At 72.1% G+C, this 54,207-nt stretch carries 53 protein-coding genes (2 of these 53 running past the window's edge); 21 read left to right on the top strand and 32 right to left on the bottom strand.

What is annotated here, in order from left to right:
- Together ACTOQ1_RS12590 and ACTOQ1_RS12585 are read right to left on the bottom strand one after the other, a co-directional pair.
- Positions 1 to 1,169, bottom strand: the 5' portion of a protein-coding gene (locus ACTOQ1_RS12590) for a glycosyltransferase (RefSeq protein ID WP_440066740.1). It extends 91 nt beyond the left edge of the window; the window shows 1,169 of its 1,260 coding nt (coding positions 1-1,169); the start codon lies at positions 1,167 to 1,169; the stop codon falls past the left edge of the window.
- Positions 1,166 to 1,795, bottom strand: coding sequence for a TetR/AcrR family transcriptional regulator (locus ACTOQ1_RS12585; RefSeq protein WP_440066739.1), 630 nt, complete (start codon positions 1,793 to 1,795; stop codon positions 1,166 to 1,168). Before ACTOQ1_RS12585 ends, ACTOQ1_RS12590 begins: the two co-directional genes overlap by 4 nt.
- Positions 1,796 to 1,904: 109 nt before the next feature.
- On the opposite strand from ACTOQ1_RS12585, the gene ACTOQ1_RS12580 reads away from it, so the two are divergent.
- Complete coding sequence (locus ACTOQ1_RS12580) at positions 1,905 to 2,765, top strand: alpha/beta fold hydrolase (RefSeq protein ID WP_440066737.1); 861 nt, start codon at positions 1,905 to 1,907, stop codon at positions 2,763 to 2,765.
- A gap of 63 nt (positions 2,766 to 2,828) precedes the next feature.
- Here ACTOQ1_RS12580 and ACTOQ1_RS12575 read toward each other — a convergent pair whose 3' ends face one another.
- The 3 genes from ACTOQ1_RS12575 to ACTOQ1_RS12565 form a co-directional block, all read right to left on the bottom strand.
- Positions 2,829 to 4,121, bottom strand: a complete 1,293-nt coding sequence (locus ACTOQ1_RS12575) for an ArsB/NhaD family transporter (RefSeq protein WP_440066735.1) — start codon at positions 4,119 to 4,121, stop codon at positions 2,829 to 2,831.
- Positions 4,118 to 4,561, bottom strand: a complete 444-nt coding sequence (locus tag ACTOQ1_RS12570; protein ID WP_440066734.1) for a CBS domain-containing protein — start codon at positions 4,559 to 4,561, stop codon at positions 4,118 to 4,120. The genes ACTOQ1_RS12575 and ACTOQ1_RS12570 overlap by 4 nt, the downstream gene beginning before the upstream one ends.
- A gap of 132 nt (positions 4,562 to 4,693) precedes the next feature.
- Complete coding sequence (locus ACTOQ1_RS12565) at positions 4,694 to 5,866, bottom strand: macrolide family glycosyltransferase (RefSeq protein ID WP_440066733.1); 1,173 nt, start codon at positions 5,864 to 5,866, stop codon at positions 4,694 to 4,696.
- Between the two features lie 41 nt (positions 5,867 to 5,907).
- Here ACTOQ1_RS12565 and ACTOQ1_RS12560 point away from each other — a divergent pair, with 41 nt between their 5' ends.
- Complete coding sequence (locus tag ACTOQ1_RS12560; protein ID WP_440066731.1) at positions 5,908 to 6,516, top strand: TetR/AcrR family transcriptional regulator; 609 nt, start codon at positions 5,908 to 5,910, stop codon at positions 6,514 to 6,516.
- A gap of 50 nt (positions 6,517 to 6,566) precedes the next feature.
- On the opposite strand, the gene ACTOQ1_RS12555 is transcribed toward ACTOQ1_RS12560, so the two are convergent.
- On the bottom strand, positions 6,567 to 7,493 hold the full coding sequence (locus ACTOQ1_RS12555; RefSeq protein WP_440066729.1) for a class I SAM-dependent methyltransferase: 927 nt from the start codon (positions 7,491 to 7,493) through the stop codon (positions 6,567 to 6,569).
- 803 nt (positions 7,494 to 8,296) lie between these two features.
- Between ACTOQ1_RS12555 and ACTOQ1_RS12550 the strand changes: the two genes are divergently transcribed.
- The 4 genes from ACTOQ1_RS12550 (at position 8,297) to ACTOQ1_RS12535 (ending at position 11,687) form a co-directional block, all read left to right on the top strand.
- On the top strand, positions 8,297 to 8,788 hold the full coding sequence (locus tag ACTOQ1_RS12550) for an SRPBCC family protein (protein ID WP_440066727.1): 492 nt from the start codon (positions 8,297 to 8,299) through the stop codon (positions 8,786 to 8,788).
- A gap of 159 nt (positions 8,789 to 8,947) precedes the next feature.
- Positions 8,948 to 10,162, top strand: a complete 1,215-nt coding sequence (gene trpB / locus ACTOQ1_RS12545) for a tryptophan synthase subunit beta (protein WP_440066725.1) — start codon at positions 8,948 to 8,950, stop codon at positions 10,160 to 10,162.
- On the top strand, positions 10,159 to 10,944 hold the full coding sequence (trpA, locus tag ACTOQ1_RS12540; RefSeq protein WP_440066723.1) for a tryptophan synthase subunit alpha: 786 nt from the start codon (positions 10,159 to 10,161) through the stop codon (positions 10,942 to 10,944). The genes trpB and trpA overlap by 4 nt, the downstream gene beginning before the upstream one ends.
- On the top strand, positions 10,941 to 11,687 hold the full coding sequence (locus ACTOQ1_RS12535) for a GntR family transcriptional regulator (protein WP_440066721.1): 747 nt from the start codon (positions 10,941 to 10,943) through the stop codon (positions 11,685 to 11,687). The genes trpA and ACTOQ1_RS12535 overlap by 4 nt, the downstream gene beginning before the upstream one ends.
- Before the next feature lie 7 nt (positions 11,688 to 11,694).
- Here ACTOQ1_RS12535 and ACTOQ1_RS12530 read toward each other — a convergent pair whose 3' ends face one another.
- From ACTOQ1_RS12530 to lxmK, 12 genes are all read right to left on the bottom strand, one after another.
- A complete protein-coding gene (locus ACTOQ1_RS12530; protein WP_440066719.1) occupies positions 11,695 to 12,345 on the bottom strand; it encodes a TetR/AcrR family transcriptional regulator C-terminal ligand-binding domain-containing protein in 651 nt (216 codons plus the stop codon).
- Positions 12,346 to 12,448: 103 nt separating this feature from the next.
- Positions 12,449 to 13,159 (bottom strand): sulfotransferase family protein, encoded by a 711-nt coding sequence (locus ACTOQ1_RS12525; RefSeq protein ID WP_440066717.1) that lies wholly within the window; start codon positions 13,157 to 13,159, stop codon positions 12,449 to 12,451.
- An 86-nt stretch (positions 13,160 to 13,245) separates the two neighbouring features.
- Complete coding sequence (locus ACTOQ1_RS12520) at positions 13,246 to 14,445, bottom strand: M16 family metallopeptidase (RefSeq protein WP_440066716.1); 1,200 nt, start codon at positions 14,443 to 14,445, stop codon at positions 13,246 to 13,248.
- 1 nt (position 14,446) lies between these two features.
- Positions 14,447 to 15,667: a M16 family metallopeptidase gene (locus tag ACTOQ1_RS12515; RefSeq protein ID WP_440066715.1), complete on the bottom strand. Its 1,221-nt coding sequence runs from the start codon at positions 15,665 to 15,667 to the stop codon at positions 14,447 to 14,449.
- Positions 15,664 to 16,563 carry a hypothetical protein gene (locus tag ACTOQ1_RS12510; RefSeq protein WP_440066713.1) on the bottom strand — a complete coding sequence of 300 codons (900 nt, stop codon included), beginning with the start codon at positions 16,561 to 16,563 and terminating at the stop codon, positions 15,664 to 15,666. The genes ACTOQ1_RS12515 and ACTOQ1_RS12510 overlap by 4 nt, the downstream gene beginning before the upstream one ends.
- A complete protein-coding gene (locus ACTOQ1_RS12505) occupies positions 16,560 to 17,141 on the bottom strand; it encodes a flavoprotein (protein ID WP_440066711.1) in 582 nt (193 codons plus the stop codon). Before ACTOQ1_RS12505 ends, ACTOQ1_RS12510 begins: the two co-directional genes overlap by 4 nt.
- Entirely contained in the window at positions 17,134 to 18,147 is a 1,014-nt protein-coding gene (locus tag ACTOQ1_RS12500; RefSeq protein ID WP_440066709.1) for an LLM class flavin-dependent oxidoreductase, read from the bottom strand. Before ACTOQ1_RS12500 ends, ACTOQ1_RS12505 begins: the two co-directional genes overlap by 8 nt.
- A gap of 79 nt (positions 18,148 to 18,226) precedes the next feature.
- Positions 18,227 to 18,379, bottom strand: a complete 153-nt coding sequence (locus ACTOQ1_RS12495) for a hypothetical protein (RefSeq protein WP_440066707.1) — start codon at positions 18,377 to 18,379, stop codon at positions 18,227 to 18,229.
- Positions 18,380 to 18,418: 39 nt separating this feature from the next.
- Positions 18,419 to 18,577 (bottom strand): hypothetical protein, encoded by a 159-nt coding sequence (locus tag ACTOQ1_RS12490; RefSeq protein ID WP_440066705.1) that lies wholly within the window; start codon positions 18,575 to 18,577, stop codon positions 18,419 to 18,421.
- Positions 18,578 to 18,660: 83 nt separating this feature from the next.
- On the bottom strand, positions 18,661 to 18,819 hold the full coding sequence (locus ACTOQ1_RS12485; RefSeq protein ID WP_440066703.1) for a hypothetical protein: 159 nt from the start codon (positions 18,817 to 18,819) through the stop codon (positions 18,661 to 18,663).
- Positions 18,820 to 18,824: 5 nt separating this feature from the next.
- Positions 18,825 to 19,862 (bottom strand): T3SS effector HopA1 family protein, encoded by a 1,038-nt coding sequence (locus ACTOQ1_RS12480; RefSeq protein WP_440066701.1) that lies wholly within the window; start codon positions 19,860 to 19,862, stop codon positions 18,825 to 18,827.
- Positions 19,859 to 20,947: a class V lanthionine synthetase subunit LxmK gene (gene lxmK / locus ACTOQ1_RS12475; RefSeq protein ID WP_440066699.1), complete on the bottom strand. Its 1,089-nt coding sequence runs from the start codon at positions 20,945 to 20,947 to the stop codon at positions 19,859 to 19,861. The genes ACTOQ1_RS12480 and lxmK overlap by 4 nt, the downstream gene beginning before the upstream one ends.
- 423 nt (positions 20,948 to 21,370) lie before the next feature.
- On the opposite strand from lxmK, the gene ACTOQ1_RS12470 reads away from it, so the two are divergent.
- The 3 genes from ACTOQ1_RS12470 (at position 21,371) to tuf (ending at position 25,611) form a co-directional block, all read left to right on the top strand.
- A complete protein-coding gene (locus ACTOQ1_RS12470; RefSeq protein WP_440066697.1) occupies positions 21,371 to 22,393 on the top strand; it encodes a radical SAM protein in 1,023 nt (340 codons plus the stop codon).
- The gene (locus ACTOQ1_RS12465; protein ID WP_440066694.1) at positions 22,390 to 24,141 is read left to right on the top strand and encodes an ABC transporter ATP-binding protein; all 1,752 of its coding nucleotides are present in this window, start codon (positions 22,390 to 22,392) and stop codon (positions 24,139 to 24,141) included. The genes ACTOQ1_RS12470 and ACTOQ1_RS12465 overlap by 4 nt, the downstream gene beginning before the upstream one ends.
- Before the next feature lie 303 nt (positions 24,142 to 24,444).
- Entirely contained in the window at positions 24,445 to 25,611 is a 1,167-nt protein-coding gene (tuf, locus tag ACTOQ1_RS12460; RefSeq protein ID WP_440066692.1) for an elongation factor Tu, read from the top strand.
- Positions 25,612 to 25,739: 128 nt separating this feature from the next.
- Here the strand turns inward: tuf and ACTOQ1_RS12455 are convergent, their stop codons facing one another.
- Positions 25,740 to 26,849 carry an aldo/keto reductase gene (locus ACTOQ1_RS12455; protein ID WP_440066690.1) on the bottom strand — a complete coding sequence of 370 codons (1,110 nt, stop codon included), beginning with the start codon at positions 26,847 to 26,849 and terminating at the stop codon, positions 25,740 to 25,742.
- 522 nt (positions 26,850 to 27,371) lie between these two features.
- Here ACTOQ1_RS12455 and ACTOQ1_RS12450 point away from each other — a divergent pair.
- Positions 27,372 to 28,640, top strand: a complete 1,269-nt coding sequence (locus ACTOQ1_RS12450; RefSeq protein ID WP_440066688.1) for a phosphatase PAP2 family protein — start codon at positions 27,372 to 27,374, stop codon at positions 28,638 to 28,640.
- Positions 28,641 to 28,739: 99 nt separating this feature from the next.
- On the opposite strand, the gene ACTOQ1_RS12445 is transcribed toward ACTOQ1_RS12450, so the two are convergent.
- Positions 28,740 to 29,345, bottom strand: coding sequence for a TetR/AcrR family transcriptional regulator (locus tag ACTOQ1_RS12445; RefSeq protein ID WP_440066686.1), 606 nt, complete (start codon positions 29,343 to 29,345; stop codon positions 28,740 to 28,742).
- Between the two features lie 153 nt (positions 29,346 to 29,498).
- Between ACTOQ1_RS12445 and ACTOQ1_RS12440 the strand changes: the two genes are divergently transcribed.
- The 4 genes from ACTOQ1_RS12440 to ACTOQ1_RS12425 all read left to right on the top strand — a co-directional run bounded on the left by ACTOQ1_RS12440 (position 29,499) and on the right by ACTOQ1_RS12425 (position 32,940).
- Positions 29,499 to 29,672 carry a hypothetical protein gene (locus ACTOQ1_RS12440; RefSeq protein ID WP_440066684.1) on the top strand — a complete coding sequence of 58 codons (174 nt, stop codon included), beginning with the start codon at positions 29,499 to 29,501 and terminating at the stop codon, positions 29,670 to 29,672.
- A gap of 67 nt (positions 29,673 to 29,739) precedes the next feature.
- A complete protein-coding gene (locus ACTOQ1_RS12435; RefSeq protein WP_440066682.1) occupies positions 29,740 to 30,693 on the top strand; it encodes a PLP-dependent cysteine synthase family protein in 954 nt (317 codons plus the stop codon).
- Between the two features lie 325 nt (positions 30,694 to 31,018).
- Entirely contained in the window at positions 31,019 to 31,243 is a 225-nt protein-coding gene (locus ACTOQ1_RS12430; RefSeq protein WP_440066680.1) for a hypothetical protein, read from the top strand.
- A complete protein-coding gene (locus ACTOQ1_RS12425) occupies positions 31,240 to 32,940 on the top strand; it encodes an ABC-F family ATP-binding cassette domain-containing protein (protein WP_440066679.1) in 1,701 nt (566 codons plus the stop codon). Before ACTOQ1_RS12430 ends, ACTOQ1_RS12425 begins: the two co-directional genes overlap by 4 nt.
- Before the next feature lie 169 nt (positions 32,941 to 33,109).
- Here ACTOQ1_RS12425 and ACTOQ1_RS12420 read toward each other — a convergent pair whose 3' ends face one another.
- Entirely contained in the window at positions 33,110 to 33,676 is a 567-nt protein-coding gene (locus ACTOQ1_RS12420) for an HIT family protein (RefSeq protein WP_440066677.1), read from the bottom strand.
- 389 nt (positions 33,677 to 34,065) lie between these two features.
- On the opposite strand from ACTOQ1_RS12420, the gene ACTOQ1_RS12415 reads away from it, so the two are divergent.
- Complete coding sequence (locus tag ACTOQ1_RS12415) at positions 34,066 to 35,520, top strand: choice-of-anchor Q domain-containing protein (RefSeq protein WP_440066675.1); 1,455 nt, start codon at positions 34,066 to 34,068, stop codon at positions 35,518 to 35,520.
- Between the two features lie 141 nt (positions 35,521 to 35,661).
- Here the strand turns inward: ACTOQ1_RS12415 and ACTOQ1_RS12410 are convergent, their stop codons facing one another.
- Positions 35,662 to 38,334: a LuxR C-terminal-related transcriptional regulator gene (locus ACTOQ1_RS12410; RefSeq protein WP_440066673.1), complete on the bottom strand. Its 2,673-nt coding sequence runs from the start codon at positions 38,332 to 38,334 to the stop codon at positions 35,662 to 35,664.
- A 573-nt stretch (positions 38,335 to 38,907) separates the two neighbouring features.
- Positions 38,908 to 39,750: an isocitrate lyase/PEP mutase family protein gene (locus ACTOQ1_RS12405; protein WP_440066671.1), complete on the bottom strand. Its 843-nt coding sequence runs from the start codon at positions 39,748 to 39,750 to the stop codon at positions 38,908 to 38,910.
- A gap of 590 nt (positions 39,751 to 40,340) precedes the next feature.
- Between ACTOQ1_RS12405 and ACTOQ1_RS12400 the strand changes: the two genes are divergently transcribed.
- A complete protein-coding gene (locus tag ACTOQ1_RS12400; RefSeq protein WP_440066669.1) occupies positions 40,341 to 41,240 on the top strand; it encodes an AfsR/SARP family transcriptional regulator in 900 nt (299 codons plus the stop codon).
- Between the two features lie 66 nt (positions 41,241 to 41,306).
- Here the strand turns inward: ACTOQ1_RS12400 and ACTOQ1_RS12395 are convergent, their stop codons facing one another.
- The 5 genes from ACTOQ1_RS12395 to ACTOQ1_RS12375 all read right to left on the bottom strand — a co-directional run bounded on the left by ACTOQ1_RS12395 (position 41,307) and on the right by ACTOQ1_RS12375 (position 45,269).
- Positions 41,307 to 41,864: a S26 family signal peptidase gene (locus ACTOQ1_RS12395; RefSeq protein ID WP_440066667.1), complete on the bottom strand. Its 558-nt coding sequence runs from the start codon at positions 41,862 to 41,864 to the stop codon at positions 41,307 to 41,309.
- A complete protein-coding gene (locus ACTOQ1_RS12390; protein WP_440066665.1) occupies positions 41,861 to 43,675 on the bottom strand; it encodes an ABC transporter ATP-binding protein in 1,815 nt (604 codons plus the stop codon). The genes ACTOQ1_RS12395 and ACTOQ1_RS12390 overlap by 4 nt, the downstream gene beginning before the upstream one ends.
- A gap of 3 nt (positions 43,676 to 43,678) precedes the next feature.
- The gene (locus ACTOQ1_RS12385) at positions 43,679 to 44,254 is read right to left on the bottom strand and encodes a hypothetical protein (protein ID WP_440066663.1); all 576 of its coding nucleotides are present in this window, start codon (positions 44,252 to 44,254) and stop codon (positions 43,679 to 43,681) included.
- A gap of 51 nt (positions 44,255 to 44,305) precedes the next feature.
- On the bottom strand, positions 44,306 to 44,842 hold the full coding sequence (locus ACTOQ1_RS12380) for a MauE/DoxX family redox-associated membrane protein (protein WP_440066661.1): 537 nt from the start codon (positions 44,840 to 44,842) through the stop codon (positions 44,306 to 44,308).
- 127 nt (positions 44,843 to 44,969) lie between these two features.
- Positions 44,970 to 45,269, bottom strand: a complete 300-nt coding sequence (locus ACTOQ1_RS12375) for a hypothetical protein (protein WP_440066659.1) — start codon at positions 45,267 to 45,269, stop codon at positions 44,970 to 44,972.
- A 1,269-nt stretch (positions 45,270 to 46,538) separates the two neighbouring features.
- Here ACTOQ1_RS12375 and ACTOQ1_RS12370 point away from each other — a divergent pair.
- From ACTOQ1_RS12370 to ACTOQ1_RS12360, 3 genes are all read left to right on the top strand, one after another.
- Complete coding sequence (locus ACTOQ1_RS12370) at positions 46,539 to 46,673, top strand: hypothetical protein (RefSeq protein ID WP_440066657.1); 135 nt, start codon at positions 46,539 to 46,541, stop codon at positions 46,671 to 46,673.
- Positions 46,674 to 46,932: 259 nt separating this feature from the next.
- A complete protein-coding gene (locus ACTOQ1_RS12365; protein ID WP_440066655.1) occupies positions 46,933 to 47,394 on the top strand; it encodes a hypothetical protein in 462 nt (153 codons plus the stop codon).
- 299 nt (positions 47,395 to 47,693) lie between these two features.
- Entirely contained in the window at positions 47,694 to 48,779 is a 1,086-nt protein-coding gene (locus tag ACTOQ1_RS12360; RefSeq protein ID WP_440066653.1) for a tyrosine-type recombinase/integrase, read from the top strand.
- Positions 48,780 to 48,848: 69 nt separating this feature from the next.
- On the opposite strand, the gene ACTOQ1_RS12355 is transcribed toward ACTOQ1_RS12360, so the two are convergent.
- Positions 48,849 to 49,103, bottom strand: coding sequence for a helix-turn-helix domain-containing protein (locus ACTOQ1_RS12355; protein ID WP_440066652.1), 255 nt, complete (start codon positions 49,101 to 49,103; stop codon positions 48,849 to 48,851).
- 216 nt (positions 49,104 to 49,319) lie between these two features.
- On the opposite strand from ACTOQ1_RS12355, the gene ACTOQ1_RS12350 reads away from it, so the two are divergent.
- A complete protein-coding gene (locus tag ACTOQ1_RS12350; RefSeq protein ID WP_440066651.1) occupies positions 49,320 to 50,156 on the top strand; it encodes a MerR family transcriptional regulator in 837 nt (278 codons plus the stop codon).
- Positions 50,157 to 50,273: 117 nt separating this feature from the next.
- Here the strand turns inward: ACTOQ1_RS12350 and ACTOQ1_RS12345 are convergent, their stop codons facing one another.
- On the bottom strand, positions 50,274 to 52,265 hold the full coding sequence (locus ACTOQ1_RS12345; RefSeq protein ID WP_440066649.1) for an ABC transporter ATP-binding protein: 1,992 nt from the start codon (positions 52,263 to 52,265) through the stop codon (positions 50,274 to 50,276).
- 340 nt (positions 52,266 to 52,605) lie between these two features.
- Between ACTOQ1_RS12345 and ACTOQ1_RS12340 the strand changes: the two genes are divergently transcribed.
- Positions 52,606 to 52,911 carry a DUF3817 domain-containing protein gene (locus ACTOQ1_RS12340; RefSeq protein WP_440066647.1) on the top strand — a complete coding sequence of 102 codons (306 nt, stop codon included), beginning with the start codon at positions 52,606 to 52,608 and terminating at the stop codon, positions 52,909 to 52,911.
- A gap of 43 nt (positions 52,912 to 52,954) precedes the next feature.
- Here the strand turns inward: ACTOQ1_RS12340 and ACTOQ1_RS12335 are convergent, their stop codons facing one another.
- Together ACTOQ1_RS12335 and ACTOQ1_RS12330 are read right to left on the bottom strand one after the other, a co-directional pair.
- Entirely contained in the window at positions 52,955 to 53,977 is a 1,023-nt protein-coding gene (locus ACTOQ1_RS12335) for a DUF4037 domain-containing protein (RefSeq protein ID WP_440066645.1), read from the bottom strand.
- 111 nt (positions 53,978 to 54,088) lie between these two features.
- Positions 54,089 to 54,207, bottom strand: the 3' end of a protein-coding gene (locus ACTOQ1_RS12330; RefSeq protein WP_440066643.1) for a GNAT family N-acetyltransferase. Its footprint extends 637 nt past the window's final position; 119 of the gene's 756 nt are visible here — the last part of the coding sequence; the start codon falls outside the window, past its right edge; its stop codon occupies positions 54,089 to 54,091.

The following is a 54,207-nucleotide window of genomic DNA, read 5'->3' as shown; positions in this document are numbered from 1 at the left end:
GCCTCCTCGCCGACGGCCCGGCGGATCGCGGCGGCGAGTCCTTCGGCGGTGAGGTGGCGTTGCGGCAGCGGCGCGGGGGCGACGCCCGCGGCGTGCGCGCGGGCGGCCCAGAACGGCTGGTCGGCGACGAAGGGGCAGATGACCTGCGGTCGTCCTGAGGCCAGCGCCGCGCCGGTGGTGCCGCTGCCGCCGTGGTGGACGATCGCGGCCATGCGGGGAAACAGCCAGTCGTGCGGGGCCTCGTCCAGCAGGAACACCTCCTCGGGCAGGGCGGGCGGGTCGTCGACGGCGATGCCGCCCCAGCCGGACACCAATACCGCGCGCGTGCCGGTCAGCGCGATCGCGTCGGTGACGACGCGGCCGATGCGGCGGGGGTCGGTGCCGGCCATGCTGCCGAAGCCGATGTAGACCGGTGGCGCTCCGGCGGCCAGGAACGCGGCCAGATCCGGTGGCGGGGTCCAGGTGGAGGCGGCGGGCAGGAACCAGAACCCGGTGGTGTGGACCTGAGGAGGGTATTCGGCGCCGGAGGGCAGCAGGTGGCGGCTGAAGCCGTGCAGCACGGTGGCCGGGCCGCCGTCGGGGCGGCGCAGGAAGTCGTGGCGGCCGCGCCGGCGGGGCAGGTCGAGCGTCGTGTCGGCCACCGCGCCGAAGGAGCGCAGCATCAGCCGGAACGGCAGGTAGGAGGCGCGGTTCAGCGCCCGTGGCAGCGGCAGGGGGATCATCGGGTTGGCGAAGGAGGCGGTGGGCACCCACACCGGCTGCAGCAGGGCCGCCACGGCGGGCACCCCCAGAGCCTCGGCGATGCGATGGCCCGGGACGCTCGGGCCGTACACGACGAGGTCGGCGCCCTCCTGCGCGACGGTGACCATGTCGGTGAACACCCGCGCCATCAGCGGCTTGCTGGCCCGCATGACCTGCAGGGCGATCTTCTTGCCGGCCATGCCGCGGTAGTTGCTCTCGATCGCCCGGCGGATCTGGGGGTCGTCGATGAGGGTGTTGGGACCGTCGTGCACCGGAGCGAAGGGCAGGCCGTGCGGTTCGGCGAGGGAGGCCGAGGCGGCCGGGGCGGCCAGCACCGCGTGGTGACCGGCCTGTCGCAGGGCCAGGGCCAGGGCGGCGTACGGCTGGACGTCACCGCGGGTGCCGTGGGTGAGGATGAGGACCTTCATCGGGTTCTCCGCTTCGCGGCGAGGGCGTCCCAGGCGTCGAGCAGGCGCTCGTCGGTGAACACGCCGTGGGTGAGCATGTCCACGGAGGTCCGCGAGTAGCGCAGGGTGGCGTCGGTTTGGTGCAGGTCGGCTACGCCCAGGACCCTCGACAGGTGCTCACCGAAGGCCAGCGGCGCCAGCAGCCAGGTCACGTACAGGGCGGCGCGGGCCCGGGCGTCGCCGGTCGGGCGGATCCACCCTTCGGCGCTGCCCCGCTCCAGCCACGCGCCGGTGGTCTCGACGATCTCGTCGAACAGCGCGGCCGCCTCGGGGGTGCCGTCCAGGAAGGCGCGGGCGAGGTAGCGCCGTACCGGTTCGGCCTCCTCCAGCATGGCGGCCAGGCCGGAGGCGTCTTTCAGGTCGACCGGGTCGTCGGGATCACCGCGCACCAGCGAGATCACGTACTGGTCGCACGCCGCGCGCAGGCCCTCCTTGGAGCCGAAGTGGTGCACCACCAGGGCGGGCGAGACGCCGGCTTTGGCGGCGATGGCGCGGATGCTCACCCGGGTGACGCCCTCGGAGCCGAACAGCTCCAGGGCCGCGTTCCCGATCCGGGCCCGCGCGGTGAGATCACTGTCTGAACGCATGTTCAGCATACTAAACAAACGTTCAGCTCAAAGGGAAGGGGTGAGGGGCCGGGAAGGCGGCAACGAACCGGTTATGCAGCCGTTGACGGGCATGCGAGCATTGCGGCCCATGACGGCTTCGGAGCGAGAGACGATCACCGCCCGCCTGGCGGCGGGTGCGGTGGAGTACCGGCTGGAGGGCGAGGGGCCCGAGACGGTCGTGATCTTCCACGGTGGTCACATGCGGGCCGCGCTGGCCCTGGGCGAGGAGGTCTTCACCACTTCCGGCCACCGGGTGCTCGCCCCTTCTCGCCCCGGGTACGGACGAACCCCCCTGGCCACCGCCACCACGCCCGCCGCCTTCGCCGACGTCGTCGCGCAGCTGTGCCACACCCTGGGCATCGAGCGGGTCGCCGCGGTGGTGGGCATCTCGGCGGGCGGGCGCACCGCCCTGACCATGGCCGCCCGCCACCCGCATCTGGTGCGCCGGGTGATCCTGCAAAGCGCGGTGGGCTTCCTGCCCTGGCCCGGCGACCGGCGCACCCGCCTGGCCGGCCGCCTGGTGTTCAACGCCCGCGTCGAGGCGGCGTCCTGGGCGGCGGTGCGGCTGCTGATGCGCGCGGCGCCGAGGGCGGGATTGCGGTTGTTGCTGCGCGACCTGTCCACCCGGCCCGTCGGCCAGGTCATGGCCGGCCTGAGCGAGCACGACCAGGCCGAACTGGCCGCGCTGTTCACGCTCATGCGCTCAGGTGAGGGTTTCGTCAACGACATGCTGCCGGTGCCCGACTGCGCCGGGCAGGTCACCCAGCCGACCCTGGTCATCGCCAGCCGCACCGACCGCTCGGTCCCCTTCGCCCACGCCGAATCCCTCGCCGCGACCGTCCCGGGGGCCGAACTGGCCGAGAGCCGGGCCGATGGCCACATGATCTGGTTCGGGTCCGACTATCCCGCGATCGCCACGAGGATCAGGGCCTTCCTCGCCGCGGGGTGAGGCGTTCACCCGGCTCTTCCCGCCCGCGGCCGTACCTCGCCGCCCGGGAGGCGGGACAGGGGTTCACATCAGGTAGCGCAGCCACAGGTAGGGCGTCACCAGCGCCACGGTGACGAAGGCGACGATGAGACCGTACCGGGTGAACTCCCAGAAACTGATCGGGGTGCGGTTGCGGGCGGCGATGCCGATGATGACGACGTTGGCGGCGGCGCCGACGGCGGTGGCGTTGCCGCCCAGGTCGGCGCCGAAGGCCAGCGCCCACCACAGCACCTGGGCGTGGTCGTGGCCGCCGTTCGCCTGCACCAGGTCGGCGACGATCGGGCTCATGGTCGCCACGTAGGGGATGTTGTCCACGATCGCCGAGATGCCGGCCGAGGCCCACAGCAGGCCGATCGCGGTCAGCCCCAACCGGCCTTCGGTGGCGCCGACGGCGGCCTGGGAGATCTGGCCGATGACGCCGGTCTCGACCAGGGCGCCGACCATGACGAACAGTCCCATGAAGAACACCAGGGTGGGCCATTCGACCTCGGCGAGGGCCTGCCCGGTGGTGACCTTGGTGGCCGCCACCAGGATCCCGGCGCCGAGGATCGCCACCACCGAGGGCTCGTAGTGCAGCACCGGGTGCAGCACGAAGGCGGCCATCACCAGGGCGAGCACGACCAGGCTCTGCCACAGCAGGGTGCGGTCGGCGATGGCCTCGCGCTCGTTCAGCTGCATGATGCCGGCGGCGCGTTCGGGGTCGTAGACGAACGCCTTGCGGAACATGATCCGGCACAGGCCGACGAACACCACCATCAGGATGACGATCATCGGTGCCATGTGCGCGAGGAAGTCGTTGAAGGTGAGCCCGCCCCGGCTGGCGATGATGATGTTGGGCGGGTCGCCGACCAGGGTGGCGGCCCCGCCGATGTTGGAGGCCAGCGCCTCGGCGATGAGGAACGGCACCACCGGCAGCGCCAGGCGCTCGCACACCAGGAAGGTCACCGGCGCGATCAGCAGCACCGTGGTGACGTTGTCCAGCAGCGCCGAGGCCAGCGCGGTGATGACCACCAGCAGCACCATCAGCCGGAACGGGCGTCCCCTGGCCCGTTTGGCGGCCCAGATCGCCAGGTACTCGAACACGCCTGTCTGCTTGAGCACCCCGACGATGACCATCATGCCCAGCAGCAGGAAGATGACGTTCCAGTCGACACCGGTCTCCGAGGAGAAGAACGCCGCCTCGGCGTCGCTGGCGTGGATGACCAGCATGATTCCGGCTCCGCCGAGGGCGGAGGCGACCCGGTGGATCCGCTCGGTCGCGATCAGCGCGTAGGCGCCCAGGAAGACCGCCACCGACAGCCAGGCCAGAGCCGTCATGAGGCGAGCATCCGGTCCATGAGCGCCTGCAGCGTCACCGCGCCGTGCAGGCGGCCCTCGCCCACCACGGCGACCAGCGGGCTGTGGGTGCGGGCCATCAGCGCGGCGATCTCCAGCACGGTGGAGTCCGGGTCGGTGACCGGTAGCTCGCGCGGTGTGGGTGGCAGCGCCTGGCGTACGGTCTGGCCGGCGACGTTGCGCAGGAAGGCGTCGGCGTGGGCCTCGTCGACCACCCGGGCCAGCGCCGGATCGTCCTGGCAGTAGCCGGGCACCGCCAGGGCCAGCACCTGGGTGCCGGCCAGGATGCTCAGCGGCAGCCCGCCGGAGTCCACCACGATCAGGCCCGGCAGATCCTGGTCGGCCAGCAGCCGGGCCGCGTCCAGCACGGAGGTGTCGAGGGTGACGGTGGGGAAATCGACGAGCAGGTCACGAGCGCGCATGAGGGCCCTTTCAGGGGTCGGCGGCAGAACTACCGACCAGACTTCCCGGCGCACCCTCGACGGACCCTATCAATGATCGACGATCCGGGAGAAATCCACGTCCTGCCGGGCTCGACGGCTCGCGGGGCCACGTCACCGGCGGCCGAGGACCTTCTCCACCGCGTCGGCCGCCGCCGGAGCCCCGCCCGCGGCGGCCATCTCCCGCCGCATCCACGCCAGCCGCTCGCGAACGTGCTCGTCGCCGGCCACCTCCTCCACGGCCCGCCACAGCGCGTCGGGGGTGATCTCGCCCGGCGGCAGCACCGTGCCCAGGCCCAGTGCGGCGACGCGGTCGGCGTTGGCCCGCTGCTCGGCCATCTGCGGCACCGCCACCATCGGCACCCCGAAGTGCAGGCTCTCCATCGTGCCGCCCATCCCGGCGTGCGTGACGAATGCCCGCGCGTGGCGCAGCACGGCCGGCTGCGGCGCGTGCCGGTGCACCTCCACGTTGGGCGGCACCGGTCCCAGCGTCCTCGGGTCCACCTCGCCCACGGCCAGCACGACCTGCCAGGGCCGATCCGCCGCCGCGCGCAGCACGGTGCGGTAGAAGCCGGGCCGGTCGTTGTAGGCGGTGCCCAGCGAGACCAGCGCCACCGGGAGATCACCGGAGGGTTCCCAGCCGCCCTGGTAGGCGCGCTCGGTGATGCCCGGGCCGACGAAGGCGTACCGGTCGGTGAAGGTCTCGCCGGCGTACTGGAAGGCGCGCGGCAGCATCACCAGCCTGAGCGCGGACTCGTCGCCCCGCATGAAAGCCTGCATGTCGCGGAACCCCTCCGCCCGCAGGAAGCGGTCCAGCCGGACGGCCATGAGCAGGAAGCGCGGGCTCAGCGGGTTGAACCTCGTGTACTCGGTGGCCATCGACCAGTGCTCGTTGCTGACCAGGTTGGGCCAGGTCTCCACCGCGGGCACCCGCCATCGCCGGGCCAGGATCCGGCCCCACCAGCCCATCGGCCCGTCGTGAACCACCAGGTCGGGGGGCGGGCCCCCGCTCAACTGCGGGAGCGTCGCCCTTGTCTCGTCGAGCAGCAGGCCCATGGCGCGGGCGAGCTCCCTGCCGTGCATCTGCGGTGCCTCGATGTCGTCGCGGCCCTCCCAGGTGGAGGTGATCGGGACGACCTCGGCGCCGGTCTCGGCGACGCGCTCGGCGTATGCCGCGGTGGTGGCGTAGGTGACCCGGTGGCCGCGCCGTACGAGCTCGGCGGCGAGACCCAGCGTGGGGTTGACGTGTCCGGAGGCGGCGGGGGCGAAGAACGCAACGGTTGCCATACCGGTGTATTATAATACGTACGTATGGAAAAGGGGAGGGCATGCCGAAGCAGGTCGATCACGACGAGCGGCGCCGGCACATCGCCGAGGCCGTGCTGCGCGTCGCGGGCCGCCACGGGCTGGACCGCGCCACGCTGCGCGACATCGCCGTCGAGGCGGGCATCTCCCTCGGGGCCGTGCAGCACTACTTCCACAGCAAGGACGAGCTGCTCCGGCACGTGATCGACTACATGGGCGAGCAGGTCACCGCGCGGATCGTGGCCGGACTCGGCAATCTCGGCGACCTCGGCGAGTCCGTCTCCGAGCGGGCCGTCCTGGGGGTGATGGTCGCCGAGATGCTGCCGCTGGACGCCCGCCGCCGGGCCGAACGCCGCGTCGTCCAGGCATTCGGCGTCCGCGCCGCGGACGCCCCCCACCTGGCCGAGCCCCTGCGGGAGGGGTACCACTGGCTGCACGAGCGGGTCGCCGAACTGATCGGCCAGGCCCAGCGGGCCGGCGAGATGCGGCCCGAACTGGACGCCGAACGCGAGTCGATCGCGCTGCTCGCCATGATCGAGGGCCTGGCCTTCGACATCCTGCTCGGCGTGCGCGATCCCGACCAGGCCGTGGCGAGCGTGCATTACCACCTGGACCGGCTGGCGGTCCGGTAGGTCTCCCGGCCGCCCCGGTGGGCGTCGGTGCCCACCGGGGCGGGTGAGGATCAGGTGGCGCGGTCCGGCCGTACGGCGGGGTGAGCGGACCGTCCCTGTCGTCGTGCCGCCCACACGGTGCGTTCGGTGCGCACCGTCAGATCGTCCCTGCGCAGGAGGCCGTGGGGGCCGTCGGTGTCGAGCAACCGGTCGAGGGCGGCGAGGTCCTCGGCGGGGAGCGACCCGGCGACGCCGGCGCGCACGCGCCGCAGGCCGTTCAGCGCGTAGCGGCCGACCGCCTCGGAGTGTGGCGGCTCCAGGTTCACGGTGATCGTGCGTTCGCCCTCGACGCCGAAGCCGGCGGCGGTCAGCCGGGGGCCCCAGTCGGCGCCGCGGTGCGGCATCCGCTCGGCATGATGGTCGGCGAGCGCGGCGTGGCAGCGTTCCTCGAGACCGGGCCGGTCCTTCGGGGCGTCTTCCGGCAGGAACCGCGGGAAGCCGGACAGTTCGACGACGGCGAGCAGCCCGCCCGGCGCGAGCGCGTCGTGCACCTGGCGCAGGGTGCGGTCGGGATCGGCCATGTGATGCAACGAGGCCGACGCCCAGACCAGTTCGGGCGCGCCGAGCTCGGGCCACGCCCCGTCGAGGTCGGCCTGCACGGTGCGGACCCGGCCGGCCAGGCCCCGCGACGCCGCCTTGTCGCGCAGGCGGCCCAGGTGGTGGGGCGAGGCGTCGACGGCGACCACCTCGGCCTCGGGGAAGCGCTTCAGCAGCGCGAAGGTGCCCGCCCCGGTGCCGGACCCCAGATCCACGATCCGCCGGGGGGCGGCCGTGACGGGCAGCCACGCGACGATGGACGCGATGTGGTCGGCGAGCACTTCCGCGTCCAGGTCGAGCAGCTGGGCCATCTCGCCCTCGGTGTCGTGCTCCCGTCCGTGCTGGTGATCGGACCGGGCGTCGTGGTGGTGGTGCGCCGTGTGCGGGGCGGTGGGTGTCATGGCGACCACGCTAGGAGCCTCATGCGCCGCAGGCGTGCAATCTTGCCGACAAGGCAAGACGATGGCCTGCCGGGCCGCGTGACGCGCAAGCGGCGTGAGGAGCCGGTCTCGAACGCGAGCCCTCCGGCGGGGGGCAGGAGCGGCCGCCAGGGACCGATCACCGCGGTGTGCGGCTCGCCTCGGAGGTGTCCTCGCGGGTTTGGTGGCCGCGGCGCGCCTCGCGGTCGAAGATTCCGAGGATTTCGGCCGGACCGCGTCGTGCGTCTGGGCGTCGAGGCCGATCGGGGGACGGTCCTCGGCCTGGCCGGCCTGCCACAGCGGGTGCCGGTCCTCGGCCCACTGGCGCAGCAGGATCCTTGCCTTGAGCAATATTAAGAAACTGCAGGTCAACGGAATCGAGGAGAGGGTCCGGGAACGCGTCCCCTCTGCTGTGGGAACTCATCGCTCATTTGGCCGCCGGTGGCGAACCGGAGCACGTCGCGGCCGCAGTCGAGGCCACCACCACGTTCTACGCGCCCGACCCGGCCTGACATTCCTGCTGCGGTGGGCTGACCGGCGCCTTCGGCGCTCGCACCCACGAGGAGAATGACGAATCGCCGGGCGGAGGGCCGCCCCCACACTGCGTAAGCGCATCGATGCGTACCGAGATCGCACGGTGAACGCACCCTCTGGCACCCAACCGCAGATCACACGTCCGCCCTTCACTCTACGGACACAGAATGCAGTGCCCTCAGGCCGAGGAGCACGACGAGCAGTACAAAAACACGTCGTCCCACACCTAGAAGGAAAAGAATGATGCGCCCATGAAACACACCGCCTCCATCGAGATCGCCCTGCCGCGGGAGAAGGCGGTCCAGCTGCTCGCCGACCCGGCACACCTGCCGAAATGGCTGCGGGGCCTGGTGCTGCACGAGCCGCTGAGCGGGGAGCACGGGCAGCTCGGCACCAAGTCGCGGGTCGTGATGCAGATGGGCCGGCGGAAGATCGAGTGCACCGAGACCATCACACGCCGGGAACCGGCAGACCTGCGCGAGATCCCGAAAACGAGCGTCGTTCACTTCGACCGCGAGATCGTCGGCGAGGGCATGTGGAGCGCCGTGCGCGACCGGCTGACCGAAGCCGGCCCGGAAACGACGCTCTGGGAGAGCGAGAACGAATACCGGTTCAGCGGCTTTCTGATGAAGCTGCTGGGACTTCTGATGCCCGGCGCCTTCCGCAAGCAGTCGCAACAGCACATGCAGGACTTCAAGGCGTTCGCCGAGCAGGGAAAGGACGTCCGCGAAGCGACGGACTGATCTGCCCCGGCTACCGAGCGCGTTCGAGGCGGGCTCGCTGGGTTTTCCGCGATTGCCGCCGGTTTCGCCGGGATCAGGGGTTTGCCGATCGGCGGCCCTGGGCTACTGTTCTAGAACTGAAGCCACTGTTCTAGAACTGTCCAGAGGGAGAAGACGATCATGGGCGAGATGTCCCGGTCCGGCCGGCAGGGCGTCACGGTGCCCGCCGCCCGCGCGATGAGCGACCCCGGCGCCACCGGCCGGTTCGGAACCTACGGCGGGCGGTACGTGCCGGAGTCGCTGGTCCCGGCCTGCCACGAGATCGAGGCGGCCTTCCGCGAGGCCTGGAGCGACCCCGAGTTCCGCGGCAGGCTCGACACCCTGCTCACGGTCTACGCGGGACGCCCCACTCCGCTGACCCCCGCCTGGCGGCTCTCGCGCGAGCTCGGCATCACCCTGTTCCTCAAACGCGAGGATCTCGCGCACACCGGATCACACAAGATCAACAATGTGATCGGCCAGGCGCTGCTCGCTCACCGGATGGGCAGGAAACGGCTGCTGGCCGAGACCGGCGCGGGCCAGCACGGCGTCGCCACGGCCACCGCCGCGGCGCTCCTGGGCCTCGAGGCGACCGTGTTCATGGGCGAGCGCGACATCGAACGGCAGGAGCTCAACGTTCTGCGGATGAACGCGCTGGGAGCGAAGGTCGTGCCGGTCACGACCGGGAGCCGCACCCTCAAGGACGCCTGCAACGAGGCGATGCGGCACTGGGTGTCGTCGGTGGACGACTCCTACTACTGCGTCGGGTCGGTGATGGGCCCGCATCCCTATCCGTGGATGGTGCGCGAGTTCCAGCGGGTGATCGGTGAGGAGGCCCGCGCCCAGTGCGCCGCCGAGCTCCCCGTCGGCGTGCCCGACTACGTGGTCGCCTGCGTCGGCGGCGGCTCCAACGCCGCGGGCACGTTCGCCGGCTTCGTCGACACCACCGCCCGGCTCGTCGGGGTCGAGGCCGAGGGCGGCGCGGCGGCGACCTTCGGCAGGGCCGGGGTGCTGCACGGCTTTCGCTCGCTGGTCCTGCAGGACGAGGACGGCCAGGTGACGGAGGCCCACTCGGTCGCGGCCGGCCTCGACTATCCGGGGATCGGCCCCGAGCACGCCCATCTACGCGACGAAGGGCGCGCCCGCTACGAGACCGTGAACGACGAGGAGGTCCTCCAGGCGCTGCTGTGCCTGGCCCGCACCGAGGGGATCCTGGCCGCGCTGGAGTCCTCGCACGCCGTGGCCTGGGTGATCCGGGCCGCCAGGTCCGGCGAGATCGCGCCGGGATCGACCGTGATGCTGACCCTCTCCGGCAGGGGAGACAAGGACATCGCCTCCCTCAAGGAGTTGCTGTGAGCGAGTCCCTGGAAGAGTTCCTGGTCGCACGCCGCGGCACGGGGCGTTCCCTGCTGGTGCCCTATGTCACCGCCGGGGTCACCCCCGGATGGGCGGACGTCGTCCACGCCTACGCCGATGCCGGAGCCGACGCCGTCGAGCTGGGCTTGCCCTTCTCCGATCCCATGCTGGACGGCGTCACGATCCAGGAGGCCTCCGACCGGGCGATCGCGGCCGGGACCACGGTCAGGGGAATCCTCGAGAAGGTCGCGACACTCGACGTCGGCGTGCCGCTCATCGCGATGACCTACAGCAATCTGGTGGTGCGGCAGAGCGCCGCGCGGTTCTGCGCGGCGCTCACCGCGAGCGGCCTGCGCGGGCTGATCGTGCCCGACTCGCCGCTGGAGGAGGCGGGGGAGCTGGCCGACGCCGCGGCGGCCGAAGGCCTGGATCTCGCGCTGCTCGCCGCGCCGTCCTCCTCCCGGGCCAGGCTGCGCGAGATCGCCGAGCGCAGCCGGGGCTTCGTCTACGCCCTGACCCGCATGGGCACCACCGGCGAGCGCGGAGAGGTTCCCGAGCGGGCCGCCCGGCTCGGCCGCGAGCTCAAGGGACTCACCGACCGGCCGGTCCTGTTCGGGTTCGGGGTCTCCAACCCGGCGCAGGCCGCCGAGCTGGCGGGTCACGCCGACGGCGTCGTGGTGGCTTCGGCGCTGATGCGCAAGCTCCTCGACGGCGCCGGGCCAGGCGAGCTGGGAGGATATGTGGCGAGCATCCGCCGCGCACTCGACCAGGGAGCCCGATGAGCAGTACGCCCCGCTACCGCGCCATCGCCGACGACCTGACCCACAAGATCAGGTCGGGCCACTACCGCGCGGGCGAGGCGTTGCCCGCGCAGCGTGAGCTCAGCGCCTCCTACGGCGTGACGATGATGACGCTGCGGCAGGCGTTGCAGGTCCTCAGCGGCGAGGGCCTGATCGTCCAGCGGGCCGGCCGCGGCACCTACGTGACGCCGGCCGGCGCGCAGTACCCCCTCGACACGCTGCGCAGTCTCGGCGACGACCTGCGCAGGCAGGGCTACCCCCTGCGCACCGAGGTGCTCTCGGCCGCGATCCGGCAGGCCCCGCGCTCGCTCACCCGGCTGCTGGGCGACGCGCCGGCCGGCGCTCGGGTCCTGCGGCTGGCACGCGTACGGCATCTGCTGGGCCGGCCCGCCGTCCACCAGATCTCCTGGATCGCCGAGCCGCACGCCTCGGCGATCAAGGGGGCCGATTTCACCGAGACCCCGCTGTACACCGCGCTCGCCGACGCCGGCGCGCGCGTGCACCGGGCGACCGAACGGATCAGGCCGGCCCTGCTCACCGCCCCGGTGGCGGCGCGGCTGCGGCATCCGGCGGGCAGCCCGGTCTTCGTCAGCGAGCGGGAGACCTATGACGACCAGGGCGCCCTGGTCGTCATGGACCACGCCACGATCCTCGGCGAGTGGATGGAGATCAGGGCCGAGCGCAAGGCCACCGACCTGTCGCTGCACTGGGTCTCCCAGCGCTGACCGTTGCCTAGCGCCGTTTTTCCCGCCCGTTCTCCTCGGCGGACGAGGCGGGCGACGTGGAGGCGGCGATGCCGCCCAGCAGGTTGGCGACCAGGGCCTCGGCGAACTCCTCGGTCAGCGGCTGGTCGGGGATGAGAAGCCGGTGGTAGCAGGCGCCCCACAGCTGGTCGACGACCACCTCGGGATCCAGGCCCGGACGCAGCTGGCCGCGCCGCCCGGCCCTTTGCAGGGCCTGCACGGCCAGAGCCCGGCGCGGGCCCGAGTAGTGCTCGCGGTAGACCGCCGCCAGATCGGGATCGGTCTGGGCCTGGCCGATGAGCTGCGGCACGACGGTCCCGGCCCGGGTGTCGCGCATCAGGCGTACGAACGCCTTCAGCTGCGCGGTGAGATCGGCGGCGATGTCGCCGCTGTCGGGAAAGGCCAGGACGGGGCCGACCACGCCGAAGTAGCCCTCCAGGGCCAGTGCCCCCTTGGAGGGCCACCACTTGTGCAGCGTGACCCGGCTCGCGCCCGCCAGGGCGGCGACCTTCTCCACGGTGAAACCGGCCATGCCCTCGGCCAGCAGGAGCTCACCGGCCGCCCGCAGGACCTCCCGGCGCACCTGGTCGGCCGGGCGGCGCCCACGCCCGCGCCGGGCGGGCGGGCTGGGGTGCGTCACGGTCCACCTCCCGAAAAGCGCGCACGCGGCGCGACCACAGATATGTACAGAGTGTATACATTTTTTGCGGGGGAACCGCTCCGCGAGCACCGCTGATCGGCGATCAGCTCTCCTCCGGCCCCGAGCGGGCCTGGCCGCTTCGCCGCAGCAGCATGGCGGCGAGGTTCGCCCGGGTGTTCCTGTCGAAGTCCGCGCTGTCGTTGACCCGCGGAAACGGCCCCTCGGGCACCGCCACCCCGAGGAATCCGCACAGCGGCTCCCAGCCCTGACCGACCTCGAACCGCAACAGCCTGCCGGGCGGGATCGCCGCCACGACGTCGTCGATGTGCGCCTGGAAGGTCCTCAGCAGCCACGCGGGGTCCTCCCAGCGCCCGCCGAAAACCCGCTCCTCGACGGTGAGCCTGGTCATCTTCGTGAACGCGGCGAAGTCGGTGCCCAGCAGCGAGGAGAGCCCGCGCATCGCCCTGCCGCCAAGCCCGCGCCCGCGCCGGCGCTGCTTGAAGACGGTGGCGTTCATGCTGGCCAGCCAGCGCTGCGGATCCCGCACGGTGAGCACGACCTTCGCCTCGGGAAAGTGGCCGGCGAGCTCACGCCAGTAGGCGGCCGAGGGCCAGTCCACGCACGAGCGGTATCCCCGCAGCAGGTCCTCCCAGCTCACCGGCCGTCCCTCGGCCAGGGCGAGCCACCGGCGGATCTGCTCCGGCCGCTCGATCACCTCCTTCATGTGGTGACACGGCCCGTACCCCAACTGCTCCAGGGCCGTCTTGAGCGAGAGCGTTCCCGTACGGCCGAAACCTGCCCCGATGATGCGCATGATCTTTGCCATTCCCCCGGACACCGCGCGGCGGCTACCGGGGCAATGTCTCATCTTCGTCGAAGACCGGCGAGAAGCCTCGCCGGTCACAGGGACGGGGGGCGGGCGAGCGCGCCGGGGTCGGCGGCGACCAGGCCGGAGAAGCGCCCGGGCGCGAAGAAGTCCTTCGCCGCCGCCACCACCTCGCCAGGCGGTACGGCGGCCAGGCGGCGGGGGAAGTCGAGCAGCCACAGCGGGTCCCTGCCCTTGGCCGCCATGTCGGCGAGGGCGGAGGCGAAGGCCGCGCGCGGGGCCAGGCGGGTGGCCATGGAGCCGAGGGCGTAGGCCCGGGCGGAGTCGATCTCCCGCTCGGTGGGAGGGTGGGTCCGCATCCGGCGCAGCTCGGCGGCCAGTACCTCGAGCGCGGCGTCGGTGGTGGCCGCCGCCGTGTCGGCCTCGGCGGCCAGCAGCGCGCTGCCGGGGTGGGTGTCGAAGAAGGTCGTGACGCCGTACACGTAGCCCTTGTCCTCGCGCAGGCTTCTCGACAGCCGGGAGGACAGGTAGCCGCCCAGCACGTTGAGGGCCAAGAAGAGGGCCGGGTAGCGCGGGTGCTCGACCGTCACCGCCTGCGCGCGCAGGCGGACGCGCGACTGCGGCGCGCCGGGCCGCGGCAGCAGCGCGAGCCGGCCGCCCTCGATCTCGGGCAGGGGCGGCAGGGGCGGCAGGGGCGCAGCGGGGCGCGGGTGCGCCGGCCAGCCGGCGAGCGCCTCGCCGGCGGCGTCGGCCAGGCTATGGGGGTCGTCGCGGCCCAGGATCACCAGGACGGCGCCGGAGGGGTCGAAGGGCCGCCGCGGCCGGCGCCCGACGTCCTGCTCGCTCACCTGGAAGGCCACCGGGTGATCGCCGAACAGGTGCCGTGCCAGCTCGTGCCTGACCGTGACGTCGGGGTGGGCGCGCACCATCTTGAGCTGGGTGATCAGCTGCCCGCGCGCCGGTTCGGCCTCGGCCTCGCCGGGCAGCGCCCGCACCGCCCGCGCCAGCGCCGCCGTCAGCGGTCGCGGCTCGAGGCCGTGGGCGGTGACGGTCAGCTGGTGGACGTCGGCCGCCGCGCCGAGCTCCACGTCGGGCTCCACGTCCTCGCGCTGCGACAGGCAGGCCGCCAGCAGCATGGACGAGGCCAGGTCGCCCCGGGCCCGGCAGGGCCGGGGCAGGTGCAGGCGCGCCTCGACCAGGGGGGTGGCGCCGTGGCGCAGGGCCAGCACCCGCAGGCCGTTGGCGAGCCTGCGATCGGCGAGCGTACGATCCACGTCATTCCTCCTTCGGGCGGACGGTGAGCAGCGCGCGCGAGTCCGGGCGCAGGCCGCGCGCCGCGGCCGCCACGTCCGCGGCGCTCACCCCGGCGTAGAGCTCCGGCAGCCGCACGGCGTCCCGGGCGTCGCCGAACAGCAGCTCGAAGCGTCCCAGCAGGCGCACCCGGTTGGCGATGCGGTCCATGGACCGGTGGTGGGAGGTGAGCCAGGCGCTGCGGCAGCGCCGCAGCTCCTGCTCGCCGGGCCCGTCGGCGGCCAGTGACTCCAGTTCGGCGTCCACGGCGGCCAGCACCCGCTCGGCGGGCACCTCCCTGGGGTGCACCGCGGTGAGCACCCACATGTCGGGGTCTCGGGCGTCGAGGAAGTCGAACAGCCCGACACGCGCCGAGAAAGTGATGGCATGCCCCGTCTGGTGGCGGAGGCGTTCGCGCAGTCGTGGCCTGCCGCCCCCGGCGAGCAGGCCCGCCAGGGCCGACAGCGCGACGTGGGTGCCGGATGCCGGGTCGGGCACCCGGTGGCCGGCGGCGAGGGCCGGCAGCGGCGCGAGCCGATCGCGGTAGGAGACCTCCCGCGGCCCGGCCGGCGGCTCCCACCAGGAGACGGGCGCGGGGGCGGGCCTGGCGGGAATCGGCCCGAAGGTGCGTTCGACGACCTCCAGCACCTCCTGCGCCGAGACGTCCCCCGACACCGTGACCACGGCGTTGGCCGGGCTGTAGTGGCGTTCGAAGAACTCCTCGCAGTCGTGCAGGGTGACCTGGCGCAGCGACTCGTGGTCGCCGTACCCGTCGTGGGCGTTGGCGGCGTCGCGAAACAGCACCGGCGACAGCCTGGGCCAGGGAAACCCGCCGTACGGTTTGCGGGTCTTGCCCAGGATCTCCTCGCGCACCACCGAGGTCTGTGCCCGCACGGCCCGCTCGGTGATCTTCGGGGCGCGCATGCGAGCGGCCTCCAGGGCCAGCACCCGGCCGACGGCCCCGGCCGGCACGACGGTGTAGAAGTCGGTGTAGTCCTGCCGGGTCGAGGCGTTGCAGAATCCTCCGATGCCTTCGACCTGCTGGAAGTGCCCCTCGAACATCAGGTGCTCGAACAGGTGGGCGAGCCCGGCGAAGCCCTCGCCCCGGAATCCGACGCCGTAGTGGACGGCGACGGCGGCCACCGGCGCCGAGTGCTCCTCCTCCACGACCACCCGCAGGCCGTTGCCCAGTGTCAGACGCCTCATCGCCGGATCAGCCGCCCTGCCCGCGCCGCGTCGATCACGTCGGCGACGAGCCTGAGGTAGTCCGGCAGGATGGCGTGCCATGTGACGTACGCGGCGAAGTCGTGCACGTGGCTCAGGAAGCGCACCGTGGCGGCCCTGCCCACGGCGGCCAGGTCCAGCCGGGCGCCGTACCCGTCCAGCACGCGGCCGATGAGGGCGTCGTAGTCGAGGGTGGCGCGCCCGAACCGGCCGGCCAGCTCGCGAAACTCCACCAGTTCCCCGACGAGCCAGCCCACGTCGGACTCCGGCGCGCCGGCGCTCAGGTCCTCCCCGGTCAGCAGGGCGCCGTCCCGCTCGCAGGTCAGGGGCAGCAGGGTGCCCAGGCTGGGGGCGCCGTGCAGCAGCACGCGCGGCCGCGCCGGCGCGCACCACGCCGCGACCTCGGCGCTGCGGCCGGGGCCGAGGATGTCGGCCGCGTGCCGGTGCAGCCGCGGCGCGGCGCCGGGCCCGTCCCCGCCCAGCAGCCACGACAGCAGCCGCCGCGGCCCGGCGGGGGCCGGCAGGCCGGGTTGCGGCGCCGGCACGCCGTGCAGCCGGGCCAGGGTCGCGCCGGTCTGCGCCAGGGTGTCGGCGATCCGGGCCGTGCCCGGCGCGCCCCGCAGGAAGAGGCCCGCCAGTGAGCCGGCCTGATCGGTCCGGTAGCTCACGCCGTCGCCGCCGCCGCGCTCGGGCAGCGCGAGCCTGACCGCTCCGGTGGGCAGCGCCCGGACGGCCGCGAGCACGGCGGCGCCGGGCAGGCGCATCGCCTCACGGCGCTCGGGCCCGGGCCGCCGGGTCCACAGGTAGTCGCCCTCGCCGTGCCGCACGATCGTGGTGTGCAGGAAGCCGGTGCCGAACGACTCGACGATCTCGCTCATCGATCCTCCCGCTCGCGCCGTCGCTCCAGCTGTTCGATCAGGGTGGACAGGGGAGCGGCCGCCAGGGCGTCGCGCTCCCTGGTGTGGGTGCTCAGCGTGGGCACCGGGTCGGCGACCACGACGTTGGGCCGGTCCTTGAGCGCCGCGAGGTTGTGCCGGTAGGCGTAAGAGCCGGCCGCGCCGGGCGGCAGGGCGGGTGCGATCCCGATCAGCGCCGAGGTGCACTGCAGCGCCAGCAGGGCGGGCGTGTCGCCGCAGCCGCCGGCGAACCGGCTCAAGAAGTGGTAGGTCGCCGGGTAGACCACGACGGTGTCGGGCCAGCTCGCGTACTCCACGTGCGGCGAGCCCGGCCCCGGATCCTGCGGCCAGACGTCGAGCGGCACGTCCCTGCCGACGATGGCCGCGACCGACTGCCGGGTCACGAAGCGCTCGGCGCTTCTGGTCAGCACCACCCGGACCTCCAGGTGCGGGTAGCCGTGCCGCAGCCAGTTGAGCCAGTACGGCAGGAAGGCGGCACCGAGCGACCCGGTGGCGAGCACGAGCAGGCGTTCGGCGCCGAAGGGCGGTGCGCTAGTCATCGGTGTCGGTTCTCTCGGTGTCGGTTCTCTGAGCGTCGGTTCTCTCGGTGTCGGCCAGCGCGTCGAGGATCTGCTCGGCGTCGGCGAGCGCGGCCTTGTACCCCTCGGTCCGCATCACCCCCGCCGGGTTGAGAACGATCTCCTCGACGCCCGCCTCGCGGTAGCCGCGCAGCCGCTCGGCGACCTCCTGCGCCGTGCCGTACACGTAGACCCCCGCCTCCACCAGGGCCGCGGCACCCGCGCGCGGGTCGGCCGGATCGGCGCTCACCCCGGCCCGCCTGAGCATGTCGGTGTAGTGCGGCGCCTGCAGGTGGTGCCCGGCCCCGGCCTGTGCGAGCCTGCGCGGGTCGCGGCCGGCGCCGGCCAGCGCCACGTGCACGACGGCCGCGACGCGAGGCGGCGTGCCGCGGCGCGCCGCGCCCTCGGCCAGGGCGGGCATCAGCGTGTCGCGCACGTAGCCGGGCGGCGTCATCCAGGTGATGGCCACGTCCGCCACAGCGCCGGCCTTGCGCGCCATGCCCGGGCGCAGCACGCCCAGGCCCACCTCGACGGGGGCGTGCCTCATCGGGGGCAGCCCGCCACCGCCGCCGGCGTACGCCTCGCAGGAGGCGGGGGGCATCTCGCCGTCCAGGATGGCGCGCAGCGCCTGGGCGTAGCCGGCCGCGGCCGCGGCGGGCCTGTCGTACGGCGCGCCGCGCAGCGCCTTGACCAGCTCCGGGGTGGCGGCGCCGTACCCGGCGACGACCGGCCTGCCGGTGAGCACCGCCAGGCTGCGCGCCTGGGTGGCCGCCTCCAGCGGGTGGCGCAGCGGCATCAGCGTCACGCCCAGCCCGGACGCCACCTTGATGCCCCGGCCCGCCAGGTAGGCGATCGTCTGGTGGGACTCGGCCATCACCGATTGCCCCAGCCAGAGCCGGCCGGCCAGGCCGCTTTTCACCAGCTCCCCGAAGGGCACGACCACATCGGGATGCGCGGGCTGGAGCGGGAACAGCAGTGCGGGAGCCATGAACCCTCCTAGGTGTGTGTCGCCTCCCGAGCCGTGGCGGCGCCGCGGATCCGCGGCGCCGCCACGTCGATCACGTACGTCAGCAGCCGCCCTCGATGGTCAGCGTGCAGATGCTGTAGATCCAGTCGGTCGTCGTCGGGAGGGCCTCAAGGGTGTCGACCCCCGGGGCCGCCGCGACCTCGGCGAGCGAGGTGTAGGCGTCGGCGCCCTCCATCAGAAGCTCCGCGGACATGTGTTCACCCCCTTTGCGGCTCCGGCTCGAAACGCCGGCTCAGCAGCCGGACTGGATGGTGTAGGCGATGCTGCACAGCGGGCTGGTGAGCCAGCTGTTGGGCGGGAAGGCCTCCAGGTTGTCGCCGCCGGGGACCGTCGCGACCTCGGCGAGCGAGGTGTAGGCGTCGGCGCCCTCCATCAGGATCTCGATGGACATGGTGTTCTCCTCGTTGCTCTCTCGGGTGAAGGTGGGTCCGTGGCGTGGCCGCGCGTGCCCGCGAGGCCGCCACGCGGGTTTCCTCAGCAGCCGGATTCGATCGTGTACGCGATGAGGCACAGCGGGCTGGTGAGGTAGCTCTGGTCCGGCCAGGCCCCCAGGCTGTCGGCGCCGGGGACCGTCGCGACCTCGGCGAGCGAGGTGTAGGCGTCGGCGCCTTCCATCAGGATCTCGATGGACATGGTGTTCACCTCCTTTCCTGGATCTCGCGGGATCCGGACCCCGGCCGGGGTCCGGAGGTCTCGAAGGGCAGCGGTGGCGAGGCGAGGTTGCGGTGCACCGCGCCGGGCACCACCCCGGCGGCCCGCAGCGCCTCGGTCACCGCCTGCTTTCTGTCGCCGCCCTGCCCGGCGCAGGCCACCAGCCCGGCGGCGAGGGCCTGGGAGCGGTGCTCGCCGAAACTCAGCCCGCGCATCCCCGGCCGGAGGTCGTGCGGCTCCCAGGCCCAGCCGACGCCGCGGCCGAGCGCGGCGGCGTAGAGGGACAGGTCCTCGCGCAGCCCGCCGGCGGCGGCCGCGGCCGCGGCGACGTCCGGGACGGCGTGCCAGGAGCGCCGCCCCAGGTAGACGACGATGCTGTCGCGGCGGGGGTAGTGGTCGCGGGCCGAGAGCACCTTGGCCCGGTAGGGCAGCCGCAGCTCCTCCAGCCGCGCCAGTATCGCGCCCCACAGCCCGGGGGCCGCCTCGGGCGTCCGGGCTCCGGCGTACACCCGCACGCAGGCGCCCTCCCGCATGCCGTGGCCGTGCGATCCGTTGACGAGCAGGAAGCCGGGCGACAGGGCCGGCGACACCGCCGGCAGGGTGACCCAGCGCCACAGCCCGCTGCCGGCCCCGCTGCCGGTCTCGTCTTCGGTCTCGCTGGCGGTCTCGTCGCCGGTCTCGTCGCGGGCCTCGGCGCCGAGCCGATCCGGCGACAGCAGCACGCGCACGCCGTTCAGCCGGACCACCTCCGGCGAGCCGGGCTCCACCGTGGCCAGGACGCGGGTGCTGTCGTGCGGGACCATCGCGCGAAGCGCCTGCTCGAAGCCGGGGTCGTGCGGTGGCCTGCGCGGCTGCTCCCCCTGCGGGTCGCGGCCGGTGTGGAAGGCCTCGTACAGCGCGTCGGCGAGCGCTTTGCGCAGGGCCTTGGGGCCGCCGGCGGTGATCTCCCGGTCGTCCACGGCGGCCCAGGTCAGGTCCGCGCCGACGCGTACCCGCTCCAGTGCCCGCTCCAGCGCCCGCGTCATCGTTCGTCTCCCAGGCCCAGGATGGTGGTGAAGGCGGCGGGGTCGAGCAGGAGCCTGCGCCCGACGCCGGCCGCGGCGCGCTCCAGGGGCGACAGCCGCCCGCGCCGGTGACCGGCCACGATGAGCCGGTCGATCAGGTGCCAGCCGGCGAAACCCGCCGCCCTGGCCGCCAGCTCGCGGTCCGAGCGCGCCGCGGGCCTGGCCCGCAGGTAGCCCGACCAGAAGGACTCGATGCAGGGCCGCAGGGCCTCGAAGCGGCGGGTGCCGTTGGCCAGGACCTCGCGCTCGTTCGGGGTGTCGTCGCCGCCGGCCATGCCGAGCACGCCCCGGTAGAGCCACTCGCCGGCGAAGGCGCCCACGTCGCGCGCGGCATCGGCCGGCCTGGCCTCCTCCCAGTCGGTCAGGTAGAGGGTGGCGTCGTGGTACAGGAACTGGTCGAGCCGGATGTCGCAGTGCACCGGGACACGGGGGGCGCGCCGCTCCCACCGCGCCAGGTCACCGATCGCCTCGACGATCGCGGGGTCGTTGTGCAGGATCGCCCACGCCTCCAGCTCGGCGCCGCTGGCGGCCGCGTAGACGCTCAGCGGGAGAGCCGACAGGCGGCCGAGCGGCGGGACCGGCGGCGGCGAGGTGTCCTCGGCCACCACCGGCGGCGCCTGCAGGGTGTGGAGCGTTCCGATCTGCAGGCCGGCCGAGCCGGCCAGCTCCCAGGTGAAGTCGTCGTCGGAGGCGAGGTCGGCTCCGCTGCGGGCGTCCTGCAGCAGGGCGAAGGCCACCAGGCCGGATTCGGCGTCGCCGCCCAGGAACCGGGGCGCGTTGATCACCGGGTGTCCGTCGAGCAGCGCGCTCATCGCCCTGGTCCGCTCCACCCTGAGCCGGACCAGGTCCGCCTCGCCGAGGGTCTTCTTGACGAAGACCGGGACGCCGGCGTCGGTCACCCCCGCCCAGCTGTCGTTGCGGCCGAAGAACGCGGTGATCGCCTCCTGCCGCAGCGCTCCCAGGCCGAGCCCGGTGAGGAACCGGGTGACCTCGGGCACCTGCTCCAGCGGTACCGGCTCCAGCGTCAGCCGCTCACGCACCGCCATCGCCGGCTCCTGGGACAAGGGCCGCGGGCGCGGCCGGTAGGCGTTCGTCATGCATGGTTGCCTCTCCCCGTCGTCGGAACGGACCTGCGCGATCCCCGGGCCGGGCACGACGTCCGAAGGTGACGAAGGTGACGTCGGACCGTGTCCGGCTGACCGCGGTTTCGAGCATGCGAGGCGCTACTTGTGTCGCGCTTGGAGGCGGCTGCAGGTGCAGGTGACAAGGACCGCGCCCACCGGCCCAGCGAGCACCACCACCGTCATTCGCGCAGGTCACAGCGTTTCCGGGCGGTTCGCGGTGGCTCGCGGCGGGTGGAGGCGGGCGCCCGGCGCGCTGGGCAACGCGCTCCAGCCGCTTCCAAGCACGGCACAAGTGGCGCCGCGCATGCTGGCGCCCACCGACCGTCAGGCGTTGAAGGGAATGCCATGAGCAGCCTCAAAGGGCCCGGTACCGTCACCTGGGACGTCACCTATGCCTGCCCCCTGCGATGCACGCACTGCTACTCCGAGTCGGGCCGGCGGCCCTCTCGCCAGCTGAGCCACGACGAGATGCTCCGGGTCGCCGACGCGATCGTCGCCCTGGGCCCGGAGTCGGTGGAGTTCGCCGGCGGCGAACCGCTGCTGGTGCGGGGGATCTTCGACGTCGCCGAGCGCATCAGGCAGGCCGGCATCGCCGTCAACCTCTACACCGGCGGCTGGACCTTCACCCCGCGGGCGGCCCGGGACGCCGTCCGGGTCTTCTCCCGGATCACCGTGAGCGTCGACGGGGCCGGCGCCGAGGTCCACGACGCGATCCGCGGGCGGGCCGGCTCGTTCGAACGGGCGATGCGGGCGCTGGCCATCCTCGACGAGGTCGCCCCGCGAGATGAGGTGAGGTTCGGCATCGACTGCGTGGTCACCCGCGGCAACCTCCACCAGATGGAGGAGTTCTGCACCGCCGTCGCCCCCCGTTTCGCGAACATGGCGTTCCTCATCTTCGGCGCCGTGCTGCCGTCCGGGCTGGCCAGCAGGCCCGGCTTCGAGGGCGAGCTGCTCACCGGGCAGGAACTGAGCACGCTGGCCAGCCCCGAGCGCCTCGCGCACCTGCAATCCCTGGCGCCGCCGTCGGTGCGGGTGATGACGACCGACAACTTCCTCCTGCAGATGAACCCCGGCATGATCGCGCGCTACGGCTTCCCGATGATGCAGGTGGAGCCCGACGGGCAGGTGCGGGCGATGCCCATCTACGAGGGGACCGTGGGAAGCCTGCTGGCCGAAGACCCCCTCACCCTGTGGCAGCGCTCGATCGAACGCTGGCGCGACCCCTTCGTGGTGGAGACCCTGTCGGCGATCCGCTCGATGCGCGACTGGGCCGAGGCGACCCGGCGCCTGGACCACCACTTCGGATCCGAGGAGGTCCGCCGCCGCATAGCCCTTCGCCCGCCCTACCTCGCCGCCGCCCCGGCATGAGCCGCGCGCACGGCTCCTGGCGGCCGCTGCTGGGCCACCTGCGGTCTCACCGCGGCCTGCTCGCACTCGGCGGGGCGCTCACCCTGGCCGGCTCGCTGGCCGGGCTGGCGATGCCGCTGCTGGCCAAGACGGCGGTCGAGGCGTTCGGCGCGCAGCGCTCACCGGCCGGGCCGCTGCTGGGCCTGACCGTGGTCGTGCTCGCGGCGGGCGCGCTCACCGGCGCGCTGGGCAGGTACGTGCTCGAGCGCATGGGGGAGGGCATCGTCTACCGCGCCCGGCACGCCCTGGTGGAGCGGATGCTGCGGCTGCCCGTGCGCGAGGTGGACCGGCTCAAGCCCGGCGCCCTGCTGTCTCGCGTCACCTCCGACACCACCTTGCTGCGCGCGGTGTTCACCAACGGGATCGTCGAGTCGGCCACCGCGGTGTTCATGCTGGTGGGCGCCGTGGTGATGATGGCGCTCATGGACGGGCTCCTGCTGCTGGTCACCGTGGGCGTGCTCGTTTTGGTCGGCGCCCTGGTGGGCCTGGTCATGCCGCGGATCCGGCGGGCCTCGATCCAGGCACAGGAGTCGGTGGGGCAGATGGGCGCGGCGCTGGACCGGGCGCTGCAGGCCTTCCGCACGGTCAAGGCCGCCGGCGCCGAGCAGCGGGAGATCGACGCGGTGACCGGCGCGGCCCGCCGGGCCCGCGACCGCGGCATCGCCGTCGCCTGGTGGACCTCGGTGGCCGGCACCGCCTCCTGGGGCGCCGCCCAGCTCACCTTCGTGGCGGTGCTCGGCGTCGGTGGGGCCCGGGTCGCCTCCGGGGCCCTGCAGGTGTCGTCGCTGGTGGCCTTCCTGCTCTACCTGTTCTACCTGGTCGCGCCGATCGCCCAGCTGGTGCAGGGGCTCACCCGGGTGCAGGGCGGCCTGGCCGCGCTCAGCCGGATCCGGGAGATCGAGGACCTCCCGGCGGAGGAGATCTCGCCGCGGGACACCGGCGGTGCGGGCCGGGAGAAGGGGGCGCCGGTCCGTGTGACGTTCGAGAACGTGGCCTTCGGCTACGGCGACGGCCGCCCGCCGGCGCACCAGGAGGTCTCCTTCGCCGTCCCGGCCGGCGGCGTGACGGCGCTGGTCGGCCCCTCGGGGGCGGGCAAGTCCACGGTCTTCGCCCTGCTGGAGCGCTTCTACGAACACCAGGCCGGCACGATCACCGTTGACGGGCGCGACATCCAGCGGTGGCGGACGGCCGAGCTGCGCGCCGCCCTCGGCTACGTGGAGCAGGACGCGCCGGTGCTGGACGGCACGCTTCGCCAGAACCTCCTGCTGGCGGCGCCGCACGCCTCGGGCGAGGCCCTCGGGCGGGTGCTCGGGCTGACGCGGCTGCAGGAGCTGGTCGCCCGGCTCCCTGAGGGGCTGGACAGCCAGGTGGGTCATCGCGGCGTCATGCTCTCCGGAGGCGAGCGCCAGCGGGTGGCCATCGCGCGGGCGCTGCTGCGCCGCCCCCGCCTGCTGCTGCTGGACGAGGCCACCTCCCAGCTCGACGCGGTCAACGAGCTGCTGCTGCGAGAGGTGATCGCCGAGGTGTCCTCCGAGACCACCGTGCTGGTGATCGCCCACCGGCTGTCGACGGTGGCCGGCGCCGACCGGATCGTGGTGATGGAGGGCGGCCGGGTCAGGGCCACCGGCACCCACGCCGGCCTGCTCGCCACCGACGACCTCTACCGCGAGCTCGCCGCCACCCAGTTCCTCGCCGCCCGGCCCGCCTGACGGCAGGCCCCGCCGTTTCGGATCGCGGGGCCGTTTCGGATCGCGGGGCCCCGGGCGCGGGCCCCCATCCGCCCGGGGGCGGGGAATAATCCGTTGTACGCCGCTGCTGAGGCGGTCACTATGGTCATCATGTTCCGGCACGCCCGCCTCGTGACACCCGCCGCCGCGGGTGCCTTCGGGCGTGTCCGCGACGGCCTGGAGCGCTGACCTCTTCCCGTGAGTCCCGAGGTGACCCGGCGGGGGGAGGTAGCCGGCCCGTAGACGGGTCACCACGGATCCAGGCAGTGCGAAGGAAGAGACATCATGGCCAAGCAGGCCTACGTGCGCAACAAGCCGCACCTCAACATCGGCACGATGGGACATGTCGACCACGGCAAGACCACGCTGACCGCCGCGATCACCAAGGTGCTCGCCGAGCGGGGGCAGGCCACCTACACGCCGTTCGAGCGGATCGACCGTACCCCCGAGGAGCACCTGCGGGGCATCACGATCAACATCTCGCACGTCGAGTACGAGACCGCCACCAGGCACTACGCCCACGTGGACATGCCGGGCCACGCCGACTACGTGAAGAACATGATCACGGGGGCGGCGCAGCTCGACGGCGCGATCCTCGTCGTGTCCGCCCGGGAGGGCATCATGCCCCAGACCAGGGAGCACGTCCTGCTCGCCAGGCGGGTGGGCGTCGAGCACCTGGTCGTCGCGGTCAACAAGGCCGACGGCGCCGACCCCGAGCTGGCCGACCTGGTCGAGCTGGAGCTGGCCGACCTGCTCGCCGAGCACGGCTACCACGACGTGCCGATGGTGCGGGTGTCGGGGCTGCGGGCGCTGGAGGGCGACCCGGAGTGGGCGGCGTCGGTCCAGGCGCTGCTGGCGGCGGTGGACGAGCACATCCCCGTGCCGGTCAGGTACGTGGACGCGCCGTTCCTGATGCCGGTGGAGAACGTGCTCACAGTGAGCGGCCGGGGCACGGTCGTCACCGGCGCCATCGAGCGGGGCGCCGTGCGCGTGGGCGACTCGGTGGAGGTCGTCGGGCTCGGCGACGGGTTCAGCGCGGTGGTCACCGGGGTGGAGACGTTCGGCAAGACGATGGAGCGGGGCGAGGCGGGCGACAACGCCGCCGTGCTGCTGCGCGGCGTCCGGCGTGAGCAGGTGCGGCGCGGAATGGTGCTGGCGGCCCCGCGCAGCCAGCGCGCCCGCCGCTCCTTCACCGCCCGGCTGTACCTGCTGACGGCCGAGGAGGGCGGGCGGCGCCGGCCGGTCGCCTCCGGGTACCGGCCGCAGTTCTACCTGCGCACCACCGACGTGCCGGGTGAGCTGACGCTGCCCTCGCCGGCCCGGCCCGGCGACACCGTGGAGGTGTCGGTGGAACTGGGCAGGGCGGTGGCGGTCGAGCCGGGCCTGGGCTTCGCGATCCGCGAGGGCGGGCTCACGGTCGGCGCGGGCACGGTCTTGACCGTGGCGGACTGACCGCTCGCCGCCGTAGCGCGTGGGACGGGCCCGCCCGTCCCGCGCGGGCATCCGCCCCCTCACCCTCCCGGCGCGGGCCCGCGCCGGGAGGGTGAGGGGAATCGGACCGCCGGGGCGGGCGGCGTTTCTCAGCCGCCGGCCCCGGGCGTCCAGTTCCGCACGACCGGGGCGTACTCGGCGGGCTTGTCGCCGACCTTGAGGCCGGGGTTGACCAGCCAGCCCTGATAGGCGGGGGTGAACATCTGGTAGACCGACGCCGGGGGCACCGAGCTCGCCTCGTCGAGCTGGGCGCGCAGTTCGGCCGGCAGTTCGACGTCGAGCGCGGTCAAGGTGGTGTCGAGCTGGCCGGTGTTGCTCGCCCCGACGATGGCCGCGGCGACCCCGGGCTGGGTGGCGACCCAGTTGAGCGCGACCTGGGCCATCGTCAGCCCGAGCTTGTCGGCGACGTTCTCGAGCGTGGCCAGCAGCCGCCATTCCCGCTCGGTCCGCCGCTGTGCGGGCGAGCCCGCGCCGGTGAGCCGGCCCTCCCCGGTCAGGCCCTGATCGGTGGAGCGGTACTTGCCGGTGAGGAAGCCGCCGCCCAGCGGGCTCCACGCGGTGATGCCGAGCCCCAGGCTCTGCCCCATCGGCACGTGCTCGGTCTCGATCGCCCGGTCGATGAGGGAGTAGGGCAGCTGCAGGCTGATCACCGGCTCCAGGGAGTGGGCCTCGGCGTAGGTCTGGGCCCGCGCCGCGTACCAGCTCGGCACGTCCGACAGGCCCGCGTAGCGGATCTTCCCGGCCCTGGTGAGGTCGTCGAGGGTGCGCATGACCTCCTCGACGGGAGTGATCCGGTCCCAGGTGTGCAGCATGAACAGGTCGATGTGGTCGGTGCGCAGGCGGCGCAGCGACGCCTCGACCGCTCTGATCATGTGCTTGCGGCCGTTGCCCCCCGCGTTCGGGTCCTTGGGGTCGACGCTGTTGGTGAACTTGGTGGTGAGCACCACCCTGTCGCGCACCTTGGCGGCGGCGATGAGGTTGCCGAGGATGGTCTCGCTCTCGCCCGCGGTGTAGAAGTCGGCGGTGTCGACGAAGTTGCCGCCCGCTTCGAGGTAGCGGTGGAAGATGGCGCCGGACTCCTGCTCGGTCTTGCCGTACGCGGCGTGGAAACCGCCGGTGCCGAAGTTCATCGTGCCCAGGGCCAGCCGGCTGACGCGCAGCCCGGAACGTCCGAGCAGGTAGTAGTGATCCAAAGCCATGAGGGTGTCACTTCCGTTCGTGGGCAGAGCCCGGGAGACCGGTCCGTCCCGGCTCCTGCGAGCGGGCGGGGCCCGGGTGTCTCCCGGAGGGAGTCGAGGTCAAGGGCGGGTGGGCCTGCGCGGCCGCGACGGCCGCCCGGGCGGACCAGGCGGGCCGGAGCGGCAGCCGGAGGCACGTCCCTTCTGAACCGTGCGGTCCAGTCATCAGCTTGCGGACGAAAAAATGGACTGTCAAGTCCAAAATGTGAGGCCGAAACGTCACCGCCCGGCCTCCCCCTCACCGGCCCCGCCCGGCGCGGACCTCGGCGGCGAGAACCCCTCGCCCGGGGCCCTCACCTGATCGCGGGCCGATCCCGCGTCCGCCGGATCCGGGCTCGGGTCGGCGTCACCGGGGCAAGGGGGAAGATCGCTTTTGGTCTGCTTTTTACGGATTATTCGGCCGTTGGGCTGCTGGGACGGATGAGACCGGCGTAGTACTTTGCTCGCATGCCTTCCTCAAGCGATGCAAGGTCGGCCGCCGGCTTGCGCCAGAAAGCCGTCAGGGTGGCCATCGCGGGAATCGTCGCCGGGGCGCCGATCTGCCTGGGTTCGTCGGTCGCGTACGCGTCGGACGGGGCGCCGCGGGCCAACGCCGTCGTCGTCTGGGACAGGAACGCCCAGATCGCCATGTGGGACGTCGCCCAGCAGCAGCCGCCGGAGCAGTCCCGTAGCGCCGCCATGGTGCACGGGGCCATCTACGACGCGGTGAACGCGATCGCGGGCACTCCGTACCAGCCGTATCTGACCGCGCCTCGCGTCAAGGGGGCCACGTCAATGGACGCGGCCGTGGCGAGCGCCGCCTACCGGGTGCTGAGCGCGCTGTTCCCCGATCAGCGGGAGAGGCTGACGACGCAGTACGACGAGGCGCTGGCCGGGATTGCGGCCGGCGGCCCCAGGCAGCGTGGCATCGCGGTCGGCGATCAGGCCGCCTCGGCGATGATCGCGGCGCGGAAGAACGACGGGGCCTACGGCGACCAGACCTGGGCCGTGGGCACCAAGCCCGGTCAATGGCGGCCGACGCCTCCCGCCTTCGCCTCGAGCGGCGCCTGGATCGCTCACCTCAAGCCGTTCCTCATCCCCAGCGGGTCCATGTTCCGCACCTCCGGCCCGCCGACGCTCACCAGCAAGCGCTATGCCGAGGACATCAACGAGGTCAAGGAGATCGGCTCGAAGACCAGCACGGTCAGGACCGAAGACCAGACGCAGGCCGCGATCTGGTGGCACGACCGCAACGGGGGCGGCGACTGGGAGATCAAGCGCCGGCTCGCGACGACGCAACGGCTCGGCACGCTCCAGACGGCGCGGATGTACGCGATGGTGAATCTGTCCAAGGCCGATGCCACGATCGCGTGCAACAGCGAGAAGGCTGCCTGGCACTTCTGGCGGCCGATCACCGCGATCCGGGAGGCCGACACCGACGGAAATCCGGACACGAAGCCCGATTCCGACTGGGAGCCCCTGCTCGACACGCCACCGCATCCCGACTTCACCTCCGGGCACACCTGTTCCACCGGGGCGAGCATGTCGTCACTGACGCACTTCTTCGGCCGGGACGACCTGTCCTTCAGCGCGTTCAGCCCCCAAGCGGGCGCCACCAGGTACTACCACAGCTTCTCGCAGGCGCTCGCCGAGGTCATCGAGGCCCGGGTGTGGGGTGGTATTCACACCCGCTCGGCCGATGTGCAGGGGGCGGAGATCGGCAAGCGGGTGAGCGCGTACATGGGGGCGCACTACTTCAAGCCCGTGACCTGAATTTTCGGCGGCGATGAAACCTGAGTGCCGGGAGCCCAGGCCCCGGCGCGGCGGCTCCTCACCCCGGCCTCCGCTCACAAACGCCCAGGCTCCCGCCCGCTACGGCGACGGGGGCCTGGAAGCGCGAAGGTAGGCGATGCCCATGTCCAGGGCGGCCTCCAGATGGGCCGTCTGACCGGTGGACATGTGGATCAGAACACCCCCCTGGATGCCGGCGAGCAGGGCGGCCGCCGCCCGGTCGGGGTCCAGGCCCGGGTCGATCTCCCCGGCCTCCTGCATGTGCCGCACGCCGGCGGCGATCTCGGCCTGCCAGCGGCGCATCAGCTCGGTGACCACGGCCTGGGCGCCGGGCGTGCCGCCGTCCAGCTGCGCCACGACGGAGCCGAGCGGGCACCGGGGACCCTGGTCGCGGTAGCGCTCGACGACCTTGTCGCGCCACAGCCGCCAGCCGGGCCAGGAGGTGAGATCGCCGAGCTGGGGCCGCTGGTCCTCCAGCACGCGGTCGGCCTCGAAACGGGCCACGGCCAGCAGCAACTCCTCCCGCCCGCCGGGAAAGTAGTGAAACAGCTGGCTCTTGCTCGTCGCCGTCACGGCCAGCACGTCGTCGAGGGTCGTGGCGGCCACACCGTGCTCGCGGATGTGCGCGGCCGCCCCCTCGAGAACGCGCTGCCGCGTCGCGGCTCCCTTGCGGGTCAGCGAGCGCATGACACCCCCTGAACTGGACTTATCCCCTTATTTTACGGCGAGCGTCTCGCGGTGGGCGACCGGGGCGGGACCGGGGCGGGACCGTCGCCGCGATCACGGCGCCGCGACAGGCGGCCCGGCTCAGTGAGGGCCCGGCGGCGCAAAGCGGCCAGATTGCTGCGAGCCGCCGAGCTCGCGGTCGAATCCGGCCGTCACGACACCGCTGAGCGCCTGGTGGGCGCCTGGTGGGCGACGCGCGAACCCGCCGTACGCGCCGGGCAGGCCGAGGCCATGCGCGACAGGACAAGCGTCCCGCGGGAACAGGCCCCCGCACCGCACTCGTTGTGAAAGGTGTTTCGCGACCCGTCACGGCGACCTCCACCACAGGCCCACGACGAAACCCGGGAGCCCATCGATGCAGGCGGCCATCTCATCGTCCATCACCGACACCGTCGGAGACACCCCGCTGGTACGGCTCTCCCGCGTCGTACCTCAGGGAGCCGCCCAGATCCTCGTGAAACTGGAAAGCGGCAACCCCACCGGCAGCTACAAGGACCGGATGGCGCTGGCCATCATCGAAGGAGCCGAGCGCAGCGGCGCGCTGCGGCCCGGCCGGCGCGTGGTGGAGTTCACCGGCGGCAGCACCGGCTCCTCGCTGGCCTTCGTCTGCGCGGTCAAGGGCTACCCGCTGTCGATCGTGACCTCGGACGCGTTCTCCCCGGAGAAACTCCGCACCATGCGCGCGTTCGGCGCCGACCTGACCGTGCTGCCCAGCGAGCAAGGACAGATCACCCCCTCACTGTTCGACCGCATGCGAGAGGAGGTCGACCGGATCGTCGAACGGCAGGACGCTTTGTGGACCGACCAGTTCCACAACACCGACGCGCTGGCGGGCTACGAGCGAATGGGCCGCGAGATCCTCGACCAGGCCGCCGCCGGGGGAGCGACGGTGGACGCCTTCTGCGCCGGCGTCGGCACAGGAGGCATGCTGGCCGGCGTCGCGGCCGCGCTGCGCTCCGGCGGCCACCCCGCGCGCGTCGTCGCGCTCGAACCCGCCACCTCACCGACCCTCACCCAGGGCCACGGCGGCCCGCACCGTGTCGAAGGCATCGGCACGGGCATGATCCCGCCCCTGCTCACCTCCGACGCCTACGACGAGGCCAGGACCGTCGACGAGGACCGGGCGCGCGGCCTGGCCCTGCCCCTGGCACGCCGGGAAGGGGTGTTCGCGGGCACCTCCTCCGCGGTGAACATCGCGTGCGCGATCGAACTCGCCCGCGAGCTGGGTCCGGGCCGCTCGGTGGTGACCGTCGCCGTCGACACCGGCCTCAAATACCTCAGCGGCGACCTGTTCGGTCTCGGCGAGTAGCGCCGGGCACCCCGCCGCGCGGCCGGCCGCACGCGCCCACCGGCACCGGCGTCCACGACCACCACCCCCACGGCCGAAACGCACCCCCGCCCAGGACCGGCCCCGCCGACGGACGACCGCGACGATGTAAGATGCCCGGGATCGACAACGAGGAGACCAGACATGGCAGGCGACGACGACATCTCCGGGTGATACCGGAGACCGATCAGCCCCGGCAGGCGCACACGACCGCCGCCGACGTGGCCAGGTCGTCATTGCCTGAATCCCTGTCCCGACGCCGGGCGGCTCCGGCACGCCCGGACCACGTACGCACGAGGTCTCCCGCATGTCCGACACACCCATCACCCGCTCCAGCCTGCCCTTCTGTCACCCCGGCAGGCCCGACGACACACCCGCCCTCACCCCGGGCGGCGCTCACACGGGTCTCACCGCCTCCGGCGGCGCGCCCACCGCCACCCCGCCACCCCTGATCGGCGAGGAACCCCGGCCCCCACGACACGACCACGCCGACCGGCGAGCGGCCGGCGAAGACCGGCAGGCCCGCCGATGAGTGAGGCACTACTCGCCCACGACCTCGTACGAACCCTCGGCGCCCGACGCGTGCTCGACGGCGTCTTTCTCACCGCCGCCCCCGGCCACCGAATCGGACTGATCGGCGAGAACGGCGCGGGCAAATCCACCCTGCTACGCCTACTGGCCGGAACCGACACCCCCGACTCCGGCACCGTCACCCGGCCCGCCGACCTCGGCTTCCTGCACCAGGAAATGCCGTTCGACCCGCAGGCCACGATCACCGACGTCCTCGACGACGCCCTCCACCAGGCCCGCACCGACCTCGCCGAACTCGACCGCCTCACCGGTGCGCTCACCGACGCCCCCCACGACACCGCCCTGCTCACCGCCTACGGCACCAGGCTCGACCAGGCACAACGACACGAGTCCTGGGACGCCGACCGCCGCGCGAAAATCATCCTCGACCGCTTCGGCCTCGGCGACCTTCCCCACGAACGCACCCTCACCTCACTGTCAGGCGGTCAGCGCGGACGACTCGCCCTGGCCGCGCTCCTGACCAGACGGCCCACCGCACTACTGCTGGACGAGCCCACCAACCACCTCGACGACACCGCCGCGACGTTCCTGCAAGAGCAACTCCGCCACATGACGGGAGTCGTGATCGTCGCGAGCCACGACCGGGCCTTCCTGGACGCGGTCTGCACGGACCTGATCGACCTGGACCCGGCGGTGAACGGCCCCGTCCGCTACGGAGGCGGATACAGCGCCTACCTGGCGGAAAAACACGCACAGCGCCAACGCTGGCAACGACGCCACGCCGAAGAGCAGGAAGAACTCGACGAACTGCGCCGCGCCGTCGCGGTGACGGCCCGCCGGACACCGGCGGACGGGCTGAAACGCGACAACGAGAAAATGGGATACGGGCACGCCGCCGGACGCGTGCAGAAACAGATCTCGCGACGAGTGCGCGACGCCGCCCGCAGGCTCGCCGAACTGGAACGCGACCAGCTCCCCGCCCCACCGCCACCGCTGCGCTTGCGCCCCCGAACCCCGCCCGCCCACACCGGCGCCACCGACCTCGCGACACCCGGCACCACCCCCTCCCACGACCCCGGCTCCCGCGACCCCGCCGATCAGAGCCTGCTGTCCCTGCGCGAGGTACGGGTGCCCGGACGGCTCTCGATCGACCGGCTCGACATGGCCCCGGGGGAGCGGCTGCTGATCACCGGCCCCAACGGAGCGGGGAAGTCCACCCTCCTGGCGGTATTGGCCGGACGGCTGAACGCGCGGGGACGGATACGGCGCAGGCACGGACTCACCACCGCACTGCTGACCCAGGACACCACCTTCGAACGACCCGACCGCACGGTGGAACAGACCTACCGGCTGGCGCTCGGCACCGAACGCGCCGAGGCCGTACCGCTGCGCTCGCTCGGCCTGATCGGCGCGCGCGACATGAACCTGCGGGTGGGGGAACTGTCGGTCGGCCAGCGCCGCCGGCTCACCCTGGCACTGCTGGTGGCCGACCCCCCCGAGCTCCTCCTGCTCGACGAGCCCACCAACCACCTCTCGCCCCGCCTCTGCGACGAGCTGGAGGAGATGCTGGGCGCCGAAGGCCCCGGCGCGATCGTGATCGCCAGCCACGACCGCTGGTTACGCTCACACTGGCAAGGCCGCCATGTCCGCCTGTCTCACGAACAGGATCCGGCGCTCCGCACCAACCCACCCACCTAAACACTAAAAATACGACAAATAGCAAATATTCTCTGGCGGTGGGGGAGAGGCCGCCCGAAGTCGCGTTCGCTCGGCAAAGCGATTCCGGCAAAACAGCAGACCGCGGCCGCGACCCGCCCCGCACACGCTCGCGACCGCCGGGGGAGTACGGGCCGGCACTCGGTGAAGGTCACTCGTCTTGGCCGGTCCCGACGGGGCCGGCCAAGACCGCGCGAAGACGTTCGGCGAGGTCGAAAGCCTGCTGCAGCGACCAGGGAATCACCCCGTTCTCGGTCATCAGGGCGTGAAACTGCTGCTCGGGGTAAGGGGTTCCGGGCGGCAGCGGGGCGATGTGCCAGTGAAGGTGGGTGTTGCCCTGCTGGCTGCCCAGCGAGAGCAGATAGGTGCGCTCGGAGGGAACGACCGCCTCGACAGCCACAGCGATCCGGCGGACCGTCCGCATCAACCGCAGATACGCCTCCTCCCCGAGGTCGCGGACCACGTGCTCGAGGTGTGCCTTGGGAGCCACCAAGACCTTGCCGGGCACCGTGGGGTAGCGGTCCAGGAAGGCGACGTGGTGCTCGTCCTCGAAGACGATCTGTTCGAAGTCGTAACCGGGGGCCCCCGCCAGGACGGCGCAGACGAAACAAGGGCCGCTCCTGGCCCGCCGAACGTAACCGGCGAGATCGAACGCCTCTTTCCGCCCGGCCTTCGAAGCCAGGACGGGCGACGCCTCCCCGGAGGGATACAGACTCATGATCGCCACCATAGGTCAGGGCAGGCGCCCGCCCGGAGAAGGGCTTCTCGGCGTCGGTGGTACGGGCCGGTGCCGTGCCGCGCATCAGGACCGGTCCGTTGGGGGAGTGGGGCGGACTTCCCCCCTCAGACCCGGACCGCTTCAGATGAGCAGCGTAAGTAGTGCCGGGCCGGCCGAATGAGTAGTGACTGCTCTACCCGCACAGGCCACCGATCGCCGACGCTGAGGACGCAGGAGCCGGTTCCCGGCCGGCAGGAGGCGCCGAACTGACGGTGCGGGACATGGTTCTGCCATCCACGTTCTGCCATCCACGACGCCGCCACGTGGCGAACGGAAGCATTCCGGCGCCGGAAGAATCGCGCGTTCTCGCGACGAAAGGGAAGGCAATGATGGGCACAGTCACCACAGGTCCCCGGCGGCTCGGCGTGCTGCTGATGGCGCCAGTCGTCGCCGTCGCGGGCGGCACGCTCCAGGCGACCGCTCTGGCGCTCCCGGCCCAGGCCGCGGTCACCTTCAACGTCAACAGCTTCGACGACCGTCGTGACAGCGACCTCGCTGACAACCTCTGCCGGACCTCAGCCGGAAACTGCTCCCTGCGGGCGGCGATCCAGCAGGCCAACGCGACCGCGGGCGCGGACACGATCCGTTTGCAGGGCGGCACCTACCGGCTGGGTTTCGCCGGCGGGGCGCAGCAGCCGGCCGCCACCGTCGACCCCGCGGAGCCGGCCGGCCGGCCGAGCTCCCGGGACCTGGACATCACCGACAGCGTGACGATCCTCGGGGGAGCCACGCCCAGCGGAACCGGGACCACCGTCAACGGGGGCCGGTTCAGCAGCGTGTTCGAGGTCGACAACGCCTCGGCCGTCGTCAACATCTCCGACCTGACGGTGACCAACGGCGGCGAGGAGGAGCATTCCAGCTTCGGCAGCGGCGGCGGCCTGCTGATCCGGGCCGGATCGGTGTCGCTGAGACGAGTGACCGTGCGTGACAACGTCACGACACAGCAGGGCAGCGGCATCGCCAATGAGGGGCGACTGAGCCTGGTCGAGAGCACCGTCGACAACAACCGCAACCTGTCCAGCTTCGGCGGTCGGGGCTTGACCGCCGAAGGCGGCGGCATCCACAACTTCAGCACCGGCTCGGTCACCATCGACCGCAGCACGATCAGCAACAACTTCTCGTTACGCGGCGGCGGTATCACCAACAATTTCGGTCAGATGACGATCAGCAACAGCACCGTCAGCGGCAATACCGCGCGCAACAGCGGCGGGGGAATCCTCAACCGGGGCTACGGCACCGGATCGAAGGGCACACTCAACATCGGGTTCTCGACGATCGCGGGTAACCAGGCCAACGTGTCCGGGGCCGACGATGAGAAGCTGGGCGGCGGGATCGCCAACGCCGGCGGTCAGGTCAACATGGGCGCAACGATCCTGGCGGGAAACACCGACAACCGCTCCCACTTCGACGCCTCCCACACTCCTGACTGCCACAGCGTTGAGGCCTTCCGGTTCACCTCCTTCCGCAACAACGTGGTCGGGCTCCTCACCGGAACGTGTATCGTCCGCGACACGTTCTGGGGCGAGGGCCTGAACTTCGACCGGGTCAGCCGGGATCGCGCCGCCCCGCTCGACCCGCGACTGGGCGCCATGGCACACAACGGCGGAACGACCACGAACCGGTCGCCGCTGAGCGGCAGCCCGGCCGTGGACTTCGCCGGCTCGGGTACCTCCGGTGAGCTGTTCAACTGCCCCGCGACCGACCAGCGAGGCGTCTCCCGCCCCCGCGACGGTGACGCCAACGGCACGACTGTCTGCGACACCGGCTCGGTCGAGGTCGGCTGAGAGCCGGCACCACGCACCCCGGTCCGAGGCGGCCCCCAGGCTGCGCCACCCCGATCCCGCCCCGCCGACGCGGGCGGCACCCGGCGAGTCCGCGGCCGCGCCGCCCGTGCACAGCGGCACGGGCGGCGCGGGACGGCTGGTTCACCTGTTCGTGCGGCCGAGCCGGCCGGTCAGCTCCTGACGGTCCGAGACACCGAGCTTGGCGTAGACGCGCTGCAGGTGGTTGTCCACCGTCCTGGCGGAGATGGTCAGTCTGGCCGCGATGTCCTTGCTGGACATCCCCGCGCAGGCCAGGATCGCCACTTCGCTCTCCCTGGCCGTGAGCGGCACGGCCGCGTCGGCCGCCTGCAGCAGGGGCGTGCGCGCACCCTCGCACAGGGCGGCGTTCGCGGCCGACCGCGCGGCGGCGGCGGAGGCCTGCCGGGGGTTGCCGAAACGGCGCCACAGTTCCGCCGCCGCGCCCGCCGCCTCCGCCGCGAGCAGGCCCACCCCCATCCGGTCGAAGTCGCCGGCCACCGCCATCAGGCCCTCCCGGTCGCCGGCGGCCAGCGCGGCCGCCAGCCGTGCCCGGGCGGCGGTGAAGGGCCCCCCGGCCTCGGCGAGCCGCGCGAGACCGTTCGCCGCCTCCGCGGCGCCGCCGAGCCGCGCCAGGTCGGTCAGCAGCATGGCCTCGGAGGAGAACTGCCCCCGCTCACGGGCCTCGGCGGCCGCCTCCCGCAACACCTTCCTGGCCGCCGGCCGCTCTCCCCGTGCCACGTGCGTCCACGCCTCGCCGAGCCGTTCCTCGGGCACGTGCACCGGTACTGCGAGCCCGGCGTGCTCAGCGAGGGCGGCCTCCGCCGCGCGCACGTCACCCTGCAACGCCGCGGCCGCCGCGAGCCCGGCGAGGGCGAGCGGACGGATGATCACCGCCTGAGGGCGGGTGTCGTGCGCGATCTCCGCATACCAGCGGCGCGCCGAGGCCGGCCGGCCGGCCATCCAGGCGTTGCGGGCGAGCGGGAAGACCACAAGCGTACGCTGCCACCCGGCCGGCACCCAGCCCGAGCCGGTGAAGGCGCGCTCGGCCACGACGCGTGCCTCTTGCAGGCGTCCGACCTCGGTCAGGGCCAGGACGAGGGCGGCCCACGCGGCCGCCTCCTGCGGGGTGTGGCCTCTGCCCTCCGTCCTCGCCTTCGCGCACAGGGCCACGGCACGCTCGGCCCACGGCACCGCCTCCTGACCACCGCCGAGAAACGACAGCGCGCTGGCCCTCGTCGCGGCGGCGGCCGTCCACGCCGCCACGCCCGCGATGTCACCCACCGCCGGCTCCTCCTGCGGCATGCCCTCAAGCAGGCCCAGGCTCTCGGCGTGGTGACCGAGGCTGGAGAGAATGTTGGCCTCGTTCACCCGCAGCGCCCACAGGCCCGCGTCACTGCTGACGCGGTCGCGCGCCGCGTCGTTCGCGGCGACGGCCTCCTCACGGGCCGCGCCGCGGCACCACATGAGGTTGTGGGTGCGCGCCAGCGCCACCGCCAGCGCGCGGCCCTCCGTGGTGGCCCACCCGTCGGCCCTGCGCAGCACCTCCTCGGCCTCCTGCGGCCGGCCCGCCTCCGAAAGCGTGCGGCCGAGCAGAAGCAGGGCCGGGAAGGTGAGGTCGCCTTCGGGGATCGCCCGCAGGAAGGCCAGCGCGCGGGCATGGTCGTCGCCGTAGGCGGCGAGCCGGGCAGCGTGCAGCAGGAGGGCCGGATCGGCGGTGCCGGTGCCGGCGAGCCGGTAGGAGGCCAGACGCATGGCGTCCTCCCGGCGGCGCGAGCCGGTTCGCTCCAACCTGTCGGCCTGCTCGCGCAGGATCTCCCGGCGCCGCGCCTCGGTGCTGCCCGCGGGCAGCACCTCCGCGTACAGAGGGTGCGCCAGGCGGGCGTAGGTACGCCGTCCCTCCCGTACGACGGTGAGGAGTCCGGCTCGCTCCAGCTCGTCCAGGACGTCGACGCCGGGCTCGCGTTCGAGGTCGGCCACCGACACCGGGCCGCACAGCGCCAGGACGTCGAGAAGGCGACGGCCGCACGGTGCCACCGTCGCGAGCCGGTGGCGGATCAGGTCCGTGAGGCGGCGGGTGACCGGAAGGGGCTCGGCGGCGGCCAGCTGCCAGATCTCCCCATCGTTCGTCAGCCGGCCTTCGGCCAGCGCACCGCGCACCAGTTCGCCCAGATAAAGCGGATTGCCCCCGCTCGCGGCGTGTAATCGGCCGACGGTCTCGCGGTGGACATGCCCGGCCAGGGCGTGCCGGAGGAGCTCGTTCACCTCCCGCCACCCCAGCGGCGCGAGGTCGACGTGATGGACGGCATCACCCCGCCCGAGCGTCACGACGCTCTCCAGAAACGAGGCGTCCGAGCGCACCGTACCCACCAGGAAGACGGCTCCGGTCTCCATGAGCTGACGCAACAGCATGGTCGAGGCGGAGTCGAGCAGGTGCAGGTCATCGATGAGCAGAACGAGACGGGCCGTTGCGTTGTAGGCCCGCGCCATGAGCCGGACCGCCGCCGCGAAGCCCGCGACGGGATCCGACAGGTCCACGCCGTCCGGCAGGAGGTGCGCTATCGCCCCCAGCGGGATCTGCGCCGCCGCGCCGGTCGCGGCGGCACGGCCCACGGCATACCCCTGCAGGTCCGCGACGGCGAGGCATTCCTCCGCCAGCCGGGTCATGCCGACGCCGGGCTCACCGAAGATGAGGAAACCCTTGCAATGGGTTTCCTGAAGGACGGACGTGAACGCCTTCACCTCCGCGTCGCGGCCCACCAGGGACCATCGTCTCGCCACCACCTCAACCGTCGCCACCGCGGTTTCTCCTTCCACTGGGCAATCGGACGTGTCGTACGGGGGCCGGCCGCAGACGCCTCTGGCCGCCCACGGGAAGCCGAGGGCGGGGGAGGAGCAGGCGCGAAAATCCGCACATCGGTAGCGATGCGGTTTTGACGACGGCGTCCCGCGGCGCTGCGTTCCGGACGGCCGATCGTCAAGGCGATGTGTGGCGGCGGCCCGCCTGCGCGCCATTCTGGGAGCGTCTTCGAAACATGTCAATTGAATTAAGCCATAGCTCGGCCGGCGAAATACCGAAATGTTTCGGCCGCCGCGGCGTGAAGAGCGCCTCGGGCGGCGATCTGGGCCAGGACCTGCTGAAACGGCGGGCCCCGCTCTCCCGGTCACCACAGGAGGGGGTCTCGGACGTGAACGGCACGGGATTATTCTGACATATCACGCCACGGTAACGACCACAGGTCCGTTTTCGCAGATCACGATGGTCGCTGCGTATCTTTGCCTCATCCCGTTCTCACCACAAGCCCAGCACGTCGAAACGACCGGTCACGAAACAGGGTTCCGGTACCGGCCGCGGCCGGTACCGCTCACCGATCAGCGGCCAGGTCCTGCCGACAGCAACGAATTGAGGGCGCCGTACCCGAGAGCGCCCTCAAGGGCTTTGCAGGTGCCGTCGGCGAGCAGTTCCCGGGCGGCACGTGCGACCAGCCCGTAGGCCGCCTCGGCGATCGAGGATCCGGCACTCACCCGAGCCACGCCCAGCGCCGCGAGCTCGGGCACGGTGAGAGTCTCAGGACCCGCCAGGACGTTCACCGGCACCGGCACCGCACGCACGAGCGCCGTGACGGCCTGCGCATCCAGGGCCCCGAGAACGAACACCCCGTCAGCGCCGGCCGCCACGTAGGCCTCGGCCCGGGCCAGGGTTTCCTGCAGCCATACCGCGAGATCCCCGCCCGGCAGACGGTGGGTGTCGATTCGGGCGTTGACGAACAACGGCACACCAGCGGTGTCCGCGGCACCACGGGCGGCCGCGATGCGCTCGCACTGCTCCGGGATGGGACGCAGCGGGGCCGGGCCCGCGCGCAGCGAGTCCTCCAGATTGACGCCGACGGCTCCGGCCGCGAGCACGCCCCGCACGGTCTCCGCCACCCCCGCGGGGCCGGGCGCGTAACCGCTTTCGACATCGGCCGTCACCGGAACGCCGACCGCCGCGGCGACCCGGGCGATCAGGCCGAGGCCGCGGTCCCGGTCCAGGTGGCCGCCGTCCGCACAGCCCAGCGACCACGAGACACCGGCACTGGTGGTGGCGACCGCGGCAGCGCCGGCGTCCGTCACGATACGCGCGGAGGCGACGTCCCAGGCATTGGGCAACACCAGCGGCCGGCCGGGGACATGCATCGAGCGGAACAACAGGGCCTTGCCGTGAAGTGTTGTCATGCCGGTATTCCATCAGGCGGTACCGAAGCCAGATCAACCCCGTTTCGCGAAGCCACCGCGGAGCACCGGACGGCGAGCGCCACCGGGAGGTGCCGCTCCTTCGCATCGGAGGCCACGGCCACCGACCCGCCTGTGCCTCCGAGTACGCGAGCACACCCATCCGCCTCGCCACGGCCCGGCCGGGATCGCGCACGCCGAGCAGGATGCCGAAGGCCGGCCCCTCGACCACGGCGACCACGGCGACCGACTCACGCTCGTGTTTCCCGGGCCTGCCACCGACCCAGCCACAGAGAAATACGCACACACATATAGGTGATCATCCTGATTCTGGATGGCCGCAATTGTACGAGACATAGAGGAAACGCCGGAGACCGCGCGAGCGCCGGCCGGAAAATGAGTAATCATTACTCACGACCGCCCCCCGGCGGCATCCCCATCCTGATAGGCGAACCGCCACCCGCCCGCGCCATACGGCATGACGTCCGCGGACCGGCGGCCCACCCCGGGCCCACCATCAGCGTGGATGGCCGCCCCCCTTCTCCGGCCCCGGGCGGAAAACCGTTCCACCAACCACCAGAAGGGTCGCACAAATGCTGTTCCGCCTGCTCGGAAGCGTTCGGATCGAGAACACGGGAACATCCACCGGCGTCAAGTCGGCGCCGGTCAGGGGAGTGCTCGCGGCCCTGCTCCTCGACGAGGGACGATCGGTTCCCGTGGAGCGGCTGATGAAATCCCTGTGGGATGAATCTCCAGACTCAGCCCGAAAGAACCTGCGCCTGCACGTGGCCCGCCTACGCAGCCAATTGACGGCGTTCTCCCTGCAGGAGCGCTTGATCACCCTACGCGGCGGCGGCGGAGGATACCGCCTGCTCATCGAACCGGACGAGGTCGACGCCGTCAGATTCAAGCGACTCGCCGCCCAGGGCTTCGCCGAGTTACGCGCCCGGCGCACCGGCGCGGCCGAGGCGACGCTCAAGGAGTCGCTCGGCCTGTGGCAGGGACCCGCCGGGCAGGACTGCGCCGCCTCCGAACAGATGACAGCCCGCTTCGCCGCCCTCGACGAACTGCATCTGACGGTACGAGAACGCCTGGTGCAAGCCCGGCTGAACCTGGGCCGCAACCTCGACCTCGTTCCCGAGATCCTTGACATCCTGGCCGCGGCACCCTTCCGGGAGACCTCCTGGGCACACCTGATGCGCGCGCACTATCTCGGCGGCAACGCAGCGGGAGCGATCTCGGCATGGACCTCCGCCACGGCGACACTCAACGACCACCTCGGCCTGGACCCCTCCGCCGAACTACGTGACCTGCACCTTTCCATCCTTCGCCGGGACGACGACGCCATCCGCGGCCCCTCCTCCCACCACCAGAGCCGACACCCGGACCCGGCACGCCCCAGCCCCCCGTGGCCACGCCGGCTCCTGCCCATCGACGGCAAGCCCGCCGCGAACTCCGCCGCCCCCGCCACCATGGGCCACCACCCCGCCTGACCCGACACCGGCCGAGATCTCCCGCAGACCGGACGGCGGGTTGTGATGATTCAACGACCGGGCGCCTCACCGGCCACCTGCCGGCGACAGAGCGCCGACCACCTTGCCGACCACGTCCCTCGCAGGCACGTATCCGAAATGGCGGGAATCCAGGCTCTGCCCCGGATTGTCACCGAGCAGGACGAGACACCCGACCGGGACCGAGATCTCGCCCGCCCCGCGCGACACCGAGGCGGGAACGAGATCCCCCTGAACGGCGGCGACCCTTTTGACGACCCGGCTGGGAACCGGACCGCAAGAGGCCTCCCACGGGGGAATCCCTCCGCGCCGCCCGCCCATCCCACCCGCGCCACGACGCACAGCCTGCCGGACCCCACCGTACGAGGACGCCGCCACGTACTCCGGAACGGCCACGATGTCGGCCACGATGTCGGCCACGACGATGTCCCCCGCCCGGATCCGATCGGCGGGCAGACGCCGTACCAGCACCTTGTCACCGGGCCGGTGGGTGGGACGCATGCTGACACCCGAGATGACCACCACCAGGAGGTTGCGGCGAGCCCAGAACACCGCCACACCACCGGCCGCCAGCGACATGAGCATCAGGGCGAGCACAGCGCTCACCGACCCGCCCGCCCGGGAAGGACCTCCAGATAGCCCTCGGCCTGCATGGAGAACAGATCGGCATAGATGCCGCCGCGGGCCACCAGTTCCTCATGGGTACCGTGCTCGACAACGCTTCCCTCCTCGAGCACCACCAGCAGATCGGCATCACGCACGGTGTTGAGCCGGTGAGAGATCAGCACGTTGGTACGACCCGTCCGGCGCTGCCGCAGCCCGCGATGGATCTCATACTCGGCCTCGGCGTCCAGACCGGAACTGGGCTCATCCAAAATCATCAGATCGCGCCCGGTACGCAGATGCGCGCGAGCCAAGGCCAGCCGCTGCCACTGACCTCCCGACAAGGTCACGCCGGAGGCGTCCTCGGCGACGTCCTCCCCCTGGAAGAACAGCCGTGACAGCAGCGTGTCGTAGGAGCGCGGCAGGCGGCTGACGAACCCATGAGCCCCGGCGTCGACGGCCGCGGCGACGATGCGCTCACGATCGTGCAGGCACTCCAGATCACCCAGGCCGATGTTCTCGGCCGCGGTCAGGTCGTACTCCATGTAGTCCTGGAAGACCACGCCGATACGGGCACGCAGCTCGGCGGGATCCAGCTCGCGCAGATCGACGCCATCCCACAAGATCACGCCACGCTCGGGATCGTACATCCGGCACAAGAGCTTGATCAGGGTGCTCTTGCCCGCACCGTTGCGGCCGATCAGACCCACCGTCCGGCCACAGGGAATGGTCAGGTCAAGACCGCGCAGCGCCCAGGGATGGTCGGGAGAGTAACGAAACCACACGTCGCGAAAGACGATCCCGCGCGCCAGCGGCGCGATCGCCCGGGGAGAGCGGGGGACGGGCAGGTCAGGTTCGGCCGCGACCACCTGCACGTAGTGGTCGAACAACAGCAGCTGACGGTGGCACTGGGCGATGGTGTGCACCAGTGACACACTCGCGCCCTGCACACCGGCCACCGAGGCGACCAGCAACGAGATGTCACCGACACTGATCCGGCCGCCGGCGGCGGCGAGAACCGCCCACAGCAACGCCCCACCCGACACCGCGGCGCTCCCCAGACCGATCAGCGCCTGAACGCCGACCTCCCGGCGATCCATACGGCGGTTCTCCCCGTTGGACAGCCGCCGCTGGGCCGTCATGAGCTCACGCAGGTAGGTACCGATGGCGAACAGCCGGATCTCCTTGGCGGCCTGCGCACTGGTCAGCAAATCGCGAAAGAACATCTCCCGGCGTTCGATCGGGCTCAGCCGCCACGACAGACCGGCTCGACGACGGGCCATCGACAGCTCCACGACCAGCATCGGCAGGACCGAGGCGAGGATCACCGCGGGCAACCAGGGGGAGATGACCGTCAACGACCCCAAAAAACCCAGACCGGTGACGATGGAACGGACGACCGACAGGGCGGCCGAAACCATCACCCCAGGGGTGGTGGCACCGTGCTGCAGCGCCATCTGCATCCGGTTGAGGAAGACCGGGTCCTCGAAACGAGCCATGCCCACGAAACGCTCGGCCGTGACGAACAGGCGTTCCTGAGCCAGCAGCCCGACCCGGCGCTCGATCTCACGGGAGGCGTACTGGGTGACATGCGGTATCAAACCGGTCACCACGATCGTGACGGCGAGCGCGACACCTTCCCCCGCGACCGTGCCGGCAGAGGCTCCGGCGGTGATGTCGTCCAGCACCAGCTTGGTCAGCCACGCCGTCACCACCGGTGCCGGCGCGATCGCCAGCGTGAGCGTGACGACGACGGCCGTGAGCAGCGGGCCGGCCTGCCAGCTCAGCCGCAACGCGACGATGATCTTCCGCATGGGTCAGGCCGTTTCCAGAACGGCCGCCACGTCCTGGAGCAAGGTGCCCGAAGCGCGCACCACACCACCGGGATCGACGATCGCCAGCGCCGGATAGGCCCTGACACCCAGCGAACCGCACACCGGCCCGCCATGGGTCTTCTCCACCACCACGGTGGCCACCGCCTCCAGGAGCGCGGCCTTCTCGGCCGCGCCGTCGGCACCCACCACCAGAGCGAGCACGCGCTCACGGCCGGCGAAGGCCGGAGCGAACCTGACGAACTCAGGCAGCCGCTCCTCGCAAGCAGGACACCCGACGGAGAACGCCGCCACGAGCGTCGAGGCATCAGCGAAAAACCCCTCATCGACAGGCGTACCGTCCCCGGCGACGGCACGGAAGACGCCCAGCCGCTCTCCGGCTTCGCGCATGACCGGCGACAAAGCACCGGGCAGCGGATAACCGGCCGAAAGCGAAGCGACCTGCCGCGCCAGCAGTTCGCCCTGCGCGCGCAGCCTCCGGGCCACCCCCACGGTGAGAACGATGTCGAGCGCGCACAGCACCATGACTGCGCCGACGAGCACCACGACGACATTCAACATGACCATCCCTTAGTGATTGCACGGTTACACGTTCACCGGCGCCCGCGGCACTCAGACAAGCGGCCGGAGCAGCTCGGTCACATCCTCGGCGAGCAACACCGAAGCGGCCCCCACCAGGCCGATGACCGCCGCCGCCACGACACCGGCCGGCTCCAGCGCGACGGACGCGGACGCGGTGCCGAAGCAGAGCACCACCCCGGCCAGCGAGACGACGAGCAGAGCCCCGTTGTGCACGAGCCGCCCCGGCCCCACCGGCGTGGACGAAGGGCCGAAACAGTTACAGATCACGTGCCGACGAAGGCGCACGGCCGTCGCGATCGCGACCGTGAACGCGGCCAGCAACACCACCGCGACCACGAACCCGGCGCCCACCGTGGACGGGACAGCGAGCAACACGGCCACGGCCAGCTCACCCGCGACGACCACCGGCGGCACAAGAGCCCTCGGCACCAAGGGCAGCCGCGGCGCCAGCTCACCGGCGGCGGCGCGAAAGGAGACGTAGGCGCCGCGGGTGCGCACCTTGCCCGCCACCGAGACCACGAAGACCACACCGACCAGAAGCCGGCAGCAGACCAGGACGTACTCCATGCAAACCCCTAACCTGCAGGGGGCGCCGCGACTCTTCGCCAGTCGCGGCACCCATCCCTCCCTGACGGAGGCGGTCACTCACCTGACGGGTCCGGCCGGGACGGCCCGGCTCACCGGACGGCCCGGCTCAGCACATCATGAACGGCGGGCAGGGGGAGGGCGGGCACGGGTGCAGGGGGACGAAGGGCCCGTAAGGGGAACTGTTCCCACCGCAGATCGGCGTACCGCACGGCAGCGTCTCCAGCACCTGCGTCACACCGTCGCAGATCTTGACCCGCTTCAGGCCTATCGTGTTGTACGGGACGCCCCCAACGGGAGGGCAGGTGTACTGCTGCCACTGCTCGACGCACGCCATCGCCTGCGCCTGCGTACCGGGGACCAGCCTCTCCAGCAGCCGGCCGGCGAACGACCGAACGGTTCGAACCATCGGTTGACCTTCTTTCTCATGACGGCTCCTGTCTGCGAGGAAGCCGAACGCTGCGACACGGATCAATCTAGGAAGCCCCCGCATGGGAACCGCATACAAGCGGCATGGCCGACGAACACGCGTTCACGCATTTCACCCGCGCCGCCCCCGGGGCAGGCACCCACGAAGAACTCGACGACACCGCAGGGGTTCCAAGACGACAGCCCCCCAGTTCCACAGGCAGATCCGACGTCATGCGATCGTGAGCGGCTTCAGGCGGGGCCAGGCGAACGCCCGATGCCGGGCACTACGCCCGCGCCCGGCCGGTGAGATCACCAACCGGGGGAGTGGCCCACCATCGGATCCGGAACGACGTACCGGTCATGAGGGCCTTCAGCAGCACTGACCTGCCCATACTCGTCCGCCAAAGCGGATACATGCCCTGACGACACAGGGGAGAGGCCACCCGCGCGCCGATTTCATGGACGATGACAGCCGCCACCATCCGACAGTCGAAGAAAGACGCCCGACAAAACAGATCAAATGAGACAAACCGCTCGACAGGGCAGATCGACCGAGACGGACACGAACCGAAGCGGATCAAGTGAGACACCGAGCCGGTCGTCCGAGACGAGACGGTCCCGCACGGCACGCGCCGACGGAGCCTCACCACCCCTTGATCGTTTTTGACGGTCCGGCGGCTTGTGGATCTTGCTCGACGAAACGATCGAGCGGGGTGACCATGCACCGAAAAGGGACTCCGGGCGCGACGGCGCACCCGGGAGGGGAATCGCGCCGCTCTCCGCCGCCCTGTGGCCGGGAGCGCCCAGCGGCCAAAAACCCGCACGACTAAAAACCCGCACGGCACACCGAACAGGCCCCATCAGGACAAATTGCCTTATACCGTACAGAAGCTTCATTCTGTCTGGTATAAGGCAGGTAGTATTAATGCGTTGTCTCATCCATCCACCGCCAGGCGTCCTGCTCGGACTGCACCCGGCTCACGGGGCCCGCTCGGTGAAAGTCGCCTCGCGGCGCACGCCGGGTCCCGCGTCTCGCCCGGCCCGCTTCGCGAGCATGATCATCCACCCCGCTCACGATCATGATCTTCTTGAATGATCTGGATGGTCGTGTCCACCCGGAGAACGCGCAAGGCCTTCAGGGGCACTGCCCGGCAGTGTCCGGCAGTGTGCGGAAACCGGGTGGCGATATCAGCACACGGGCGGCCTCTCCCCCATCCTGAGAACAAATATTTACTGATTGTCGGTTTTCGACACTAAAGGTGCTTTCATGCGTGAGGGTCGGCTGCTTTCCCAGCACTCCCCTGTCGTGATCCGACATGGCGACGAGGCGGCGGAGTTCGGCCGGCAGCGGCGTTTCACAGGCGAGACCTACACCTACCCCGCCGGTACCCGGTCCTCCTGAGGAATCAGATCCTCCCCTGTCCGGCTTCTCCCCCGCGATCCGGCACGTCGCACCGCACTATGCTCCGTGGGGCGGCCGAGATCCGATCCCGCACCGGCTTGGGTAGCGGTCGCGCCCCGCTTCGGGGAGCATGTGGGGCGACTCGGGTGGGGCGTCCTGGGAGGGTTGCCGCCAAGCGGCTCCTTCACGAGCGCTCCTGGCCTGACCATCTGCCGGGACCCTGTGGCGCCGGCTCCCCGACCGTCTTGGAGAAGTCGTCATGACCATGCCTGAGCACATCACCACCTGGCGCGACGCCCGCTTCGACATGCCCGTCGGCCGGCAGCTGGAGCGCTACGACGAGCTGGCCGCCAAGAACGCGTCGGCTCGCGCCCGCGTCGAGCTGGTGGCCCGGGGAATCTATGATCCCGCCCGGCACGGGGCCGATGACCGGTCCGCGCTCACCGTGGCCGAGCACATCGAGCTGCTGGCGCTGGCGGAGTGCATCGCGCGTACGGTGCGTCATCCCCCCAACTTTCACCATGCGCTGCTGGCCGGGGTCACGTGGGCGCAGATCGCCCATGTCGTCGATTCCGACGAGCTCGCCGTACGGCGGGCCTACCAGCGGTGGGCCGACGACCAGCATGACCTCAACCGGCGCTACCCTGACCGCGGCATGACCGCCGAGGAGTATGCCGCCGCGACCGCCAGAGTGGCGGAGGGCGTCGGAGGCACCCGCTGAGTGAGGCACCTGCCGGGTGAGACGGCCGCTTGAGTGAGGTACGCGGTGGTCTCGGGGCGGGGTGGCGGGACTTCTCGCGCGGGCACTGCGGGCGCGGGCGTTCGTCTACCGTGGGGGGATGTGCATGATCGGTGATCTGCCGGGTGGGTCACTCCCCCGCGGTCATGGCTGCCGGTGCCGTCGGTGCCGTCGCCGGTGGCGGTGTTTCGGCGGTGTTTCGGCGGTCGCGGATGTGGCACTGGTGCGAGGTGAGCGGCCGTTGACGGCGGCCCGGATGCGGGAGGGGTGTCGCCGGGATCATGCGGCCTGCTGATCTGAATCGTCTCAGTGTGGGCGAGTCGGCCGATCGTTACGTGGAGCTGGTGCGGGCCAAGACCCTGACCGGCGCGCTGTCGGTGTCGACGGCGGAGGTGTACGCGCGTGATGTGGCCACCTTCGTGGATCTGGTGGGCGAGGAGGTGGTGCTGGACGATCTGACCGGTGAGGACGTGGACGCCGTCCTGCTGGCCTTCGCCCGCAAGCCCGATGGCCGGCGGCGTTCGCAGCCCGGCGAGCAGGCGGGTGCCACGCAGTCGGCCTCCTCCCAGGCGCGGTTTCGGCGGTCGATCTCGGCGTTGTTCAAGCACGCGGTGCTGGCGGGGTGGGTGCAGGTCAATCCGATGGCGATGGCGACGGTGACGGCCAGGGAGCGCGGGGGGTTGCGGCCCGAGCGGCGGGCGTTGACCCGTGAGCAGGCGCGGGGGCTGATCGGTGCGGCGCGTGAGCTGGGCGGCGGGCCGGACGGTGGTGCGGCGGTGGCCGGGGCGTCAGGGGCGCCGGTGGCGCCGGTGGCGGGTGCGGGGCGGGTGCGGCGGCGTGACCAGGACACCGAGTTGCGTGACGGGCTGATCGTGTTGATGTTGTCGACGATGGGGCCGCGGGTGTCGGAGCTGGTGCGGGCCAATGTGGAGGATTTCTACACCAACGACGGGGTCCGGTACTGGCGGATCTTCGGTAAGGGTGGCAAGACGCGGGATGTGCCGCTGCCCGGTGATGTGGCGCTGGTGCTGGAGGCCTATCTGCTGCACGGGCGGATGGCCTCCGCGGACAAGGCGTTGCTGCTGTCGTGGCGGGGGCGGCGTCTGGCGCGGGGGGATGTGCAGGCGGTGATCGACCGGGTGCAGCGCAGGGTGGATCCCGATCGTCGCCGTTCGGTGACGCCGCACGGGTTGCGGCACACCACGGCCACTCACCTGCTGGCCGATGCGGTGGACATGGACGCGGTGCGGCGGGTTCTGGGGCACAGTGACCTGGCGACGCTGGGGCGTTACCGCGATGAGCTGCCCGGGGAGCTGGAGGTGGCGATGCGGTCGCATCCGCTGTTGCGCGGTCCGGTGTCGAGCTGATCGCCGGCTGGGCGGTGGGTCCGGCGGGTTTTCGCGGCCGGGGTCGCCGCTGTGGGGTGAGGTGGGTGTTCAGGCGGCGTGTTCTTCGGCGCGCACCTGGGCCAGGACGTCCAGGGAGACGTTGAGGGCGTGGGCCAGGGCGGCGACGGTGAAGAAGGCCGGGGTGGGGATGCGGCCTGTTTCGATCTTTCGGAGGGTTTCCGCGGACAGTCCGGCGGCGGTGGCCACTTCGGTCATGCTGCGCGTGCCGCGTGCCTGGCGCAGGATGGCGCCCAGGCGGTGGCCGCGTTCGCGGTCGAGTTCGGTCAGCGGGGGTCGCACCATGCGCCCGATCCTAGCAATCGTGATAACAATACCGGTATAGGTGTTGGGTGGCCGGGGGTGTGTCACCTGGCGGAGCCGGTACCCGGGCCGGTTCAGGCCGGCGGCTCCCCCACCGGCCGGTGCGGTGAGCGGGCGAACCTGCCGGGGTCGCTCTCCTGGGTCTTGACCCTGCCGTAACGTGAGGGTGCAGGCTGGCACGGTGAACGGGGAGAGGCGATGAGGCGCGCGGCGGGCGAGATGGGGCACGTGGCGCACCAGGGGGCTGATCACGTGCCCGGTGGTGCGCCGGATTACGCCGTCGGGCAGGTGGCGCGCATCGCCTCGGTCAGCGTACGCACGCTGCACCACTACGACGAGATCGGGCTGGTCTCGCCGGGGCGGCGCACCGCGGCCGGATACCGCCGCTACACCGAGGCCGACCTGCAGCGCCTGCAGCACGTCCTGTTCTACCGGGAGCTCGGCTTCGCGCTGGAGGAGATCACCGCCATCCTCGACGACCCCGCCACCGACACCCTGGCGCACCTGCGGCGCCAGCACGAACTCCTCACCCGGCGCATCGACCGGTTGCGGGCGATGGCGGACGCGGTCGAGCACGCGATGGAGGCGAACATCCTGAGCATCCCCCTGACCCCCCAGGAGCGTTTCGAGATCTTCGGCGGTTTCGTTCCCGAGGACCACGACGAGGAGGCGCGCCGGCGCTGGGGGGCCGGTGAGGCCTGGCGGCAGTCTCGCGCCAGGACGGCCGCGATGACCAGGGCCGACTGGGCGCGATTCACCGAGGAGGCCGCCCGGACGGTGCGTGACTTCACCGAGGCCTACCTCGCGGGGCTGCCGGCCGGCGGCCCGCGGGCGATGGAGCTGGCCGAACGCCACCGGGCGCACCTCGCCCGCTGGTGCTACGACTGCTCCTACGACCTCCACCGCGGCCTGGGCGACATGTACGTCGCCGATCGGCGTTTCTCCGCCGTTTACGAGGCCTCGGCCGCCGGCCTGACCTCCTACATCCGCGACGCCATCCACGCCAACGCCGACCGCGCCGGTTCCCCGGCCTGACCGCCTCCCCCCTCCCCCGGCCACCGATGGCGCGGGGCAGGCGGGGGCAGGCGGGGGCAGGCGGGGGCAGGCGGGGGCAGGGCAGGGGGCCAGGTGGCCAGGTGGCCGAGGGGGTGTTCAGCGGGCGGCCACGGCGTCGCCGGCGACCTGCCGCCCCCCGCCGAGCTCATCGTCGAACTCGTCGAGTTCACCGTCGAGTTCACCGTCGACGGGCCGGACCGCGTCCAGGTGGCCGGCCGGGGTGGTGGCCTGGCGGCCGAACTGGGTGCGATACAGCTGCGCGTAGCGGCCTCCGGCGGCCAGCAGCGTGGCGTGCGTGCCCCGCTCGGCGATCCGCCCGCCCTCCACCACCAAGATCAGGTCAGCGGCGCGGACCGTTGAGAGCCGGTGGGCGATGACCAGCGCCGTCCGTCCGGCCAGTGCCTCGGCCAGGGCTTCCTGGACCGCGGCCTCGGAGGTGGAGTCCAGGTGCGCGGTGGCCTCGTCCAGCACCACCACCCGGGGGCGGGCCAGCAGCAGGCGGGCGATGGTCAGCCGCTGGCGCTCCCCGCCCGAGAGGCGGTAGCCGCGCTCGCCGACCACGGTGTCCAGCCCGTCGGGCAGCGCCTGGACCAGTTCGGCCAGCCGCGCGCGCCGCAGTACCTCCCACAGTTCCTCGGGGGTGGCCTCGGGGCGGGCCAGCAGCAGGTTGGCGCGGATCGAGTCGTGAAACAGGTGCCCGTCCTGGGTCACCACGCCCAGCGTCTGGCGGATCGAGGCCGCCGACAGCTCGCGCACGTCGACCCCCGACAGCCGCACCGCGCCGGCGTCGACGTCGTACAGGCGTGCCAGCAGTTGCGCGATCGTGGACTTGCCCGCTCCCGAGGAGCCCACCAGCGCGATCATCTGCCCGGCCTCGGCGCGGAAGGACACCTCGTGCAGCACCGTGGCGCCGCCGCGCGCGTCCAGCGTGGCGACCTCCTCCAGGGAGGCCAGCGACACCTTCTCCGCCGAGGGGTAGGCGAAGCCGACGTGGTCGAACTCCACCGTCACCGGCCCCTCGGGCACCGCGCGGGCGTCGGGCCTGTCGGTGATCAGCGGTCGCAGGTCGAGGATCTCGAAGACCCGCTCGAAGCTGACCAGGGCGCTCATCACCTCCACCCGCGCCCCGGCCAGCGCGGTCAGCGGCGCGTACAGGCGGGTCAGCAGCAACGCCAGCGCCACCAGCGCGCCCGGCTCCAGCCGGCCGCTCAACGCGTAGAAGCCGCCGACCCCGTACACCAGGGCCAGTGCCAGCGCCGAGACCAGGGTGAGGGCGGTGACGAACACCGACTGCACCATCGCGGTGCGGACCCCGATGTCACGCACCCGCCGGGCCCGCGCCAGGAACTCGGCCGACTCCTGGGCCGGGCGGCCGAACAGCTTGACGAGGGTGGCGCCGGGCGCGGAGAAGCGCTCGGTCATCTGGTTGCTCATCGCCGCGTTGTGGTCGGCGGCCTCGCGTTCCATCCGGGCCAGCCGGGTGCCCACGCGCCGGGCGGGCAGCACGAACAGCGGCAGCAGGACCAGTGCCAGCGCGGTCAGCTGCCAGGAGATGCCGACCATCACCACCAGGGTCAAGGTGAGCGTCACCAGGTTGCCCGCCACCCCCGAGAGGGTGTCGCTGAAGGCCCGCTGGGCGCCGATGACGTCGTTGTTCAGCCGGCTGACCAGCGCGCCGGTGCGGGTGCGGGTGAAGAAGGCGATGGGCATGCGCTGCACGTGGTCGAAGACGGCGCCGCGCAGGCGCAGGATCAGCCCTTCGCCGATGCTCGCCGACATCCACCGGGTCACCAGGCCCAGTCCCGCCTCGGCCAGTGCGATCACCGCGATCAGAACGGCCAGCCTGACCACGACGCCCGCCGCGGCGCCGCCGACGATGGCGTCGACCACCTGCCCGGCCAGCACCGGGGTGGCCACCGCCAGCACCGCCGACACCACGCTCAGCAGCAGGAACCACACCAGCAGGGTGCGGTGCGGGCGGGCGAAGGCGGCGATGCGCCGCAGCGTGGCCGCCGAGAAGGGCCGCCGGTCGTCTTGGGCGTGCATCGTGCTGTACAGCGAATGCCAGGCCGCCATTTCCATGCTCATCACACGTCACCATGTTTCCTGCGCTCGTTGTACGGGGGGTCGCCGGCGCACCGCCGGGTGGCACCGGGCCGGGGTGCGTGGGCGGTGCCACATCACGACCATAGAACCTGAAGTTAACTTCAGGTCAACGCCGATGCCCCCGCCGCTCCCGCGGGCCCCTCCCCCGCGCCGCGTGCCGTCCGTCTCGCCGTCCGTCTCGCGCGGCCGCCCTCGCCGGCGCGGGTGGGGCCCGGCGGGGTGGGCGGCGCCCCGTCCCCCTAGGCTGGAGGTCGTTTCCCCCTCCGTCCGGACGCCCCGTTCTCCGGACGGTCCCCCCTTTTTTTGGAGAGGTGTACCCGCCGTGCCGACCGCACTCCGCCTGTTCCGTTACGTGGCGATCGCCGAAGCGTGCTCGTGGGCGGGACTGCTCATCGGCATGTACTTCAAGTACGTCGCCGCCACCGGGGACATCGGCGTGAAGATCTTCGGCCCGGTGCACGGCGCCCTGTTCGTGCTCTACCTGGCCGCGGTGCTGTACGCGGCCCGCCAGGCCCGCTGGAGCCTGGGCACGATCGTCGTCGGCCTGGTGTGCTCGGTGCCGCCGCTGGCCACCTTGTGGTTCGAGCGGCGCATGCTCGCCCGCCACCGGGAACCGGCCACCGCCTGACCCCGCCCGACCCAGGCTCCACCGCCTCTGCGGCTTCGCGGCTTCACAGGTCCAAGATGGCGCGGGTGGCCGCCCGGCAGCGCCGCGGGTCGGTCAGCAGGTCGACGCAGTCGCCGAACTGGTCGATCGAGCCCACCGGCGGCAGCGCCCGTACCCGGGCGTCGGTGATGGCGCCGTGCAGGGCGTCGGCGAACCGGCCGGCGTCGATCACCTGGAAGGGCCGGCGGTGATAGGGCCGCAGGCTTCCCTCCAGCGCCGGCGCCACCCCCATCCGGTTGTGCAGGGCCGCCACCCGCCGGTACACCACTCCCAGGTGTTCCTCGCGCCGGCGCCACCCGGTGGCCGCCACCGCCGCCGACAACGCGTCCCCCAGCTCCGCCGTCCCCGGCAGGCGGGCGAAGGCGCTGCCCAGCCACTTGGCGTACGGCGGGTAGCGGCGGCGCATCAGCACCACCAGCCGCATCAGGTCACGGGCCAGGGCCGCGGTGACCAGCGCCGAGCCCACGTCGTCGCCGACCTCCCCGCACCGCCCGGGGAAGGCCTCCTGCTGGGCCAGGCGCCGCCACTGCCCGGCCAGCACGTAGCGCTCCAGGTCGGGCGGATACCAGCGCAACGCGGCGCGGGATCGCTCCATGACCTCCAGGCCGTCGTGGAAGACCTCCCCGCTGGTGACCTCGGCCAGGCGCTGCCAGGGGGTCGACAGCCAGTCCAGCACGCTCACCTCCCGCAGCGGGTCGAACCCGAGCCGCTCGGTGAACCAGGTCGCCGGATCGCTCACCTGCACCCCGCATCGCTCACCGGTCACGGTGGTGCGGTATCCGCGAAAGTCCTCGGGCAGCCGGTCGGCGACGGCGCGCCGCACCGGCTCGGTCCGGTGCGGCGCGACGAACACCACCACCCTGGGCCCCCAGTCGTGGTCGGTGGAGCGTTCGGTGTCGAAGGCCAGCACCTCCGACCCGGCGCCGATCAGCGCGGCGCTGTGCGGCACGTCGGCCACGATCGGCCGCACGACCTGGGCGTAGAAAGCACGTGAAAGCTCCAGGCCAGGGATGAAACTGGACATCATTTCGTCCACTTTGCCTGCCGGGACCGTGCCCCGCACCAGGTTTTCCCCCCGCCCGGCGCACTCGATCGGCGGGCGGGGTTCAGCCGGAGTCCAGGCGGTTCAGGCGGGGGTTCAGGCGTCGTCCGGCGCCGCGGCGGCCAGCGGCCGCCCGCGCAGCCCCAGCCGCTCGTACAGGGCGATGGCGGCGTGGTTGCCGGTGTCGACCATCAGCGCGACCCGCTCGTGCGCGG

Source organism: Streptosporangium sp. OZ121, from assembly GCF_051918885.1.
Taxonomy (GTDB): domain Bacteria; phylum Actinomycetota; class Actinomycetes; order Streptosporangiales; family Streptosporangiaceae; genus Streptosporangium.
This window is presented reverse-complemented; position numbering and strand designations above follow the sequence as displayed.

What these genes read in the sequence shown, in the direction of transcription:
- ACTOQ1_RS12500 (WP_440066709.1), bottom strand. Translation starts at nt 18,147, where the DNA reads ATGGCTCCCGCACTGCTGTTCCCGCTCCAGCCCGCGCATCCCGATGTG.
- ACTOQ1_RS12430 (WP_440066680.1), top strand. Translation starts at nt 31,019, where the DNA reads ATGTCCGACACACCCATCACCCGCTCCAGCCTGCCCTTCTGTCACCCC.
- ACTOQ1_RS12365 (WP_440066655.1), top strand. Translation starts at nt 46,933, where the DNA reads ATGACCATGCCTGAGCACATCACCACCTGGCGCGACGCCCGCTTCGAC.
- ACTOQ1_RS12355 (WP_440066652.1), bottom strand. Translation starts at nt 49,103, where the DNA reads ATGGTGCGACCCCCGCTGACCGAACTCGACCGCGAACGCGGCCACCGC.
- ACTOQ1_RS12560 (WP_440066731.1), top strand. Translation starts at nt 5,908, where the DNA reads ATGCCGAAGCAGGTCGATCACGACGAGCGGCGCCGGCACATCGCCGAG.
- ACTOQ1_RS12400 (WP_440066669.1), top strand. Translation starts at nt 40,341, where the DNA reads ATGCTGTTCCGCCTGCTCGGAAGCGTTCGGATCGAGAACACGGGAACA.
- ACTOQ1_RS12345 (WP_440066649.1), bottom strand. Translation starts at nt 52,265, where the DNA reads ATGAGCATGGAAATGGCGGCCTGGCATTCGCTGTACAGCACGATGCAC.
- ACTOQ1_RS12490 (WP_440066705.1), bottom strand. Translation starts at nt 18,577, where the DNA reads ATGTCCATCGAGATCCTGATGGAGGGCGCCGACGCCTACACCTCGCTC.
- ACTOQ1_RS12455 (WP_440066690.1), bottom strand. Translation starts at nt 26,849, where the DNA reads ATGGCTTTGGATCACTACTACCTGCTCGGACGTTCCGGGCTGCGCGTC.
- ACTOQ1_RS12510 (WP_440066713.1), bottom strand. Translation starts at nt 16,563, where the DNA reads ATGAGCGAGATCGTCGAGTCGTTCGGCACCGGCTTCCTGCACACCACG.
- ACTOQ1_RS12415 (WP_440066675.1), top strand. Translation starts at nt 34,066, where the DNA reads ATGGGCACAGTCACCACAGGTCCCCGGCGGCTCGGCGTGCTGCTGATG.
- ACTOQ1_RS12570 (WP_440066734.1), bottom strand. Translation starts at nt 4,561, where the DNA reads ATGCGCGCTCGTGACCTGCTCGTCGATTTCCCCACCGTCACCCTCGAC.
- ACTOQ1_RS12550 (WP_440066727.1), top strand. Translation starts at nt 8,297, where the DNA reads ATGAAACACACCGCCTCCATCGAGATCGCCCTGCCGCGGGAGAAGGCG.
- ACTOQ1_RS12445 (WP_440066686.1), bottom strand. Translation starts at nt 29,345, where the DNA reads ATGCGCTCGCTGACCCGCAAGGGAGCCGCGACGCGGCAGCGCGTTCTC.
- ACTOQ1_RS12385 (WP_440066663.1), bottom strand. Translation starts at nt 44,254, where the DNA reads ATGTTGAATGTCGTCGTGGTGCTCGTCGGCGCAGTCATGGTGCTGTGC.
- ACTOQ1_RS12535 (WP_440066721.1), top strand. Translation starts at nt 10,941, where the DNA reads ATGAGCAGTACGCCCCGCTACCGCGCCATCGCCGACGACCTGACCCAC.
- ACTOQ1_RS12435 (WP_440066682.1), top strand. Translation starts at nt 29,740, where the DNA reads ATGCAGGCGGCCATCTCATCGTCCATCACCGACACCGTCGGAGACACC.
- ACTOQ1_RS12585 (WP_440066739.1), bottom strand. Translation starts at nt 1,795, where the DNA reads ATGCGTTCAGACAGTGATCTCACCGCGCGGGCCCGGATCGGGAACGCG.
- ACTOQ1_RS12335 (WP_440066645.1), bottom strand. Translation starts at nt 53,977, where the DNA reads ATGATGTCCAGTTTCATCCCTGGCCTGGAGCTTTCACGTGCTTTCTAC.
- ACTOQ1_RS12580 (WP_440066737.1), top strand. Translation starts at nt 1,905, where the DNA reads ATGACGGCTTCGGAGCGAGAGACGATCACCGCCCGCCTGGCGGCGGGT.
- ACTOQ1_RS12555 (WP_440066729.1), bottom strand. Translation starts at nt 7,493, where the DNA reads ATGACACCCACCGCCCCGCACACGGCGCACCACCACCACGACGCCCGG.
- ACTOQ1_RS12380 (WP_440066661.1), bottom strand. Translation starts at nt 44,842, where the DNA reads ATGGAGTACGTCCTGGTCTGCTGCCGGCTTCTGGTCGGTGTGGTCTTC.
- ACTOQ1_RS12420 (WP_440066677.1), bottom strand. Translation starts at nt 33,676, where the DNA reads ATGAGTCTGTATCCCTCCGGGGAGGCGTCGCCCGTCCTGGCTTCGAAG.
- ACTOQ1_RS12575 (WP_440066735.1), bottom strand. Translation starts at nt 4,121, where the DNA reads ATGACGGCTCTGGCCTGGCTGTCGGTGGCGGTCTTCCTGGGCGCCTAC.
- ACTOQ1_RS12480 (WP_440066701.1), bottom strand. Translation starts at nt 19,862, where the DNA reads ATGACGCGGGCGCTGGAGCGGGCACTGGAGCGGGTACGCGTCGGCGCG.
- ACTOQ1_RS12525 (WP_440066717.1), bottom strand. Translation starts at nt 13,159, where the DNA reads ATGCGCATCATCGGGGCAGGTTTCGGCCGTACGGGAACGCTCTCGCTC.
- ACTOQ1_RS12350 (WP_440066651.1), top strand. Translation starts at nt 49,320, where the DNA reads ATGAGGCGCGCGGCGGGCGAGATGGGGCACGTGGCGCACCAGGGGGCT.
- ACTOQ1_RS12375 (WP_440066659.1), bottom strand. Translation starts at nt 45,269, where the DNA reads ATGGTTCGAACCGTTCGGTCGTTCGCCGGCCGGCTGCTGGAGAGGCTG.
- ACTOQ1_RS12485 (WP_440066703.1), bottom strand. Translation starts at nt 18,819, where the DNA reads ATGTCCATCGAGATCCTGATGGAAGGCGCCGACGCCTACACCTCGCTC.
- ACTOQ1_RS12565 (WP_440066733.1), bottom strand. Translation starts at nt 5,866, where the DNA reads ATGGCAACCGTTGCGTTCTTCGCCCCCGCCGCCTCCGGACACGTCAAC.
- ACTOQ1_RS12470 (WP_440066697.1), top strand. Translation starts at nt 21,371, where the DNA reads ATGAGCAGCCTCAAAGGGCCCGGTACCGTCACCTGGGACGTCACCTAT.
- ACTOQ1_RS12390 (WP_440066665.1), bottom strand. Translation starts at nt 43,675, where the DNA reads ATGCGGAAGATCATCGTCGCGTTGCGGCTGAGCTGGCAGGCCGGCCCG.
- tuf (WP_440066692.1), top strand. Translation starts at nt 24,445, where the DNA reads ATGGCCAAGCAGGCCTACGTGCGCAACAAGCCGCACCTCAACATCGGC.
- ACTOQ1_RS12465 (WP_440066694.1), top strand. Translation starts at nt 22,390, where the DNA reads ATGAGCCGCGCGCACGGCTCCTGGCGGCCGCTGCTGGGCCACCTGCGG.
- lxmK (WP_440066699.1), bottom strand. Translation starts at nt 20,947, where the DNA reads ATGGCGGTGCGTGAGCGGCTGACGCTGGAGCCGGTACCGCTGGAGCAG.
- ACTOQ1_RS12425 (WP_440066679.1), top strand. Translation starts at nt 31,240, where the DNA reads ATGAGTGAGGCACTACTCGCCCACGACCTCGTACGAACCCTCGGCGCC.
- ACTOQ1_RS12360 (WP_440066653.1), top strand. Translation starts at nt 47,694, where the DNA reads ATGCGGCCTGCTGATCTGAATCGTCTCAGTGTGGGCGAGTCGGCCGAT.
- ACTOQ1_RS12495 (WP_440066707.1), bottom strand. Translation starts at nt 18,379, where the DNA reads ATGTCCGCGGAGCTTCTGATGGAGGGCGCCGACGCCTACACCTCGCTC.
- ACTOQ1_RS12405 (WP_440066671.1), bottom strand. Translation starts at nt 39,750, where the DNA reads ATGACAACACTTCACGGCAAGGCCCTGTTGTTCCGCTCGATGCATGTC.
- trpB (WP_440066725.1), top strand. Translation starts at nt 8,948, where the DNA reads ATGGGCGAGATGTCCCGGTCCGGCCGGCAGGGCGTCACGGTGCCCGCC.
- ACTOQ1_RS12370 (WP_440066657.1), top strand. Translation starts at nt 46,539, where the DNA reads ATGCGTGAGGGTCGGCTGCTTTCCCAGCACTCCCCTGTCGTGATCCGA.
- ACTOQ1_RS12515 (WP_440066715.1), bottom strand. Translation starts at nt 15,667, where the DNA reads ATGAGGCGTCTGACACTGGGCAACGGCCTGCGGGTGGTCGTGGAGGAG.
- ACTOQ1_RS12505 (WP_440066711.1), bottom strand. Translation starts at nt 17,141, where the DNA reads ATGACTAGCGCACCGCCCTTCGGCGCCGAACGCCTGCTCGTGCTCGCC.